The 57,671-nt window shown below is 64.9% G+C and carries 46 protein-coding genes and 1 riboswitch (2 of these 47 only partly in view); of the genes, 17 read left to right on the top strand and 29 right to left on the bottom strand.

The features are described 5' to 3' along the window. From AC1RWL_RS17235 to rplS, 3 genes are all read right to left on the bottom strand, one after another. On the bottom strand, positions 1 to 418 hold the 5' portion of the coding sequence (locus AC1RWL_RS17235; RefSeq protein WP_493095491.1) for an amino acid ABC transporter permease. The gene continues 389 nt to the left of window position 1, outside the view; only the first 418 of its 807 coding nucleotides appear in the window; the start codon lies at positions 416 to 418; its stop codon lies beyond the left edge, outside the window. A 7-nt stretch (positions 419 to 425) separates the two neighbouring features. Continuing rightward, positions 426 to 1,223 (bottom strand): transporter substrate-binding domain-containing protein, encoded by a 798-nt coding sequence (locus tag AC1RWL_RS17230; protein ID WP_493095492.1) that lies wholly within the window; start codon positions 1,221 to 1,223, stop codon positions 426 to 428. A gap of 150 nt (positions 1,224 to 1,373) precedes the next feature. Beyond that, positions 1,374 to 1,919 (bottom strand): 50S ribosomal protein L19, encoded by a 546-nt coding sequence (rplS, locus tag AC1RWL_RS17225; RefSeq protein ID WP_319324045.1) that lies wholly within the window; start codon positions 1,917 to 1,919, stop codon positions 1,374 to 1,376. A gap of 297 nt (positions 1,920 to 2,216) precedes the next feature. Here rplS and AC1RWL_RS17220 point away from each other — a divergent pair, with 297 nt between their 5' ends. After that, positions 2,217 to 2,963, top strand: a complete 747-nt coding sequence (locus AC1RWL_RS17220) for a sulfite exporter TauE/SafE family protein (RefSeq protein ID WP_493095493.1) — start codon at positions 2,217 to 2,219, stop codon at positions 2,961 to 2,963. A 57-nt stretch (positions 2,964 to 3,020) separates the two neighbouring features. Here AC1RWL_RS17220 and trmD read toward each other — a convergent pair whose 3' ends face one another. The 6 genes from trmD to AC1RWL_RS17190 form a co-directional block, all read right to left on the bottom strand. Next, on the bottom strand, positions 3,021 to 3,695 hold the full coding sequence (gene trmD / locus AC1RWL_RS17215) for a tRNA (guanosine(37)-N1)-methyltransferase TrmD (protein ID WP_493095494.1): 675 nt from the start codon (positions 3,693 to 3,695) through the stop codon (positions 3,021 to 3,023). A 1-nt stretch (position 3,696) separates the two neighbouring features. Further along, positions 3,697 to 4,275 (bottom strand): ribosome maturation factor RimM, encoded by a 579-nt coding sequence (rimM, locus tag AC1RWL_RS17210; RefSeq protein WP_256119529.1) that lies wholly within the window; start codon positions 4,273 to 4,275, stop codon positions 3,697 to 3,699. A 127-nt stretch (positions 4,276 to 4,402) separates the two neighbouring features. Further along, complete coding sequence (rpsP, locus tag AC1RWL_RS17205) at positions 4,403 to 4,765, bottom strand: 30S ribosomal protein S16 (RefSeq protein WP_256119530.1); 363 nt, start codon at positions 4,763 to 4,765, stop codon at positions 4,403 to 4,405. A gap of 34 nt (positions 4,766 to 4,799) precedes the next feature. Then, on the bottom strand, positions 4,800 to 5,123 hold the full coding sequence (locus AC1RWL_RS17200; protein WP_133034523.1) for a chorismate mutase: 324 nt from the start codon (positions 5,121 to 5,123) through the stop codon (positions 4,800 to 4,802). 11 nt (positions 5,124 to 5,134) lie between these two features. Further along, complete coding sequence (gene ffh / locus AC1RWL_RS17195; protein ID WP_493095495.1) at positions 5,135 to 6,679, bottom strand: signal recognition particle protein; 1,545 nt, start codon at positions 6,677 to 6,679, stop codon at positions 5,135 to 5,137. Positions 6,680 to 6,949: 270 nt separating this feature from the next. Then, the gene (locus AC1RWL_RS17190) at positions 6,950 to 7,858 is read right to left on the bottom strand and encodes a cobaltochelatase CobT-related protein (RefSeq protein WP_493095496.1); all 909 of its coding nucleotides are present in this window, start codon (positions 7,856 to 7,858) and stop codon (positions 6,950 to 6,952) included. 77 nt (positions 7,859 to 7,935) lie between these two features. Between AC1RWL_RS17190 and AC1RWL_RS17185 the strand changes: the two genes are divergently transcribed. From AC1RWL_RS17185 to AC1RWL_RS17165, 5 genes are all read left to right on the top strand, one after another. Then, positions 7,936 to 9,018, top strand: a complete 1,083-nt coding sequence (locus AC1RWL_RS17185) for an MBL fold metallo-hydrolase (RefSeq protein ID WP_493095497.1) — start codon at positions 7,936 to 7,938, stop codon at positions 9,016 to 9,018. Between the two features lie 79 nt (positions 9,019 to 9,097). Beyond that, entirely contained in the window at positions 9,098 to 9,997 is a 900-nt protein-coding gene (dapF, locus tag AC1RWL_RS17180) for a diaminopimelate epimerase (RefSeq protein ID WP_493095498.1), read from the top strand. Continuing rightward, positions 9,994 to 11,283, top strand: a complete 1,290-nt coding sequence (mtaB, locus tag AC1RWL_RS17175) for a tRNA (N(6)-L-threonylcarbamoyladenosine(37)-C(2))-methylthiotransferase MtaB (RefSeq protein WP_493095499.1) — start codon at positions 9,994 to 9,996, stop codon at positions 11,281 to 11,283. The genes dapF and mtaB overlap by 4 nt, the downstream gene beginning before the upstream one ends. A gap of 12 nt (positions 11,284 to 11,295) precedes the next feature. Beyond that, positions 11,296 to 12,834 carry a signal recognition particle-docking protein FtsY gene (ftsY, locus tag AC1RWL_RS17170; protein ID WP_493095500.1) on the top strand — a complete coding sequence of 513 codons (1,539 nt, stop codon included), beginning with the start codon at positions 11,296 to 11,298 and terminating at the stop codon, positions 12,832 to 12,834. After that, on the top strand, positions 12,831 to 13,481 hold the full coding sequence (locus tag AC1RWL_RS17165) for a septation protein A (protein WP_435268349.1): 651 nt from the start codon (positions 12,831 to 12,833) through the stop codon (positions 13,479 to 13,481). Before ftsY ends, AC1RWL_RS17165 begins: the two co-directional genes overlap by 4 nt. A gap of 3 nt (positions 13,482 to 13,484) precedes the next feature. Here AC1RWL_RS17165 and AC1RWL_RS17160 read toward each other — a convergent pair whose 3' ends face one another. From AC1RWL_RS17160 to ccmA, 5 genes are all read right to left on the bottom strand, one after another. Continuing rightward, the gene (locus AC1RWL_RS17160; protein WP_493095501.1) at positions 13,485 to 14,093 is read right to left on the bottom strand and encodes a DsbE family thiol:disulfide interchange protein; all 609 of its coding nucleotides are present in this window, start codon (positions 14,091 to 14,093) and stop codon (positions 13,485 to 13,487) included. Then, positions 14,090 to 14,257 carry a heme exporter protein CcmD gene (gene ccmD / locus AC1RWL_RS17155; protein WP_493095502.1) on the bottom strand — a complete coding sequence of 56 codons (168 nt, stop codon included), beginning with the start codon at positions 14,255 to 14,257 and terminating at the stop codon, positions 14,090 to 14,092. Before ccmD ends, AC1RWL_RS17160 begins: the two co-directional genes overlap by 4 nt. Further along, positions 14,254 to 15,024: a heme ABC transporter permease gene (locus AC1RWL_RS17150; protein WP_439618090.1), complete on the bottom strand. Its 771-nt coding sequence runs from the start codon at positions 15,022 to 15,024 to the stop codon at positions 14,254 to 14,256. The genes ccmD and AC1RWL_RS17150 overlap by 4 nt, the downstream gene beginning before the upstream one ends. Positions 15,025 to 15,084: 60 nt before the next feature. Next, positions 15,085 to 15,744, bottom strand: coding sequence for a heme exporter protein CcmB (ccmB, locus tag AC1RWL_RS17145; RefSeq protein ID WP_256119540.1), 660 nt, complete (start codon positions 15,742 to 15,744; stop codon positions 15,085 to 15,087). Between the two features lie 199 nt (positions 15,745 to 15,943). Further along, positions 15,944 to 16,585 carry a heme ABC exporter ATP-binding protein CcmA gene (ccmA, locus tag AC1RWL_RS17140; RefSeq protein WP_493095503.1) on the bottom strand — a complete coding sequence of 214 codons (642 nt, stop codon included), beginning with the start codon at positions 16,583 to 16,585 and terminating at the stop codon, positions 15,944 to 15,946. 267 nt (positions 16,586 to 16,852) lie between these two features. Between ccmA and acnA the strand changes: the two genes are divergently transcribed. The 3 genes from acnA to AC1RWL_RS17125 all read left to right on the top strand — a co-directional run bounded on the left by acnA (position 16,853) and on the right by AC1RWL_RS17125 (position 21,208). Next, positions 16,853 to 19,546, top strand: a complete 2,694-nt coding sequence (gene acnA / locus AC1RWL_RS17135; protein WP_493095504.1) for an aconitate hydratase AcnA — start codon at positions 16,853 to 16,855, stop codon at positions 19,544 to 19,546. A 175-nt stretch (positions 19,547 to 19,721) separates the two neighbouring features. Further along, a complete protein-coding gene (locus tag AC1RWL_RS17130; RefSeq protein WP_493095505.1) occupies positions 19,722 to 20,498 on the top strand; it encodes a DUF1223 domain-containing protein in 777 nt (258 codons plus the stop codon). A gap of 335 nt (positions 20,499 to 20,833) precedes the next feature. Next, a complete protein-coding gene (locus tag AC1RWL_RS17125; RefSeq protein WP_319324935.1) occupies positions 20,834 to 21,208 on the top strand; it encodes a DUF2794 domain-containing protein in 375 nt (124 codons plus the stop codon). Between the two features lies 1 nt (position 21,209). On the opposite strand, the gene AC1RWL_RS17120 is transcribed toward AC1RWL_RS17125, so the two are convergent. The 3 genes from AC1RWL_RS17120 to AC1RWL_RS17110 all read right to left on the bottom strand — a co-directional run bounded on the left by AC1RWL_RS17120 (position 21,210) and on the right by AC1RWL_RS17110 (position 26,219). Further along, a complete protein-coding gene (locus AC1RWL_RS17120) occupies positions 21,210 to 21,761 on the bottom strand; it encodes a GNAT family N-acetyltransferase (protein WP_493095506.1) in 552 nt (183 codons plus the stop codon). A gap of 137 nt (positions 21,762 to 21,898) precedes the next feature. Next, a complete protein-coding gene (pyc, locus tag AC1RWL_RS17115; protein WP_493095507.1) occupies positions 21,899 to 25,357 on the bottom strand; it encodes a pyruvate carboxylase in 3,459 nt (1,152 codons plus the stop codon). 121 nt (positions 25,358 to 25,478) lie between these two features. Next, complete coding sequence (locus AC1RWL_RS17110; RefSeq protein ID WP_493095508.1) at positions 25,479 to 26,219, bottom strand: helix-turn-helix transcriptional regulator; 741 nt, start codon at positions 26,217 to 26,219, stop codon at positions 25,479 to 25,481. A gap of 301 nt (positions 26,220 to 26,520) precedes the next feature. Here AC1RWL_RS17110 and AC1RWL_RS17105 point away from each other — a divergent pair, with 301 nt between their 5' ends. Next, positions 26,521 to 28,278 (top strand): glucan ABC transporter ATP-binding protein/ permease, encoded by a 1,758-nt coding sequence (locus tag AC1RWL_RS17105; protein WP_256119548.1) that lies wholly within the window; start codon positions 26,521 to 26,523, stop codon positions 28,276 to 28,278. 9 nt (positions 28,279 to 28,287) lie between these two features. Here AC1RWL_RS17105 and AC1RWL_RS17100 read toward each other — a convergent pair whose 3' ends face one another. Together AC1RWL_RS17100 and AC1RWL_RS17095 are read right to left on the bottom strand one after the other, a co-directional pair. After that, entirely contained in the window at positions 28,288 to 29,457 is a 1,170-nt protein-coding gene (locus AC1RWL_RS17100) for an OpgC family protein (RefSeq protein WP_493095509.1), read from the bottom strand. A gap of 28 nt (positions 29,458 to 29,485) precedes the next feature. Next, on the bottom strand, positions 29,486 to 37,978 hold the full coding sequence (locus AC1RWL_RS17095; protein ID WP_493095510.1) for a glycoside hydrolase family 94 protein: 8,493 nt from the start codon (positions 37,976 to 37,978) through the stop codon (positions 29,486 to 29,488). Between the two features lie 407 nt (positions 37,979 to 38,385). Next, a riboswitch (cobalamin riboswitch) is annotated at positions 38,386 to 38,601 on the top strand. 81 nt (positions 38,602 to 38,682) lie between these two features. Between AC1RWL_RS17095 and AC1RWL_RS17090 the strand changes: the two genes are divergently transcribed. Both AC1RWL_RS17090 and metH read left to right on the top strand, forming a co-directional pair. After that, positions 38,683 to 38,898, top strand: coding sequence for a hypothetical protein (locus AC1RWL_RS17090; protein ID WP_435268361.1), 216 nt, complete (start codon positions 38,683 to 38,685; stop codon positions 38,896 to 38,898). A gap of 84 nt (positions 38,899 to 38,982) precedes the next feature. Next, positions 38,983 to 42,774 (top strand): methionine synthase, encoded by a 3,792-nt coding sequence (gene metH / locus AC1RWL_RS17085; RefSeq protein WP_493095511.1) that lies wholly within the window; start codon positions 38,983 to 38,985, stop codon positions 42,772 to 42,774. Here metH and cobM read toward each other — a convergent pair whose 3' ends face one another. Continuing rightward, a complete protein-coding gene (gene cobM / locus AC1RWL_RS17080; protein ID WP_493095512.1) occupies positions 42,775 to 43,536 on the bottom strand; it encodes a precorrin-4 C(11)-methyltransferase in 762 nt (253 codons plus the stop codon). Continuing rightward, the gene (cbiE, locus tag AC1RWL_RS17075) at positions 43,533 to 44,792 is read right to left on the bottom strand and encodes a precorrin-6y C5,15-methyltransferase (decarboxylating) subunit CbiE (protein WP_493095513.1); all 1,260 of its coding nucleotides are present in this window, start codon (positions 44,790 to 44,792) and stop codon (positions 43,533 to 43,535) included. The genes cobM and cbiE overlap by 4 nt, the downstream gene beginning before the upstream one ends. On the opposite strand from cbiE, the gene AC1RWL_RS17070 reads away from it, so the two are divergent. After that, complete coding sequence (locus AC1RWL_RS17070) at positions 44,785 to 45,555, top strand: cobalt-precorrin-6A reductase (RefSeq protein WP_493095514.1); 771 nt, start codon at positions 44,785 to 44,787, stop codon at positions 45,553 to 45,555. The genes cbiE and AC1RWL_RS17070 overlap by 8 nt on opposite strands. Here AC1RWL_RS17070 and AC1RWL_RS17065 read toward each other — a convergent pair. The 6 genes from AC1RWL_RS17065 to AC1RWL_RS17040 form a co-directional block, all read right to left on the bottom strand. Continuing rightward, a complete protein-coding gene (locus AC1RWL_RS17065) occupies positions 45,519 to 46,283 on the bottom strand; it encodes a precorrin-3B C(17)-methyltransferase (protein WP_493095515.1) in 765 nt (254 codons plus the stop codon). The genes AC1RWL_RS17070 and AC1RWL_RS17065 overlap by 37 nt on opposite strands. Continuing rightward, positions 46,280 to 47,017, bottom strand: a complete 738-nt coding sequence (locus tag AC1RWL_RS17060; protein WP_435268389.1) for a precorrin-2 C(20)-methyltransferase — start codon at positions 47,015 to 47,017, stop codon at positions 46,280 to 46,282. The genes AC1RWL_RS17065 and AC1RWL_RS17060 overlap by 4 nt, the downstream gene beginning before the upstream one ends. A 2-nt stretch (positions 47,018 to 47,019) precedes the next feature. Then, the gene (locus tag AC1RWL_RS17055; RefSeq protein WP_493095516.1) at positions 47,020 to 47,652 is read right to left on the bottom strand and encodes a precorrin-8X methylmutase; all 633 of its coding nucleotides are present in this window, start codon (positions 47,650 to 47,652) and stop codon (positions 47,020 to 47,022) included. Further along, the gene (gene cobG, locus AC1RWL_RS17050) at positions 47,649 to 48,980 is read right to left on the bottom strand and encodes a precorrin-3B synthase (RefSeq protein ID WP_493095517.1); all 1,332 of its coding nucleotides are present in this window, start codon (positions 48,978 to 48,980) and stop codon (positions 47,649 to 47,651) included. Before cobG ends, AC1RWL_RS17055 begins: the two co-directional genes overlap by 4 nt. Further along, entirely contained in the window at positions 48,977 to 49,756 is a 780-nt protein-coding gene (cobF, locus tag AC1RWL_RS17045; RefSeq protein ID WP_493095518.1) for a precorrin-6A synthase (deacetylating), read from the bottom strand. Before cobF ends, cobG begins: the two co-directional genes overlap by 4 nt. A 126-nt stretch (positions 49,757 to 49,882) precedes the next feature. After that, positions 49,883 to 50,704, bottom strand: coding sequence for an AraC family transcriptional regulator (locus AC1RWL_RS17040; RefSeq protein WP_439626380.1), 822 nt, complete (start codon positions 50,702 to 50,704; stop codon positions 49,883 to 49,885). Positions 50,705 to 50,814: 110 nt separating this feature from the next. Here AC1RWL_RS17040 and AC1RWL_RS17035 point away from each other — a divergent pair, with 110 nt between their 5' ends. Then, positions 50,815 to 52,014 (top strand): MFS transporter, encoded by a 1,200-nt coding sequence (locus AC1RWL_RS17035; protein WP_256119562.1) that lies wholly within the window; start codon positions 50,815 to 50,817, stop codon positions 52,012 to 52,014. A gap of 209 nt (positions 52,015 to 52,223) precedes the next feature. Here AC1RWL_RS17035 and AC1RWL_RS17030 read toward each other — a convergent pair whose 3' ends face one another. Both AC1RWL_RS17030 and AC1RWL_RS17025 read right to left on the bottom strand, forming a co-directional pair. Beyond that, a complete protein-coding gene (locus tag AC1RWL_RS17030) occupies positions 52,224 to 53,507 on the bottom strand; it encodes an NAD(P)/FAD-dependent oxidoreductase (RefSeq protein ID WP_493095519.1) in 1,284 nt (427 codons plus the stop codon). Between the two features lie 114 nt (positions 53,508 to 53,621). Beyond that, on the bottom strand, positions 53,622 to 54,515 hold the full coding sequence (locus tag AC1RWL_RS17025) for a LysR family transcriptional regulator (protein WP_493095520.1): 894 nt from the start codon (positions 54,513 to 54,515) through the stop codon (positions 53,622 to 53,624). Between the two features lie 168 nt (positions 54,516 to 54,683). Here AC1RWL_RS17025 and hglS point away from each other — a divergent pair, with 168 nt between their 5' ends. The 3 genes in view from hglS to amaB are tightly spaced (at most 22 nt apart) and all read left to right on the top strand, a layout consistent with a single transcriptional unit that may run on beyond the window. Next, positions 54,684 to 56,081, top strand: a complete 1,398-nt coding sequence (gene hglS, locus AC1RWL_RS17020) for a 2-oxoadipate dioxygenase/decarboxylase HglS (RefSeq protein ID WP_493095521.1) — start codon at positions 54,684 to 54,686, stop codon at positions 56,079 to 56,081. A 10-nt stretch (positions 56,082 to 56,091) separates the two neighbouring features. Further along, positions 56,092 to 57,510, top strand: coding sequence for an FAD-binding oxidoreductase (locus AC1RWL_RS17015; protein WP_493095522.1), 1,419 nt, complete (start codon positions 56,092 to 56,094; stop codon positions 57,508 to 57,510). A 22-nt stretch (positions 57,511 to 57,532) separates the two neighbouring features. Continuing rightward, a protein-coding gene (amaB, locus tag AC1RWL_RS17010; protein WP_493095523.1) for an L-piperidine-6-carboxylate dehydrogenase crosses the window boundary here: on the top strand, positions 57,533 to 57,671 show its 5' end (the start). The gene runs 1,385 nt beyond the window's last position; only the first 139 of its 1,524 coding nucleotides appear in the window; the start codon lies at positions 57,533 to 57,535; the stop codon falls past the right edge of the window.

Here is a 57,671-nt window from a genome sequence, read left to right as displayed (position 1 = left end):
ACATCAGCGAGACGTCGCGCACCTGCATCGGCTCGACAAGGCCGGCCCCGACAAGCGGCGAGATCACCAGATTGACCAGCGCCACCAGCGCCGGAGCGCCGACGAAGGCGATGTAGAACAGCAGCACGAGGATCGGCACGCCACGGATGACCTCCGTGTAGAAGCGCGCGACCTGGCGCAGAACCTTGCTGTCCGACAGCGCCATCAGCGCAAGGCCGAGGCCGGAGAGCGTGGCGAGCAGGAAGGCGACGAGGGTGACGAAGATCGTGACCCACAGCCCCTTCAGCACGATGCCGAAGACCTGGGCATAGAGGTCGTTGGCGACGATCACGCCGGCAAGCGCCAGCGCGATAACGGCAAGGACGACCAGCCACCAGGGATAGTCGCCCTTTGCCGCATCAGAGGAAACGGGAGCCATGCGCCCGCTACTGACCCATCTTGTAGTCCAGGAACCACTTCTTGTTGAGCGCCTCCAGCGTGCCGTCGGCCGTCATGGCGGCAATCGCGGCATTGACCGGTGCGACGAGATCGGAGCCCTTCGGGAAGATGAAGCCGAAATCCTCCGTGCCGAGCGGCTCGCCGACGACCTTGAGCTTGCCGCCCGAGGCATCGACATAGCCCTTGGCTGCAACGCCGTCGGTCAAAACCAGATCGACGTCGCCGGCCTGGAGCGCCTGCACGGTCGCGCCAAAAGTCTCGAACAGCTTGATGCGCGGGTTCTGCTCGTTGCCGTCGAGGATTTCGTAGACGGCGGTGTAGAAGGGCGAGGTGCCGGGCTGGGCGGCGACCAGGCCATCCGTCAGCGCCGCGAAGGATTTGGCATCCTTGAAGCGGGCCTCGTCGCCGCGCACCAGCATGAACTGCTGCGAGCGCATGTAGGGCGCGGAGAAGTCCACCTTTTCCTTGCGGTCGTCCTTGATGGTGATGCCGGTCATGCCGATATTGTACTGGTTGTCGGAGACCGCCTGGATCATCGCATCCCAGCTGGTGTTCTGGTACTCGACCTTGAAGTTCAGCCGCTTGGCGATCTCGTTCATCGCGTCATATTCCCAGCCGATCTGCTCGCCGGTCTTCGGATCGACGAATTGCAGCGGCGGATAGGCGTTCTCCGTCACGACGACGACGGACTTGCCGCCGAGATCGGGCAGGTCCGCGGCCAAGGCGACGGCGGGCATGAGGGCAGCGGCGGCAAGGCCTGCAAGGACGGCGCGGCGGGAAAACATCGGCTTCAAGCTCCTGGATTGTGGCGGCGGAACACTGTCACAGGAGCGGGCAGCGAGGCAAGCATGGCGCTTGTGCGCAACCGCCTTTCCCGAAAACAAAAAGCCGCCGGCCAGGGCCGACGGCTTCGATCAATGCGTGCGGCTGCCGGATTATTCGGCGGCGGCTTCTGCGGCCTTTGCGGCTTCGGCAGCTTCTGCTGCAGCGGCCTTCTCGGCGGCTTCAGCTGCGGCCTTTTCAGCGGCGAGCGCCTGGGCGGCTGCGACCTTCTCGGCTTCGAGACGAGCCTTTTCCTCGGCAACGGCGGCGCGCTCGGCGTCGTTCAGGCTGCGGGCGCGCGTGCCGGTGTTCTCGACGATACGAGCCGACTTGCCGCGACGATCGCGCAGGTAGTAAAGCTTGGCGCGACGGACCTTACCGCGGCGGACGACTTCGACGCCTTCGACGAGCGGCGAGTAAACCGGGAATACGCGCTCGACGCCTTCGCCGTAGGAGATCTTGCGAACGGTGAAGCTCTCGTTGATGCCGCCACCCGAACGGGCGATGCACACGCCTTCATAGGCCTGTACGCGGGTACGCGAACCTTCCGTCACGCGGACGTTGACGCGAACGGTGTCGCCCGGGGAAAATTCCGGAAGCTGGCGCTTGGCTTCGATCTTCGCTGCCTGTTCGGCTTCGAGCTGCTGGATGATGTTCATCGGTCTAACCTTCTGGTTTTTCTGAAACAGCCAGAGCGCTCGACGGTCACCTTACAAGGTCATGCCTCTAAGGTTAGCCCGTTACCGGGCGGAGCGGATTCGCCATTCTTTGCTTGCAGGTCGGCTGGGTAATCCCAAATCCGTGCGGGCCAATACACCAATCGAACCCGCTTGTCATCCCCAAGGCCGAAAGAATCCGCCCGAAAGAGCCGGTTTTTCGGCCCTTGCCCGCCTTTCACCGCCACGCTATCACGCGGGACAGGGAGAAGCGGCATGACCATTGCCGCGGGGAGTATCATGTCCATAGCCGATGCCATACTGCTTTTCGTCGCCGGTTTCCTGTCCGGCGTGGTCAATGCCATCGCCGGCGGCGGCACCTTCCTCACCTTCGGCGCGATGACGCTGACCGGCCTGCCGCCGATCGTCGCCAACGCCACCTCCTCGATCACCCAGTTTCCGGGCTACGTCACCTCCTCGCTCGCCTATGCCAAGGAGATCCGGGCGGACTGGCGCGAGGCGGCGCTGCTTGGCGGCATCTCGCTGGTCGGCGGCCTTGCCGGCGCGCTGCTGCTGCTCTCGCTCGACAACCCGTCCTTCCGCGCGCTCGTGCCGTGGCTGCTGCTCGCCGCCACCATCATCTTCGCCGCCGGCCCCTATCTCAAGCCGAAGACGCTGCACGCCGAAACGCCGGTCTCGCCGCTCGGCTTCGTCGGGCAGTTCCTCACCTCGATCTATGGCGGCTTTTTCGGCGCCGGCATGGGCATCATGATGCTCGCCGTGCTGGGCCTCACCAAGGGCGGCGACTACCACCGCCTGAACGCGCTGAAGAATTTCCTGGCCGTGGTGATCGCCGCGGTTGCCATCATCGTCTTCGCCAGCGGCGACGTGGTCGGCTGGCCGCAGGCAGCCGTCATGGTGCCGGCCGGCGCGCTCGGCGGCTGGTCCGGCGTCTGGGCCGCGCGGCGCGTGCCGCAGCCGGTCATCCGCGGCCTGGTGGTCGCGGTCGGCTTCGCGCTGACGGTCTATTATTTCGTGACGGGCTGAGCGGCTGGTTTCGCGCAATTCCGGACGCAAAACCGCTTCACACTTTTGCTGGAATTGCTACAGCAGATCCGGCCGGCGCTCGCGCGTCAGCTTTTCCGCCTCCTCGCGCCGCCACCGGTCGATGGCCGCGTGATTGCCGGAGGTCAGCACGCCGGGGATTTCCTGCGCTTCCCAGACCTGCGGCCGCGTATAATGCGGATGCTCCAGCAACCCGCCCTCGAAGCTCTCGTGTTCGCCGGACAGCGCATTGCCCATGACGCCCGGCAGGATGCGCACGATCGCGTCGAGCAGGATCATCGCCGCGGGTTCGCCACCGGAGAGAATATAGTCGCCGATCGAGACTTCTTCGAGCTGCCGCCCGTCGATGACCCGCTGGTCGACACCCTCGAACCGGCCGCAGACCACGATGGCGCCCTCGCCGGCCGCAAGCTCGCGCACGCGGGCCTGCGTCAGCGGCCGGCCCCGCGGGCTCATCAGCAGCCGGGGGCGACTATCCCCCTCGGAAGCGTGGTCGATGGCGCGCGCCAAAACATCGGGTTTAAGAACCATGCCCGCGCCACCGCCCGCGGGCGTATCGTCGACGGTGCGATGGCGGTCGGTGGTGAAATCGCGGATCTGCACGCAATCCAGCGCCCAGTCCCCGCGCGCCAAAGCCTTGCCGGAGAGCGACTGGCCGAGCAGGCCCGGAAACATTTCCGGATAGAGCGTCAATATGGTGGCGCGAAAAGCCACGTCATTCCCCGCCGTCTTCTTCAGGCGGACGGCGGCGCCGGCTGCCCGGCCCGTCCTTTTCCTCTTCCTCGAGGCCGGCTGCGATCGGATCGATCACCAGGCGCCCGCCATCAACGTCGATTTCCAAGACGGCGGCCTCGGAGAAGGGAATGAGCACCGGCCGCTTGCCGGGACCCTTGAGTTCGAGCAGGTCGCCCGCGCCAAAATCGAAGATGCCGGTCACCGTGCCATGGCTGCGGCCCTCGGCGTCGACGGCCTCCAGCCCTTCGAGGTCGGCATAGAAGAATTCGTCCTCGTCGAGTTCCTCGTCCGGCAGGTTGTCGCGCTCGATATAGAGGTCGGTGCCGTTCAGCGCCTCGGCGGCGTTGCGATCGTTGATGCCGCGGAACCGCACGACGACGACGTTCTTCGCCTCGCGCACTTCCAGCACCTCGAAGGCGCGGCCGTCATCCGTGTGGAGATGGCCGTAATCGCCGATCGCCGTGGGGTCGATGGTGTAGGATTTCACACGGACTTCGCCGCGCAGGCCCTGGGCCGCGCCGACAGTGCCCATGAGGACGGGATTTTCCAGTTTCACCATGGTTGCTTCCGTGCGTTCCTTGAAACTTCAGCTGCGCGAAATCGCTTTACGATGTTCCGCGTCCCGCTCCAAACGAAAACGGGCGGCATGAAACACGCCGCCCGCTTCAAAAGAATGTCGCCGTCGATTATTCGGCGGCAGCAGCAGCGGCGTCTTCTTCCTTCTGCTTCTTCTCGGCAGCGCGCTCGAGCGCCTTCTTGCCGGGCTTTGCCTTTTCCGGGTTGCTGCGGGCTTCGCGCTTCACGACGCCGGCTTCGTCCAGGAAGCGGGCGACGCGGTCGGTCGCCTGGGCGCCCTTGGAGAGCCATTCCTTGATGCGGTCGGCGTCGAGCTGCACGCGGTTGGCGTCGTCCTTGCCGAGCATCGGGTTCCACGAACCGACCTTCTCGAGGAAGCGGCCGTCACGCGGCGAACGGGCGTCGGCAACGACGATCTGGTAGTACGGACGCTTCTTGGAGCCACCGCGGGCGAGACGAATTTTCAGTGCCATGTCATTTCTCCTTGGATAGATGGGACCGCCTGTTTCAGGCGGTATTCTGGTTTGCGCCGCTGTGTTCAGCGGCAATGGCTTCGTGGTGCCGGATCACCTCGTGGATGATGAAGTTCAGAAACTTCTCCGCGAAATCCGGATCCAGATTGGCATCCTTCGCCAGGCGGCGAAGGCGCTCGATCTGGTATTCCTCGCGCGCCGGGTCGGCCGGCGGCAGTTCATGCGTCGCCTTCAGCACGCCCACCGCCTGGGTGCAGCGGAAGCGCTCTGCGAGCATATGCACAAGGGCAGCGTCGATATTGTCGATCGACTGCCGGTATTCTCCCAATTGCTGCTTGACCTTCGGATCGATCGTCATGCCTCAACCCCTCACTTCTTCTTCGGCAGGCCGGGAAGGCCCGGCAGGCCACCAAGACCCGGAAGACGCCCGCCGCCGAGGCCCGGCATGCTGCCGGGCTTGATGCCGGCCGCTTCCGCCTGCTTGGCGAGCGCTTCGAGCTGCTTCGGATCCATCTTCGACAGATCGGGCATGCCGCCCATGCCGCCGCCAAGGCCACCGAGGCCCATTTTGCCGGCAAGGCCGCCCATCATCTGCTTCATCATGCCGCCGCCCTTCTTGCCGCCCATCATCTTCATCATGTCCGCCATCTGGCGGTGCATCTTCAGAAGCTTGTTGATGTCGGCCGCATCCGTGCCGGAGCCGGCAGCGATGCGCTTCTTGCGGGAATGCTTGAGCAGGTCCGGATTGGCGCGCTCGGCCTTGGTCATCGAATTGATGATGGCGATCTGGCGGCCGAACAGCTTGTCGTCGAGGCCGGCGGCGGACATCTTGTCCTTCATGCCGGCCATGCCGGGCATCAGGCCCATGATGCCGCCCATGCCGCCCATCTTCTGCATCTGGCGCAGCTGGTCGGCGAGGTCGTTCAGGTCGAACTTGCCCTTGGCCATCTTGGCAGCCATGGCGGCCGCCTTCTCGGCGTCGATATTTTCCGCCGCCTTCTCGACGAGCGACACGATGTCGCCCATGCCGAGGATGCGGTCGGCGACGCGGCGGGGATGGAATTCTTCCAGCTCGCCCATCTTCTCGCCGACGCCGATCAGCTTGATCGGCTTGCCGGTGACGGCGCGCATGGAAAGGGCCGCCCCGCCGCGGCCGTCGCCGTCCATGCGGGTGAGCACAAGGCCGGTAATGCCGACGCGGTCGTCGAAATTGCGGGCGAGGTTGACAGCGTCCTGGCCGGTCAGCGCATCGGCGACGAGCAGGATTTCATGCGGATTGGACTTCCGCTTGATCTCCGCCATCTCTATCATCAGCGGCTCGTCGATATGGGTACGGCCGGCAGTATCGAGGATGACGACGTCATGGCCGCCGAGTTTTGCGGCCTGCACGGCGCGCGAGGCGATATCGGTCGGCGACTGGCCGGCAATGATCGGCAACGTATCGATGCCGGCCTGGACGCCGAGCTGGCGCAACTGCTCCTGCGCTGCCGGACGACGCGTATCGAGCGAGGCCATCAGGACCTTCTTCTTGTCGCGCGTCTTCAGCCGGTTGGCGATCTTGCCCGAGGTGGTGGTCTTGCCCGAGCCCTGGAGACCCACCATCATGATGACGACAGGCGCCGCCGCATTGAGGTCGATCGACACACCCTCGGAGCCGAGCATCGAGATCAGCTCGTCATGCACGAGCTTCACGACCATCTGGCCGGGCTTGATCGACTTCAGGATTTCCGCGCCGACGGCCTTTTCGCGCACCGCATCGGTGAAGGAGCGCACCACTTCCAGCGCCACGTCCGCTTCGAGCAGCGCACGGCGGACCTCGCGCAGCGCCGCCGAGACATCGGCCTCGGAAAGCGCGCCACGGCCTGTCAGTCCATTCAGAATGGAGCCAAGGCGGTCCTGGAGTGTTTCAAACATCACGTCATCCTTCTTGTTTCCGCAGCTAGCGGAAACGTCGGTGCCATCGGTGACAAAAACAAGACGCAAAGCCAAAAAGCACCCGAGGGCGCATCGCGCTGTCGGGTGTTGACCTCCGGGATCTGTTTATACCGCTATGGGTCCCGGTCGGTGGCTTCAAGTCGTCTCACTTGTCGCAGATGGCGCGGCTTAAACCCCATCGGCGCCGGAAAGTCAAGGATGAGACATCGGCTTTAGGACGTGGTCCGAATCTTGCGAACCAGCCGGAGTTCACCGCTCATGGCTTTTGCGTAGCAAATCGGACACCATGTCAATCATCCCAATCGCTAGATTGTCTGTTCCTTCAACCACAATCCCGTTTCTGTAGAGGGCTTGCACATCAAAATGAAGACCTACAGAACCAACACAGATAGAACTGTCCTTGTCTAGCCGTGCCAAAACGCTTTTGAGATGCCCTAGCAAATAGGATTCCCCGTTTGCTTGGGCAGTCGAATCATCCATTGGCACGCCATCTGACAGTACAAGGAGCACTCTGTGCGCTTCCTTTCTGCCCGATAGACGATGAGCAGCCCATTCAATGGCTTCCCCATCGACATTCTCCTTCAAAAGATCACGCCGAAGCATATTCTTCAGGCTCAATCCGATGACAGGCGAGATAAACTGGTCAGCGGATCGATAGATGATATGCAGCACATCGCAAAGCCTGCCCGGTTGCGGCTGCGCGCCCAACCTTAGCCACTTCTTTCTTGATAGACCGCCCTTCCAGGTGGTCGTCGTAAATCCCAAAACCTCAACGCTGCAACCGAGGCGCATGAGAAACTCATAGGCGATTTCGGTAGCGGCGGCGGCGAGAAGAATTGACTGGCCCTTCATCGAGCCCGAGTGATCAATGAGGAGCGAAACCGTCGTGTCTTGACGTTGGGCGGGAGACAAGGCGGCAAGTATACCAGCGGCTTTCTCCAGCGCGTGCAAATTGGCAGAGATACGCCATGAGGAAAGCGCGTGTTCAAAAACACGCCACGCTTCTTCCAACTCGATCTTTTCATCAAGTGAAAGCGGACCGATTATCCGATCCAAGTCAGTTTGGTCCACTGTTTGGTCAAATTCCCGCGTGTAAACGAGATAGCCATTTTCAGGCTTGCTGCGTCGTTCGGACAGCTTCGAAAACAATTTAAACATCAGCCGTATTCCATAACTTTTCCGCGAGGTCCCGCCGATGCATTGCGACAAGGCCGGGCCGACCGTATATCTTCTCCATGAACCGTCGCAAGTTTCTCAAATGGTCCGGTATAGGCGCTCTCACGATGCTCGCGGGCGGCGCGTTTGCGAGCCGCAGTCTCGCGGCGAACCGGTATTATGACGGCCCGGTCAGCGACCATTTCAACGGCACGCATTTCTTCAATCCGAACGGCGAGGAGCCGAACAATTTCTTCGAGCTGATGCGCTGGCAATTCGGCGGCGGGCGTGCGGCCTGGCCGGCCGATTGGCCGAGCCCCTTTCCGTCGGCCGTGCCGGAAGGGCGTATCGCGGGTGATCGCCTGGTCGTCACCATGGTGGGCCATGCCGCCCTGCTGATCCAGACGGCCGGTCTCAATATCCTGACCGATCCCGTCTGGAGCGACCGGGCGAGCCCCTTTTCCTTTGCCGGGCCGAAGCGCGTCAATCCGCCCGGCATCAAACTTGCCGACCTGCCGAAGATCGACGTGGTGCTCGTCACGCACAATCATTACGACCATCTCGACCTCGCGACGCTGAAGGCGCTGGCCGAGCGGGACAATTGCCTGGTCTTCACGCCGCTCGGCAATGACAGGATCATGGGACCGGTCGTCGGCGAAGGGCGCATCACGACCATGGACTGGGGCGGCAGCACGCCCCTGACGACTGACGTCACCCTCCATTGCGAGCCCTGCCACCACTGGTCGGCCCGCGGCCTCGGCGATCGCCGTATGGCGCTGTGGTCGGCCTTCCTTATCGAGACGCCGGGCGGCAAGATCTACCATATCGGCGATACCGGCTTTCACCAGGGCATCAATTACCGGGCGATCCGCGAAAAACACGGGCAAATCCGCCTCGCCAACCTGCCCTTCGGCGCCTACGAGCCGCGCTGGTTCATGCGCCCGCAGCACCAGAACCCACACGAGGCGGTGCAGGGCATGGCGGTATCGGGCGCCGCCTATGTGGCAGGCCACCATTGGGGCACCTTCCGGCTGACCAACGAGGGCGTCGACGAACCGCTGGCAGCCCTCGAAACCGCCCTCGACGCGGCCGGCATCGCGCGCGAGCGCTTCCGCGCGCTGCGGCCCGGCGAGGTCTTCGAGGTTCCCGCCGCCACGGCCTGATGCAAGACACTGGAAATCCGCGGGCTTTTCCGCCATATAGCCCCCAAAGGGGCCTTTCGGCCCAAGACGGGCAGACGTGATGACAAAGACGGTCGACTTCGCGAAGATGAACGGGCTGGGAAACAAGATCCTGGTCGTGGACATGCGTGGCCGCGCCGATATCGTGACGCCGACCGCGGCCATCGCGCTCAACGCCGATCCCGCCACCCGTTTCGACCAGATCATGGCCGTCCACGACCCCAAGGTCGACGGCACCGATGCCTGGATCGACATCCTGAATTCCGACGGCTCGAAGGCGCAGGCCTGCGGCAACGGCACGCGCTGCGTCGTGCAGGCGCTCGCCGCCGAGACCGGCAAGAAGGTCTTCACCTTCCAGACCGTTGCCGGCATCCTCAACGCCGTCGAGCACGAGGACGGCACGATCTCGGTCGACATGGGCAAGCCCATCTTCGAGTGGAACCGGATTCCGCTCGCCGAGGAATTCTACGATACCAGCCGCATCGAATTGCAGATCGGCCCGATCGACGCGCCGATCCTGCATTCGCCCTCCGTCGCCTCGATGGGCAACCCGCATGCGATCTTCTGGGTCGACCGCGACGTGATGTCCTACGATCTCGAACGCTTCGGCCCGCTCCTCGAAAATCACCCGATGTTTCCGGAACGCGCCAACATCACGCTGGCGCAGGTCACCTCGCCCACGTCGATGACGACCCGCACCTGGGAGCGCGGCGCCGGGCTGACGCTCGCCTGCGGTTCCGCCGCCTGCGCTTCCGGTGTCAGTGGCGCGCGCACCGGCCGCACCGGCCGCAAGGTCGCGATCACCGTTGCCAGCAGCCCGAACCGCGGCACGCTGCAGATCGAATGGCGCGACGACGACCATGTCATCATGACCGGCCCTGCCGAATGGGAATGGTCCGGCACGCTCGACCCCGCGACCGGCGCCTTCCGCCGGGACGATGCCGAGGCGGCCGCCCTTTGAGCGGCGTCGAGGTCATAACCTTCGGCTGTCGGCTCAACACCTACGAATCGGAAGTGATGCGCGCCGAGGCCGAGAAGGCGGGGCTCAACAATGCCGTGCTGGTGAACACCTGCGCCGTCACCGGCGAGGCCGTGCGCCAAGCCCGCCAGGCGATCCGCCGCGCCCGCCGCAACAATCCCCATGCCCGCATCATCGTCACCGGCTGCGCCGCACAGACGGAGAAGCATACCTTTGCCGAAATGCCGGAAGTGGACGCCGTGCTCGGCAACGAGGAGAAGCTGAAGAGCGCCGCCTACCGGGCGCTGCCGGATTTCGGCGTCTCGGCGGAAGAGAAGCTGCGCGTCAACGACATCATGAGCGTGCGCGAGACCGCGCCGCAGATGGTGAAGCTCATCGACGGCCATGTGCGCGCCTTCGTGCAGGTGCAGAACGGCTGCGACCACCGCTGCACCTTCTGCATCATCCCCTATGGCCGCGGCAATTCCCGCTCCGTGCCGATGGGCGCCGTCGTCGAGCAGGCCCGAAAGCTGGTCGAGGGCGGTTACTGCGAAATCGTGCTGACCGGCGTGGACGCCACGAGCTATGGCGGCGACCTGCCGGGCAAGCCGAGCCTCGGCCAGCTCGCCAAGACGCTGCTGAAACAGGTGCGGGAAATTAATCGCCTCCGCCTCTCCTCGATCGACAGCATCGAGGCGGACGATCACCTCTGGGACCTGATCGCCGACGAGCCGCGTTTCATGCCGCACCTGCACCTCTCGCTCCAGCACGGCGACGACATGATCCTGAAGCGCATGAAGCGCCGCCATTCCAGCGCCGACGCCGTCGCCTTCTGCGAGCGCGTGAAAACCCTGCGTCCGGAAACGAGCTTCGGCGCCGACATGATCGCCGGCTTCCCGACCGAGACGGAAGAGATGTTCGCCAATGCCGCGCGCCATGCGCAGGACTGCGGCATCGCCCACCTGCACGTCTTCCCCTACAGCCCGCGCGCCGGCACGCCCGCCGCCCGCATGCCGCAGCTCGACCGCGCCCTCGTGAAGGAGCGCGCCGGCCGCCTGCGCGATGTTGGAAAACGCCTGCACGAGGTCCATCTCGACGGGATGGTCGGCAGTACGCAGGAAATCCTCGTCGAGAACAACGGCCTCGCCCATACCAAAAACTTCACGCTCGTCGATGCCGCGGGCCTAAAACCCCGCGCGCTTGTGCCGGTGACCATCACCGGCCACAATGGAAAACACCTGACGATGCGGCCAGCGATCCTTGCCGGCACCGCCTCCCTTCGCAACTAGCGGACACATTTCATGGCCTTCGGCTTCATCAAGAAGATTTTTACATTCGGAAAAGACACCGCCGCCGAGCCGGAGACGGAGGCGCCGCTTGCCGAGCCGCAGGTCGTCGAGACGGTGCCGGAACCGGTTATCGAGACGCCGAAGACAGCCGTTGTCGAAGAGCGCGATGCCCTGCTCGAAGAAGCGGAAGCCGCCAATCCCGAGGCGCCCCATCATGTGCCGGCCGAAGCCGAGCCGGATATCTACCCGCTGCCGCACGCCCCCGCACTGCCAATCGCCGAAGACCCGGTCTCGCCGGCTGAGATCGAGACGGCAGGTGGACCAGCCGATGACGACGTCGCCCCGCAAGCCGAAGCGATCGAGGAACAGGCGCCGGTAGAGGAGATCATCGAGGACGAGCCTGCGGCCCCGGAAGACGCGGTCGCGGAGCCGGTCGCAGAAATCGTCGAGGAAGAGCCCGCGCCAGCGCAAGACGACATCGCGCCGGTGGAGGAGACGCCCGCCGAAGCCGAAGACCCCGTGCTCGAAGAAGCGGCCCGCATCGAGCCGAAGGCCGAAACGCCTGTCCTGCCGAAGGGTTTTGCCACCGCCGAGCGCGCGCCGGTGGAAGCGGTCGTCGCACAGCAGCCGAAGCGCACCTGGTTCCAGCGCCTGCGCGAGGGCCTGTCGCGCACCTCCTCGCAGCTGACGGGCCAGATCACCAGCCTCTTCACCAAGCGCAAGCTTGACGATGCAACCCTTCAGGACCTCGAAGACCTGCTGATCCAGGCCGATCTCGGCGTGGAAACCGCACTACGCATCACCGACACGCTTGCCTCCGAGCGCTACGGCAAGGACGTGACCGGCACCGACGTCTCGCGCATCATGGCAAGCGAGATCACCAAGGTGCTTTCGCCGGTTGCCAAGCCGCTGGAACTCGACCTCAACCACAAGCCGCATGTCATCCTCGTCGTCGGCGTCAACGGCACCGGCAAGACGACGACGATCGGCAAGCTCGCCGCCAAACTTTCCGGCGCCGGCCTGAAGGTGATGCTCGCCGCCGGCGACACGTTTCGCGCGGCCGCCATCGAGCAGCTGAAAATCTGGGCGGAGCGCACCGGCTCCGACATCGTCTCGTCCAAACTCGGCGCCGATGCGGCGGGTCTCGCCTACGAGGCCTATGAACAGGCGAAGCTGAAGCAGAGCGACGTGCTGATCGTCGATACGGCCGGCCGCCTGCAGAACAAGACGGAGCTGATGGCGGAGCTGGAAAAGATCGTGCGCGTGCTCGGCAAGCTCGATCCGGACGCGCCGCACACCGTTCTCCAGACGCTCGACGCCACGACCGGGCAGAACGCGATGAACCAGGTCGAGATTTTCCGCAACGTCGCGGGCGTCACGGGCCTGATCATGACAAAATTGGACGGTACGGCCCGCGGCGGCATCCTTGTGGCGATTGCCGCCAAACACAAGCTGCCGGTCTATTTCATCGGTGTCGGCGAAGGGATCGACGATCTCGAACCCTTCGAGGCCAAGGATTTCGCGCAGGCGATCGCAGGAGTTGAAGCATGAGCAAGGCAACGCTGGAAGTGCCGGCCAAGGCCGAGGAGAAGGTCAGCCCCCTCCTCAAGATGGTGCTGGAGCTGGGGCCGCTCGTCGTCTTCTTCTTCGCCAATTCCCGCGGCGAATGGCTGGCCGCGCAGTTTCCCGTGCTCGCCGAAATGGGCGGGCCGATCTTCATCGCCACCGGCCTCTTCATGGCCGCCACCGCGCTGGCGCTGATCGTCTCGTGGATCCTGACCCGCACTCTGCCCATGATGCCGCTCATCTCCGGCATCGTCGTCTTCGTCTTCGGCGCGCTGACGCTCTGGCTGCAGAACGACACCTTCATCAAGATGAAGCCGACCATCGTCAACACGCTGTTCGGCGCCATCCTGCTCGGCGGGCTGTTCTTCGGCAAATCCCTGCTCGGCTACGTCTTCCACGCCGCCTTCAAGCTGACGGACGAGGGCTGGCGCAAGCTGACGCTGCGCTGGGGCCTGTTCTTCCTCTTCCTCGCGGTGATGAACGAAGTGGTCTGGCGCTCCTTCTCGACGGATTTCTGGGTCGCCTTCAAGGTCTGGGGCACCATGCCCATCACCATTCTCTTCACGCTCTCGCAGATGCCGCTGATCATGCGCCACTCGATCGAGCCGCCGGAAGAGGGCAAGGCGCCCTGAGCCTCAGCTCGAAGGCGCGCCGAGCGCCTTTTCGATCGCCGGAAAGAGCCCGTTCTTGAGGCTGTTCTCGTCAAACGGGCCGACCTTCTTGTAGAGGATCGTGCCGTCCGGGCCGACGAGATAGGATTCCGGAATGCCGTAGACGCCCCAGTCGATCGCCATCTTGCCGACGGGATCGAGGCCGATGGCGGAGAACGGATTGCCGAGCTCGCCGAGGAAGCGCAACGCGTTCTCGCTGCCGTCCTTGTAGTTGACGCCCACCACATTGAGGCGCGGGTCCTTCGAGAGCGACAGGATGATCGGGTGCTCCTGCCGGCAGGGCACGCACCAGGACGCCCAGAAATTGACCAGCGTCAGCTTGCCCTTGGCGCCCTCCGCCGTCAGCGCCGGCATCGGAAGACCATCCTTCACGGCGCCGGCGAGCGGCTCTAGATCACGCCAGGGTGCCTTCGTGCCTATCAGCGCGGAGGGGATTTCGGAAATGTCGCGGCCGGAATTGAGCTGCGTCCAGAAGATCAGCGCGAGGCCGAGGAAGATCGCCAGCGGCAACGCGGCGAGAATGACGCGCGTGCGGGTGCCCGTGCCTTCGGCATTGCTTTCCGTCTCGCTCATCGGGCGTCCTCGGTGCGCGCCGAGCGGCGCCGCACGCCGGCCGCTTCCAGCCGCTCCAGCTCGCGATGGCGGCCGCGGTGGTCGAGCCAGACCCGGAGGATCAGCCCGATGCTGACGGAGAAGGCGGCGATATAGGAGGCCGTGACGTAGAAGGCGTGGCTCATGCGGCATCTCCCTCGCGACCGGCGGCGCGCGCGGCATGACGGCGCAGAACGGCGATGCGGCGGCGCAGGATTTCGTTGCGCATGGCGAGGATGTGCAGCGTGAAGAACAGCAGCGTGAAGGCAATGGCCATGACGAGCAGCGGGCGCAGGAACTCGGCCGAGATCGTCGGGCCATCCAGGCGGATGACGCTCGCCGGCTGGTGCAGCGTGTTCCACCATTCCACGGAAAACTTGATGATCGGGATGTTGACGAAGCCGACGAGGATCAACACGGCGCTGACCTTGGCGGCCCGCGTCGGGTCGTCCATGGCGCGGTTGAGCGCGATCAGGCCGAGATACATCAGGAACAGCACGAAGACGGAGGTGAGCCGCGCATCCCACACCCACCACGTCCCCCACATCGGCTTGCCCCAGAGCGAGCCGGTGATGAGCGCGACGAGCGTGAAGCAGGCGCCGATGGGGGCGGCGGCCTTGGCGGAGACGTCGGCCAACGGATGGCGCCAGACCAGCGTGCCGAGCGCGGACAGCGCCATCACCGTGTAGCACATCATGGCAAGCCAGGCGGCCGGCACATGCACATACATGATGCGCACCGTCTCGCCCTGCTGGTAATCGCCCACCGTGGTGAAGGCGAGATAGAGCCCGACCGCGAACAGACAGAGCGTCAGCCCGGCAAGATAGGGCCAGACAATGGCGACCAGCGCCAGAAACCGCGTCGGGTTGGCGAGATCGCTGAATTTGCGGATGGCAAGGCTCGGTTCGCTCATGATGGTTCTTTAACGTGTCAGCCCGGCATCTTCAATTGATCTGCCGCAATCACATTCGTGTCAGTCACTCGAAAGCCGGAGTGCCGCGGCGGCCGCGACCGGCCCGATGACGGCGAAGAGCAGGTTGAGGGCGACGAGAATGAGAAACGGCGGCAGGAAGGGCGCCGGCTCCTGGATCGCCGCATAGACCGCGCTGACGCCGAAAATCAGCACGGGAATGGCGAGCGGCAGCACGAGGATGGAAACGAGCAGCCCACCGCGCGGCAGCGCCACGGCGATCGCGGCCCCCGCTGCCCCAATGAAGGTGATGGCCGGCGTGCCCGCGAGCAGCGTCAGCGTGGTGGCCGCGATCGCCGTCTCGTCCATGTTCATGAACAGGCCGAGCAGCGGCGCGGCGATGACGAGCGGCAGGCCGGTTGCGAGCCAGTGGGCGATGCATTTGACGAACACCGTGAGCACCAGCGGCGTTTCCTGCATCAGGAGCAGGTCGAGCGAACCGTCCTCGCGTTCGGCCTGGAACAGCCGGTCGAGGCCGAGCAGCGAGGCGAGCAGGGCGCCGATCCAGAGGATAGCCGGGCCGATGCGGGCGAGGAGATTGAGGTCCGGCCCGACGCCGAAGGGGATGACGGCGACGACCGTCATGAAGAAGAGTACGCCGATGAGCGCGCCGCCGCCGGCGCGGACGGAGAGCTTGAGGTCGCGGGCGAGGAGGGCGATCATGCCTGCATCCTCGGGCGGGGTGGGCGTGGCTCACCCCCCTCTGCCCTGCCGGGCATCTCCCCCTCAAGGGGGGAGATTGGCTGGGCGCAACGGCATTGCCTCTTCCGCGACGTACGCGATGGGTGAGACGTTTCCGCGAATCGATCTCCCCACTTGAGGGGGAGATGCCCGGCAGGGCAGAGGGGGGTCGCGAAGCGCATCACCATACAGTCTCCGCCACGCCCGCAAACCCCGTCATCCGCAACTCCTTCACCCCCTCCAGCCCCAGCGGCTGATGCGTCGCCGCAATCGCAATGCCGCCGCGGCCGAGATGCGCCATCACCAACCCCGCAAACATCTTCTCGGCCGCCACATCCAGCGCCGCCGTCGGCTCATCGAGGATCCACACCGGCCGCCAGGCGACCAGCAGTTTGGCCATGGCCATGCGGCGCTGCTGGCCGGCGGAGAGATAGCCGAATGGAAGGTGCGCGATGCCGCCGAGGCCGACTGATTCGACCGCCGCGTCGACATCCACACCCGCGCCCCCGGGAAAATCGCCGAAGAAGTCCTTCCAGAAGGCCAGATTCTCATCGACCGTAAGCTCCCGCTTCATCGCATTGCGGTGGCCGAGATAATGGCAGGCCTCGCCGAGGCGCTCCACCGGGTGCGGTGCAGCAAGCAGCTTCGCCGTGCCGGATTCCGCCGGAAGCAGACCCGCCAGAACCCGCAACAGCGTCGACTTGCCGGACCCGTTCGGCCCCTTGACGACAAGCGCTTCGCCGCCGGCGATTTCGAAGGAAATATCTTGGAAAATCAGGTCCTCGCCGCGCGTGGCGCTCAATCCCTCGGCGACGAGCCGCATGACTGTTCACTTTCGTTTTACAACCTTGGTCGCAATGCAAAAAATTGTCCCGATTCACCATCGGGCGCTCTGGAACGTTTCTAGGAAATTATCTATATAGCCTTCAACACGCCAGCGGTCGGCGTGAATTTCATCCAAGCGCCGAACACGGGAATATTCCCGCGTACGGACAGCGGAAATGGCCGCACCCGCATCCCATAAGGCGCCTTAACAGCGCACGGGTGTTCGTACGTCAGTTTTCTGGCGCCAGACGAGACGGGGTATAAAGTGTCCAAATCCCTAGACAGTTTCCATTGTCGTTCGACCCTTACGGTCAACGGCACCGACTATGTATATTACAGCCTGCCCAAGGCCGAGGCGAACGGCCTCGCGGGCGTCTCGAAGCTCCCCTACTCGATGAAGGTGCTTTTGGAGAACCTGCTGCGCTTCGAGGACGGCCGGTCGGTTACGAAGGAGCACATCCTTTCCGTCGCCGAATGGCTGACGAACAAGGGCACGGTCGAAAACGAGATCGCCTACCGCCCGGCCCGCGTGCTGATGCAGGACTTCACCGGCGTTCCCGCCGTGGTCGACCTTGCCGCCATGCGTGACGCGATGGTGTCGCTCGGCGGCGATCCGGAAAAGATCAACCCGCTCGTTCCCGTCGACCTCGTCATCGACCACTCCGTCATCGTCGACGAATTCGGCACGCCGACCGCCTTCGCCCGCAACGTCGAGCTCGAATACGAGCGCAACGGCGAGCGCTACCGCTTCCTGAAGTGGGGCCAGCAGGCGTTCAAGAATTTCCGCGTCGTTCCTCCGGGCACCGGCATCTGTCATCAGGTCAATCTGGAGTATCTGGGCCAGACGGTCTGGACCAAGGAAGAAGACGGCGAGATCATCGCCTACCCGGATACCTGCGTCGGCACCGACAGCCACACGACCATGATCAACGGCCTGGGCGTTCTCGGCTGGGGCGTGGGCGGCATCGAGGCGGAAGCCGCCATGCTCGGCCAGCCGGTCTCCATGCTTCTTCCGGAAGTCATCGGCTTCAAGCTGACCGGCAAGCTCAAGGAAGGCGTCACCGCGACCGACCTCGTGCTGATGGTCGTTCAGATGCTGCGCAAGAAGGGCGTGGTCTCGAAGTTCGTCGAATTCTTCGGCCCCGGCCTCGACAACATGACACTCGCAGACCGCGCGACGATCGGCAATATGGGCCCGGAATATGGCGCGACCTGCGGCTTCTTCCCGGTCGATGGCGAAACCGTCAACTACCTCACCATGTCCGGCCGCGAAGAGCAGCGCATCGCGCTGGTCGAAGCCTATTCGAAGGCTCAAGGGATGTGGCGTGACGGCGACGGCGCTGACCTCGTCTTCACCGACACGCTCGAACTTGACCTCGGCGACGTCGTGCCCGCCATGGCCGGCCCGAAGCGTCCCGAAGGCCGCATCCCGCTCGAAAACATCGCCTCCGGCTTCGCCGGCTCGATGGACACCGACTACAAGAAGCCCGGCCAGCTTTCGAACCGCTACGCGGTCGAAGGCACCGACTACGATATCGGCCACGGCGACGTCGCCATTGCCGCCATCACCTCCTGCACCAACACGTCCAACCCGTCGGTCCTCATCGCTGCCGGCCTTCTCGCCCGCAACGCGGTCGCCAAGGGCCTGAAGACGAAGCCGTGGGTGAAGACGTCGCTCGCACCGGGATCGCAGGTCGTCGGCGAATATCTCGCCAAGTCCGGCCTCCAGGAAGATCTCGACAAGCTCGGCTTCAACCTCGTCGGCTTCGGCTGCACGACCTGCATCGGCAATTCCGGCCCGCTGCCGGCGCCGATCTCCAAGACGATCAACGACAAGGGCCTGATTGCCGCCGGCGTTCTCTCCGGCAACCGCAACTTCGAAGGCCGCATCTCGCCGGACGTGCAGGCGAACTACCTCGCCTCGCCGCCGCTGGTTGTCGCCTACGCGCTGGCCGGTTCCGTCCAGAAGGACCTGACCAAGGAGCCGATCGGCGACGATCAGGACGGCAACCCCGTCTACCTCAAGGATATCTGGCCGACCTCGCAGGAAATCCAGGAATTCATCCTGAAATACGTCACCCGCGCGCTCTATGCCGCCAAATATGCCGACGTGTTCAAGGGCGACGAGAACTGGCAGGCCGTGCAGGTGCCGGCGGGCCAGACCTATGCCTGGGACGACCAGTCGACCTATGTGCAGAACCCGCCCTACTTCGTCGGCATGGGCAAGACCGGCTCCGGCCTCAAGAACATCGAGGGTGCGCGCGTCCTCGGTCTCTTCGGCGACAAGATCACCACCGACCACATTTCCCCGGCCGGTTCGATCAAGGCGGCATCGCCGGCTGGTGCGTACCTTACGGGCAACGGCGTCGCCGTCGCCGACTTCAACCAGTACGGCACGCGCCGCGGCAACCATGAAGTGATGATGCGCGGCACCTTCGCCAATATCCGCATCCGCAACCACATGCTCGGCCCGAACGGCAAGGAAGGTGGCTACACGATCCACTATCCGACCAAGGAAGAGATGTCGATCTACGACGCGGCCATGAAGTACAAGGCCGAGGGCGTACCGCTCGTCATCTTCGCCGGTGTCGAATATGGCAACGGCTCGTCGCGCGACTGGGCGGCCAAGGGCACCAACCTCCTCGGCGTGAAGGCCGTGGTAGCGCAGTCCTTCGAGCGTATCCACCGTTCCAACCTCGTCGGCATGGGCATCGTGCCCTTCGTTTTCGAGGACGGCACGACCTGGGCGACGCTCGACCTGAAGGGCGACGAAGTCGTCACAATCGACGGTCTCGAAGGCGACATCAAGCCGCGCGAAAAGAAGATCGCCAGGATCACCTATGCCGACGGCACGGTGAAGGAGGTTCCGCTCCTCTGCCGCATCGATACGCTCGACGAGGTGACCTACATGAACAATGGCGGCATTCTCCAGACCGTTCTGCGCGATCTCGCCGCCTGATCGTTTTCAGCATCAAAATGCGAAATGCCGGGGCCAAAACCCCGGCATTTTTCGTTTTCCGGAGCGTTTTTCTCAGCTATGAGTCTCACTCCATCGTGACTTCCTGTTGAACCGGCAAGCGCGTATGACGGGCTCAAATGGCTGGCCACCCGCCGCCACTCCATTGGAAATGATCATGCCGAGACCGCACATACTGGAATGTCTGGCGATCCTGCTTGCGCTCGGAGCCGGCGCAGGGGCTGCACATGCCCAGGAATCCGTCACCAAGCAATCCATCAAGCCCAAGGGTGTCGTCGAGCTCTTCACCAGCCAGGGCTGCTCTTCCTGCCCGCCCGCCGACAAGGCGCTCGCCGCGCTGGCGCAGGAAGGCGAGGTCGTCGCCCTCTCCTACCATGTCGATTACTGGAACTATCTCGGCTGGGCCGACACGCTCGCCTCCAAGGACAATACCGACCGGCAATATGCCTATGCCCGCATGTTCGGCCGCAGCGGCGTCTACACGCCGCAGGCCGTGCTGAACGGCCGTGAGCACATCAACGGCGCCGATATTTCCGGCATCCGCTCGCGCATCGGCGCCATGCCGAACGAGGGCAAGGGGCTGGACGTGCCCGTCGATGTCGAGGTGAAGAACGACGAGCTGCGCATCCGCGTCGGCCCCGGCGAGGGCAAGGCCAATATCGTCATCGCCTATTTCGAGCGCGAACGCACGATCGACATCGACAAGGGCGAGAACCGCGGCAAGCGCGTCAATTACTGGCACGCCGTCACCGACATGGAAACGATCGGCATGTGGGAAGGCAAGGAGACCAACCTGGTCCTGCCGGCCGACATGCTGAAGAAGAAAAAGAAATCCGGCGGCTGTGCCGTGCTTTTGCAGCGCATGCGCACGGCCGATACGCCGGGCGCCATTTTGGGCGCGACCGTTTTGACCGGAGATAAGGCTTCTCGTTGAAATTCCCCGTAAGGGGAGGTCCGGTCCGGCTTCTTCGAGGGGCTGGGGCTTGAGGGTTCGAAGAAAGACGGACCGGACCGAGACGAAGCTACCGGCAACGGAATACTGGGCAACTTCGACAGACGCACCCCGACAATACCTGCTTCCCGCACAAGGCAGCAGGCAGGTAGAGGCTGCGACTGGCGGACTTTCTCCCGTAAATTGGGCGTCTGTTTGTCTGAATTGCGGCGAGAAGGATTTTTGCGAAAACGCAAGTCTTCGCCCATCCGCCTTGCATTTCCGTTTTGGTCAGGCACACTGTCACCCAGCCGTCACAGACGAGGTGCGGAGATTCGATGACTGATCAGCCGGATTTGCAGGCTTCCAATGTCGTGGTCGACCTTAGGGAATATAAGAGCAGCCGGGATCCGCTGCCTGTAACCTTCCATCGACGGGAGCTCGATGCAATCCTCTGGGTCTACGGCCGGATGGTCGGCGAAGGGGAATGGCGCGACTACGCAATCGACCATATGCGCGACAAGGCGGTGTTTTCCGTCTTCAAGCGCTCGGGCGAAATGCCGCTCTACCGCATCGAGAAAAATCCCAAACTCGCCGCCAAACAGGGCGCCTACAGCGTCGTCAACCAGCACGGCACCATTTTGAAACGCGGCCATGAGCTCAACCAGGTGCTCAAGGTGTTCGACAAGGTGCTGCGGCTGATCGAGACGTGATTCAGGCCATCGTCCCCGGATAGGTCGCCGAAGACGGCTCGGTTTCCGCGCCGTCGCCGAGTGCGCGCTGCATGAAGACGGTGTCGAGCCAGCGGCCGTGCTTGAAGCCGGTCGCGGTCATGCGACCCGAATGTTCGAAGCCCGCCGCCGCGTGCACGGCGATGGAGGCCGGGTGGGCGCCGCCGATGACGGCGACCATCTGGCGGAAGCCGAGCTCCGTCGAGCGGCGAATGAGCTCCGCCAGCAGCGCCTTGCCGACGCCCTTGCCGCGCGCTTCCGGCGCCAGATAGACCGAATCCTCGACGAGCCAGCGATAGGCCGGCCGCGTGCGGAAGGCGGAGGCATAGGCGTAGCCGAGGATGAGGCCGGTCTGCTCGATGGCGACGATATAGGGATAACCCTTTTCGGTGATCGCGTGGAAGCGCGCCGCCATCTCGTCGAGCGAGGGCGGGTCGATCTCGTAGCTCGCCACCCCGTTCAGCACGGACTCGCGATAGATTTCGGTGAAAGCGGCAATGTCGCCGAGATCGGCGGTGCGAATGACGAAGCTCATGGAAAGCCTGTATTAAAAGCAATTTCAGCAAAAGTGTGCAGCGGTTTTGCGTCCGAAATTGCGTCAAGACAAAACAAGGATATGGGATGGGCGTCCATCCCATATCCGGGTTTGGCTTTCAAGCGACGTTTGACGTATCAGGCACCGTAAACGATGAGCAGGTCCTTGGCGTCGATCTGGTCGCCGGCCTTGACCAGTACCTCCGAGACCGTGCCGTCCTTCTCCGCATGCAGCGCCGTTTCCATCTTCATCGCCTCGATGGAGAGCAGCACGTCGCCGGCCTTGACCGCCTGGCCGGCCGAGACCGAGACCGTCGAGATGACGCCCGGCATCGGCGCGCCGAGATGGGCGGCATTGCCGATATCCGCCTTGCGCCGCGCCGTGGACGTCGCCGCGCGGTTGCGGTCCGGCACCTTGATGAGGCGCGGCTGGCCGTTCAGCTCGAAGAACACCTTCACCATGCCCTGCGCATCCGGCTCGCTCTGCGCCTGGTGCAGGATGACGAGCGAGACGCCCTTTTCCAGTTCCGGCGACAGTTCTTCACCGGGCGAGAGGCCGTAGAAATAGGCCGGCGTCGGCAGCACGCTCACCGGACCATAGGTATCGGCGGCCAGCGCATAGTCTGTGAAGACCTTCGGATACATCAGGTAGGAGGCGAATTCGAAATCGTCGACCTTGCGCTCCAGCTTCTCCTCGACCGCCTTGCGCTCGGCATCGAGATCGGCCGGCGGCAGCAGCGAGCCCGGCACGGCGGTATAGGGCTCCTCGCCCTTCAGTGCCTTCTTCTGGAGAGCGGCCGGCCAGCCGCCCGGAGGCTGGCCGAGATCGCCCTTGAGCATCGAGACGACCGATTCCGGGAAGGAGACGTCCTTGGCAGGGTTTTCCACGTCGGCGACGGTGAGGTCCTGCGAAACCATCATCAGCGCCATGTCGCCCACCACCTTGGAGGACGGCGTCACCTTGACGATATCGCCGAACATCTGGTTGGCGTCGGCATAGGCCTGGGCCACCTTGTGCCACTTGGTCTCAAGCCCGAGCGAGCGGGCCTGTTCCTTGAGGTTGGTGAACTGGCCGCCGGGCATTTCATGCAGGTAGACCTCGGAGGCCGGCCCCTTGAGGTCGCTCTCGAAGGCGGCATACTGGAAGCGCACGGCTTCCCAGTAGAACGAGATGCGGCGAATCCATTCCGGATCGAGGCCCGGATCGCGGTCGGTGCCCTTCAGTGCCTCGACGATCGAGCCGAGGCAGGGCTGCGAGGTGTTGCCGGAGAGCGCATCCATCGCCGCATCCACCACGTCGACGCCGGATTCGACGGCGGCAAGCACGGTCGCAGCCGCAATGCCCGACGTATCATGCGTGTGGAAATGGATCGGCAGGTCGGTGGATTCGCGCAGCGCCTTGAACAGCACGCGCGCCGCCGCCGGCTTCAACAGACCCGCCATGTCCTTCAGCGCGATCATATGCGCGCCGGCCTTTTCGAGGTCGGCGGCGAGCGCGGTGTAATATTTGAGGTCGTATTTCGGGCGGGCTGAATTCAGCAGGTCGCCGGTATAGCAGATCGCCGCCTCGCAGATCCGGTTCTCTTCCGCCACCGCCTCCATCGAGACGCGCATGTTGTCGACCCAGTTCAGGCAGTCGAACACGCGGAACACGTCGATGCCGCCCTTGGCCGCCTGGCGCACGAAGTATTTCACGACATTGTCGGGATAGTTCTTGTAGCCGACGCCGTTGGCGCCGCGCAGCAGCATCTGAAGCAGCAGGTTCGGCGCGCCTTCGCGCACACGGGCGAGACGGTCCCACGGGTCTTCCGTCAGGAAGCGCATGGAGACGTCGAAGGTCGCCCCGCCCCAGCATTCCAGCGAGAAGAGCTGCGGCAGCGCGCGGGCATAGGTGCCGGCGACACGGGCGATGTCATGCGTGCGCATGCGGGTGGCGAGCAGCGACTGGTGGCCGTCACGCATCGTCGTGTCCGTCATCAAGACGCGCGTTTCACCGCGCACCCATTCGGCGAATTTCTTCGGGCCGAGTTCGTCGAGCTTCTGCTTGGTGCCGGCCTGGATCGTGCCTTCGATGAAGGGCACGACGGGCTTGGCGACATCCGCCGGCGGCTTCGGCCGGCCCTTCGCCTCCGGATGGCCGTTGACCGTGACGTCGGCGAGGTAGGTGAGCAGCTTCGTCGCGCGGTCCTGGCGCTTCACCTGCTGGAACAGCTCCGGCGTCGTGTCGATGAAGCGGGTCGTGTAGGTGTTGTTGCGGAATTGCTCGTGGCTGATGATCGCTTCAAGGAAGGTCAGGTTCGTCGCGACGCCGCGGATGCGGAATTCGCGCAGCGCGCGGTCCATACGGGTGATCGCTTCCACCGGGTTCGGCGCCCAGGCCGTGACCTTCACGAGCAGCGGATCGTAGAAGCGGGTGATGACCGCGCCCGGATAGGCCGTGCCGCCATCGAGGCGAATGCCGAAGCCCGAGGCCGAGCGATAGCCCGTGATGCGGCCATAGTCGGGAATGAAGTTCTGTTCCGGGTCTTCCGTGGTGATGCGGCACTGGAGGGCGTGGCCGTTGAGGCGGATGTCTTCCTGCGCCGGCACGCCCGATTCCGGCGTGCCGATCGCCTCGCCGTCGAGGATGTGGATCTGCGCTTTCACGATGTCGATGCCGGTCACGACTTCCGTGACGGTGTGCTCGACCTGGATGCGCGGATTGACCTCGATGAAGTAGAATTTGCCGGTATCGGCATCCATCAGGTACTCGACCGTACCGGCGCCGATGTAGTTCGTCGCGCGCGCGATCTTCAGCGAATAATCGGCAAGCTCCTTGCGCTGCGCCTCGTTGAGGTAGGGTGCCGGTGCGCGCTCGACGACCTTCTGGTTACGCCGCTGGATGGAGCAGTCGCGCTCGAAGAGATGCACGACATTGCCGTGCGTGTCACCCAGCACCTGGCTTTCGACGTGGCGGGCGCGCTCGACGAGCTTTTCGAGATAGACCTCGTCCTTGCCGAAGGCGGCCTTCGCCTCGCGCTTGGCTTCCGTCACCTCGCGCAGCAGGTCTTTCGGGTCGCGGATGGCACGCATGCCGCGCCCGCCGCCGCCCCACGAGGCCTTCAGCATGACGGGATAGCCGATGCTTTCGGCAAGGCGATGGATTTCGTCGGCATCGTCCGGCAGCGGATCGGTCGCCGGCACGACGGGCACGCCGACGGAAATCGCAAGGTTGCGCGCGGCTACCTTGTTGCCGAGCTGGCGCATCGTATCGGGCCGCGGTCCGATGAAGATGATGCCGGCGGCGTCACAGGCATCGACGAATTCCGGGCTTTCCGACAACAGGCCGTAGCCCGGATGGATGGCGTCGGCGCCGGAAAGCTTGGCGACGCGGATCACCTCTTCGATCGACAGGTAACTCTCGATCGGCCCGAGGTCACGGGAAAGATGCGAGCCGCGGCCGATCTGGTAGCTTTCGTCCGCCTTGAAGCGGTGCAGTGCCAATTTGTCCTCTTCCGCCCAGATCGCCACCGTTTTTATGCCGAGCTCGTTGGCTGCGCGGAACACGCGAATGGCGATTTCGGACCGGTTGGCGACAAGGATCTTGGAAATGGGCAAGTCGGACTCCTCATGACTTGAAAACGGGAATTGCTGCACCCGCGAAGAGAATTATTAGCGGGTTATTTTCAAAGTTCAATTTTGGAGTCGTCATCCGGCAAAAGAATTGCGCCGTGAAGGCTCAGGAAACGAGCCCGAGCCGGAAGGCGATGGCGACCGCGTGGTGCCGGTTGCGCGCACCGAGCTTCTCCTGGATGCCGTTCATGTACCAGTCGACCGTGTGGCTGGAAATGCCGAGCACGCGGCCGATGTCATGCGAGGTCATGCCCTCGGCAAGCAGGCTCAGCGCTTCCATTTCGCGCCGCGTCAGTTCCACGTCGACGACGGCGGAAAGCCGCGCCGCCGCTTCCGGATCGGCCGCCAGCAGCAGTTTCCAGTAGAGTTGCCGGGCGATGCTGTCGAAAAGCCCGATCTCGACGCTTTCCAGTTCGACCGGCCTGCCGCCGAGGCTGAGGCTGCCGAGCAGGCCGCGCCGGCCGTGCACCGGGAACATGTAGCCGTCCTCCAGCCCGTTCTGGCGTGCATCCACCATCATGCGCTCCATGCGCTTGCGATGCGGGCTGAGGCGGAAGGCGCCGAGCGTATCCCTCCAGCGAAACCCCGCCTGCGCATGGCCGAGGTAACGCACGGTCGGATCGACCTGCATGTAGCGCTTGCGCAGATAGGTTTCCGGCCAGCCCTTGGGCCAGCGGCCGGCGAGCAGCAGGCTCGACGGGCTTTCCACCGGCTTCGGCGCCTGGATGAGACCGTAATAGTCGAAGCCGTAATGCGACAGCAGACGTTCGAACTCGGCCGTCGTCTCCTCCCGGCCCCGCAATTCGTCGATCAGCGCAAGAAACTGTACCAGCAGGTTGATTTTCATATGCCCTGCACTTTATGCGCCCATTCCATATCCAGAAGAAATGAAGCTGGCCCTCTTTTGACCAGTCATGTCCCATTCATGTTGCCCCGCATACAATTGGCAGGATCGCATGATGAAAATCAATCGGCTAAGGGACGTCGTGACGCGCAAAACTGAAAATCACGCAACATTTCATGTGAGTCATGAAATTTGCACGCCGTTCACGAACTTTTGCCCCTTCCGCTGATTAACAGCGCACTGCAAAGAAAACGGGTGCTTTCGCTGCACCGCACAACAGGTATCGCCGGAAAGGCCTTATTCCGTGTCTTTGTTTCAGGTCTATGCAAGAGCTCTCAGTTATCTGGGGGTCTACAAGATTCGTGTGGGTTCGGTGGTTGTCGCCAATATCGTGCTCGCGGTCATAACCATTGCCGAGCCGATCCTCTTCGGTCGCATCATCGACGCCATTTCCTCCAAGGGCGACGTAACGCCGATGCTCCTGATGTGGGCGGGCTTCGGCCTGTTCAACACCTTCGCCTATGTGCTCGTCGCCCGCGAGGCGGACCGCCTGGCCCATGGCCGGCGCGCGAGCCTCCTGACGGAAGCCTTCGGCCGCATCATCTCCATGCCGCTCTCCTGGCACAGCCAGCGCGGTACCTCCAACGCCCTGCACACGCTGCTGCGCGCCTGCGAAACGCTGTTCGGCCTCTGGCTCGAATTCATGCGCACGCACCTCGCCACCGCCATCGCGCTCGTGCTGCTCATCCCCACCGCCTTCGTGATGGATTATCGCCTGTCGCTGGTGCTGGTCGTGCTCGGCGTGCTCTATGTCATCATCGGCAAGGTTGTGATGAACCGCACCCGCGAGGGCCAGGCCTCGGTGGAGAACCACTACCACACCGTCTTCTCCCATGTGTCGGACTCCATCAGCAACGTTTCGGTCGTGCACAGCTACAACCGCATCGAGGCCGAGACGCGAGAGCTGAAGCGCTTTGCCGAACGGCTGATCAATGCGCAGTTCCCGGTGCTCGACTGGTGGGCGATCGCCAGCGCGCTCAACCGCATCGCCTCGACCATCTCCATGATGACCATCCTCGTCATCGGCACGGTGCTGGTGCAGCGCGGCGAAATCCGCGTCGGCGACGTCATCGCCTTCATCGGTTTTGCCGGCCTGCTCATCGGCCGCCTGGACCAGATGAAAGCCTTTGCCACGCAAATCTTCGAGGCACGCGCCAAGCTTGAGGACTTCTTCACGCTGGAAGATGCCGTCAAGGACCGCGAAGAGCCGTCGACGGCCGGCGAACTTGGCGACGTCAAGGGCCGGGTCGAATACCGCAATGTCTGCTTCGACTTCGCCAATGCCACCCAGGGCGTGCGCGATGTCTCCTTCACCGTCGAGGCCGGCCAGACCGTCGCCATCGTCGGTCCGACGGGTGCCGGCAAGACCACGCTGGTCAACCTGCTGCAGCGCGTCTACGAGCCGCGTTCCGGCCAGATCCTCATCGACGGCGTCGATATCGGCACGGTGACGCGCAAGTCGCTGCGCCGGTCGATCGCCACCGTGTTCCAGGATGCGGGCCTGCTCAACCGCTCGATCTCCGACAATATCCGTCTCGGCCGCGAGGGCGCGACGCAGGAGGAAATCGAGGCGGCTGCGGAAGCGGCAGCGGCGAACGACTTCATCACCTCGCGCCAGAGCGGCTACGAGACCCATGTCGGCGAGCGCGGCAACCGCTTGTCCGGCGGCGAGCGCCAGCGCATCGCGATTGCCCGCGCGATCCTCAAGAACGCGCCGATCCTCGTGCTCGACGAGGCGACCAGCGCGCTCGACGTGGAGACGGAGGCCCGTGTGAAGTCGGCGATCGACCAGCTTCGCCGCAACCGCACGACGTTCATCATCGCCCACCGCCTGTCGACGGTGCGCGAGGCCGACCTCGTCGTCTTCATGGATCACGGCCAGATCGCCGAGATGGGCACGTTCAACGATCTCAGCCAGAGCAACGGCCGCTTCGCAGCCCTGCTCCGGGCAAGCGGCATCCTGACGGACGACGACGTGCGCAAGAGCCACACCGCCGCCTGATCGACGTCATCACTTCGGGGCATCGCCCCCTTCAACCGGCAGGGCACGCATGCCCTGCCGTTTTGCGTTGGGGCCGGTGATGGAAGCCTGCCAGTCGAGGTAGCGCGCATAGGCGAAGTGCAGCGCGATGCCGGCAAGCGTATAGAGCGTGCCGAGGATCGGGTTCTTTCCGGTCACGAACATCAGCACCTGCCCCGCCATGGCGAGGATGGTGCCGAAGATGAAGACCGCCAGCGAATGCCGTCCGACCGCCACCAGCGGATGGCTGATCGGCAGTGCCGCCCAGTTCGACAGAACCGGGATCGTCGCCACCAGATAGGCGCCGGCCAGCACATGCAGCAGCCGCGTCGTCGACAGGAACGTCTTGTCGAAGCCGGTCAGCACCGCCGGCAGGCCGTAGGAAAAATCGATGTTCCACCAGGCGAGCACGACCCACAGCATCGAGACCACGAGATAGGTGGCCGAGAGCGCCAGCAGCACGGGATTGCGCGAAAACCCCTTGCCCCTGGCGCGCAGCACGCCGACGAAGCCGATGACAAAGAGGAACTGCCAGGACAGCGGGTTGAGGAACCAGTAGCCGTCGTCGAGAAAATTCGACGGCGCGATCCGCCAGATCCCGGCGCAAAGCCAGATCGTGCCCGAGACGGCGATCAGCAGGCGTACGCTGCGCTGGTAGAGCCACAGGAAGCCCGGCAGCATCAGGAACAGCATGGCATACATGGAGAGGATGTTGTTGTAGCCGAACTGGTGGCCGAGCAGCACCATGCTGACGACGCCCTGTTCCGTGCGGTCGACGACGGCGCGCAGGTTGATTTCCGACAAGAGGTCCGGCCGCGAGAACCACAGCGCGCCGCCGGCGAAGATCGCGAAGGTGATGACACTCGTCATGATATGCGCGACATAGAGCGTCAGCGCGCGGCGCAGGATGCGAAGGGTCACCGCCAGCCGCTCGCCGACGGCAAAACGCCCGCCATAGGCAAGCCCGACCGACATGCCGGAAATCAGCACGAAGGCTTCCGCCGAATCGGAAAAGCCGAAATTCTTGTGCGTCAGGTGTTCCAGGTACTGGCCGGGAACGTGGTTGACGAAGATCGTCAGGAGGGCAAGCGCCCGGAAGACGTCGAGGCGCGTGTCGCGTGTCTGCGGCACTGCGCCCCCCGGTCCATGTCTGTCAGTCATGTCTGCTCTGGTCCACGATGGGGGTGGATCAGACCAAATAACCCTCGTTTGAAGATTTGATGACAGTTCCGTTCACACTTGCTTGCCATCCACCGTCGCCGCCACGCTCGACGCGGATTTCCAGCGTGCGGCCATCGAGAACAAGCGTCGCCTCGTAGCCGTTCCAGGCTGCGGGCAGCACCGGCTCGATGAAGAGACGGCCACCTTCCCGGCGGATGCCGAGAATGCCCTCGACGGCGGCCCGGTAGAGCCAGCCGGCCGAGCCCGTATACCAGGTCCAGCCGCCACGCCCCGTCCGCTCGCCTTCGCCATAGACGTCGGCTGCGACGACATAGGGCTCGACGCGGTAGAGCTCGGCCGCGTCCGGGTTCTTCGCGTGGTTGACGGGGTTCAGGAGGTTGAAGCAGGTCCAGGCGTCCTCGGACCGGCCCTGGCGGGCCAGCGCCAGCACGACCCAGGTCGCGGCATGGGTATATTGCCCGCCGTTTTCCCGCACGCCCGGCGGATAGGCCTTGATATAGCCGGGGTCCTGCGGGGTCTCGATGAAGGGCGGGGTGAACAGGCGGATGATGCCGTTTTCCCGGTCGACGAGTTCGGCCATGACCGCATCCATCGCCTGGCGCGCGCGCTCCGCATCGCCCTCGCCGGAAAGCACGCTCCAGCTCTGCGCGATGGAATCGATGCGGCATTCGGCATTTCCGGCCGAGCCGAGCGGCGTGCCGTCGTCGAAATAGCCGCGGCGATAATAGGCGCCATCCCAGCCGACCGTTTCCAGCGCCTGCCGCAGGCGGCCGAGATGGCCTTCCCAAAGATCGGCACGGCCGTGATCGCCACGCGTGCGTGCGATCGGGATGAAGCCGCGCAGCGTGCCGGCCAGGAACCAGCCGAGCCAGACGCTTGTGCCGCGACCGGCTTCGCCGACCCGGTTCATGCCGTCGTTCCAGTCGCCGCCGAGCATCAGCGGCAGGCCGTTCTCACCGGTACGCTGAAGCGCGAGATCAAGCGCGCGGGCGCAATGGTCGTAGAGCGGTGCCTCTTCCGCCGAGCGGCCCGGCTTGAAGAAGGCATCGTGCTGCCCTTCGGCGAGCGGCTGGCCTTCGATGAAGGCAAGCCTTTCGTCGAGCACCGTATTATCCCCGGTCACCCGGCAATAATATTCCACCGCATGGGCCAGCCACACAACGTCGTCGGAGATGGCGGTGCGCACGCCGGCGCCGCTGTCCGGCAGCCACCAATGCTGCACGTCGCCTTCGACGAACTGGCGGGCGGCGGCGTTGAGGATCTGCCCACGGGCAAGTTCCGGACGGTGCAGGATGAAGGCCAGCGTGTCCTGCAACTGGTCGCGGAAACCATAGGCGCCGCTTGCCTGGTAGAAGGCGGTGCGCGCCAGGATACGGCAACCGAGCGCCTGGTAGGGCAGCCAGTCGTTGACCATCCGGTCGAGGGCGGCATCCGGCGTCTTGACCTGCAGCGTGCCGGTAAAATCGTCCCAATAGCCGCGAACCGCCTTCATGACCGTGTTGAAATCGGCCGTCCGGCTCTTTTCCGCAAGCGTTCGCGCACTGTCCGCGTCCTCGGTGTCGCCGAGCACGAAGATCAGTTCGCGCTTCTCGCCCGGCTTCAGCGTGATGTCGACGGCGAGCGCCGCGCAGGGATCGCCGATGCCGTCGGCGGAGCCGGAGAGCGCCTGTCCGCTCACCACCGCCCCCGGCAGCACGATATCGCCGCCACGGCCGATGAACTCGCGGCGCTTGGCGGTAAAGCCTGCAAGCGGCGCATCGACGGCGAAGAAGCTGGTCCGGCCGGCGAAATCGAAGCTGTACGGGTTGGTCGCAAAGAGCGCGCCGCCCTCCTCGTCATGGCTGGTCAGCACGAAGGGCGCGGTCTTTGCCGTATTGTTGCCCATCACCCATTCGACATAGCCGTAGACCGTCAGGCTGCGCTCGGTCTCGCCGGTGTTTTTCACGACGAGACGCGAATATTTGACCGGCTCCTCGGCGTCGACCGTCTGCACGAGATCGAGCTCGATGCCGTCCTCCCAGCTGCGGAAGGCGCTGTAGCCGAGGCCATGCCAGGTCTCGAACTTCACCGTCGGCTTGCGCGACAGCGCAGCGAACGGCGTCATCACCGTGCCGCGATCGCGATCGCGCACGTAGAAGGCCTCGCCCGGGCGGTTGATCACCGGGTCGTTGGTCCAGGCCGTCAGCTGGAAATCGCGCGAATTGCGGCTCCAGGTGAAGCCGGCGCCCTCGCCCGAGACGTGGAAGCCGAAATGCTGGTTGGAGATGACGTTGATCCACGGCTGCGGCGTCGCTTCGCCGCCGCGCAGCCGCATGGCATATTCCCGGCGCTCGCCGTTGAAACCGCCAAAACCGTTCCAGAAGGTCAGGCCCTCGCCGTCGATCGTCACCGGCTCGCCGGCCGATGGTGCGGCAGGCTTAGGCAAGGTCGGATCGGCCTTGGTCTCCTCGTCGCCGCGCGGCGTGGAGAACAGCGCGACCGTGCGGGCAATCTGGTCCGAGAGGGAGCCGTTGCGGGCATGGAAGACGGCGCGCGCCGTGGCAAGCAGCGCCTGCCAGGTGGAGACCTCCATCAGGTCGCGGCGCACGGCGAAGATATGCTGGCGCACGCCATCGGACTGCCCGCGCATGCGCAGGTTCTCGCACATCTGGTCGAGCGCGTGCTGCATGTCCTGCGCATAGGAGGAGGCGCGTTCGTTGAGGATCACCAGGTCGGCGGTCACACCGCGGTGGCGCAGATATTCCTGCGCGCGCAACGCCTCGCGGGCGACATCGAGGTCGATATCGTCGTTGATGCGCAAAACGAAGATCGGGAAGTCGCCCGAGATCGCCAGCGGCCAGAGCGCCGACTGGGCGGTAAGCCCTGTCTGGATCGTGCCGGTATCGGCACGCAGATGCATGTCCGGATAGATCAGGTAGCGGCCGAGCATCTGGAAGCTTGCGGCCTCCTGCGAGGTCACGCCGACATGACGCATGTGGACCTGCGAGCGCGTCCACGCATGGATCATTTCGTGGTTGAACACGTCCGGATGGCGGTAACGGTCGATCGCGGTGTCCGCTTCGGCGCGGCTGGGCGCCGCGATGGTCCAGAAGATGACCTTGACCTTCTTGCCTGCCGGCACGCGCACGACGCGGCGTAGCGCCATGACCGGATCGAGCGTGAAGCCGTCCGTGCCGGAAAGCTGCGCGCCGGCGTCAAAAGCGGCGGCCGTCGTCAGCGAGCGGCCGCGGCCGATGAAGCGGCGGCGGTCGGTCTCGATCTCGGTGCGGCGCGACGGGCCGGCATTGTCCACGATGAGATGGGCGATCACCATGTCCGGTTCGTTCGGGTTGCGCTTCTGGCGCTCGGCGCGGATCACGTCGCCGCGCTTGCCGATTTCCGTCTTGATGAACATTTTCGAGAACATCGGATGGGCGCTGTCGGCGTCATCCGTCGAGATGACGGGCTCCATATAGGAGGTCACCTCGATGAAGCGGTCCTCGGTGCCGGTGTTGAGCAGCGTCAGGCGGCGGCCTTCGGCATCGTGCTCGGTGGCGACGATGCATTCGACCTCGCTCGTCAGCGTGCCGACGGTCTTGATGAACTCCGCCTTGTCGTCGCCGAACTGGGTCTTCGTCACCTCGCCATCGATGCGCTTCGGCTCGGCGGTCGCGGACCACCACTCGTTCGTCGCGGTATCGCGCAGGAACAGGAAGGAGCCCCAGCGATCTTCCGTCGGATCGGGCTTCCAGCGCGTGACGGATTGGCCGTTCCAGCGCGAATAGCCGGCACCGGTCGCCGTCAGCATCACCGCATAGTGGCCGTTCGACAGGAAGACGGTCTCGCGTTCCTTGTTGAACGGCTCCTTGATGATGCGGATTTCCGGGCGCAGCAGGTCGGCCTGTGTGCTGCCGACGGTTTCCGGCTCGCGCTTGGCGTTGATGACCGGAATGTCGCGCGGCGCCTTTTCCTGGAGCAGCAGTTCCGCCGCCTCGATGACGGGGTCGGCGTGGAAGCGTTCGCGCAGCGCGCCGTTGAAGACGACATTGGCGACCGCGGCGATCGACATGCCATGATGGTGCGCCATGTAGTTGCGCACGACGGCGCAGGTCTTGCCCTCCGGCACGCGGGTTGGCGTGAAGTCGACCGCATCGTGGAATCCGTAGACGCCGAGGGCACCGAGCTTGCGCAGACGTTCGAGGTTGTCGAGCGCCTCCTTCGGCGCATATTGCGCCGCGAGCAGCGAGGCATAGGGCGCGATCACCGCATTCTGGCCAAGGCCGCGCTTCAGGCCGAGCGTCGGCACGCCGAAATTGGTGTACTGGTAGGTCAGCTCATGGTCGCGGGCATTGAAGGCCGCTTCCGAAATGCCCCAGGGCGTGCCGAGCCGGCGGCCATGGTTCATCTGCTCCACCACGACGAGATTGTTCGTCTGGTTCAGGATACCGCCCTGGCGCTCCTGCATGACGAGCGGCGGCATCAGATATTCGAACATCGAGCCGGACCAGGAGACCAGCGCACCGCGCGAGCCGACCGGTACGACCGGGCGGCCGAGCTTGTACCAGTGCTCGGTGGGCAGATCCCCCTTGGCGATGGCGAAGAGGCTGGTCAGGCGCGCTTCCGAGGCGAGCAGGTCGTAGCAGGCCTCGTCGAGCTCGTTGGTCTCGACGCGGTAGCCGATCGACAAAAGACGGCGCTCCGGCCGGAACAGGAAGCCGAAATCCATCGAGAAGGCGATGTCGCGCGAACGGTCGCGCAGCACGACCAGGCGGTCGCGCAGCGGCTCGATGCTGCCGAGGTCGAAGACGCTATCGGCAATATGCGCCTCGCAGGTCGCAACCAGCGCGCCTGTCCATTTGACGAGCTCGCCGCTCTCGGCCGACTTGATCTCGTGGTCGAGGTTGACGATCAGCTTGTTGACGTCGCGCGCCAGCACCGAGAGGTTGATGACGCGGATGGAGGCGAATTCGTGCTCGCGCTTGACGGCGGCGAGCGCATTCTGGAAGCCGGCGATCCGCTCCTCGATGAGACGGCGCAGCGGCCGCACGGTCTTGCGGTCGTCCGGCAGTTGCGCCAGCGTTTCGGAAAGGATCGAGGCGACGTCGCCGATGCCGTCCAGGCTGCCCTGCAGATGCGCCGACGGCGCTTCCGCCCATTCGCGGCACATGGAGGAGATGGCGATGAGGTGGCCGGCAAGGTTGCCGCTGTCGACCGCCGAGACGTAACGCGGCCCCAGCGTTTCCAGCGTGTTGGTGCGATACCAGTTGTAGAGGTGGCCGCGATATTTCGGCATGCCGTCGATGGTGGCGATCGTCTGTTCGAGACGGCGCACCGTCTCCTCGAACGAGATCCAGCCGAAATCGCGCGCTGAGATGACCGAGAGCAGGTAGACGCCGACATTGGTCGGCGAGGTGCGCTCGGCGAGCACCGGCTGCGGCGTTTCCTGGAAATTGTCCGGCGGCAGGTAGTGCTGCTCGGCGGTGACGAATTCCTCGAAATAGCGCCAGGTGCGCCGCGCGATCTTGCGCAGTTCGCTCGCCACATAGTCGGAGACGACGAGCTGGTCCTCGGTCTCCGCCGTCTGGCTGACATACCAGGCGATCATCGGCGAGAGCGCCCAGACGAGCGCGAAGGGAATGCCGATATAGGGAAGCCCGGTATCCGAGATCATGGCGAGCGCCACGGACAGCACCGCCAGCGCCGGCGCCTGCCACATCGACTTGTAATGGGCGAGGATGCCGCCGCGCGCAGCACTGTCGGCCTGCGCGGCCGTGCGCCATTCCAGCATCAGCTTGCGGCTGACCATGGTGCGATAGAGCGAGCGCACGATCGCATCCGCCATCAGCGCCGCCGAATGGGCGATGAAGGCGATGCGCAGCGCCACCTGCGCATTGGCGGCGCGGATATCGGAGAAGACGCGGTGCACATGGGCGCGCGCGACGATGTCGTTGCGGCGCGGCATGACGCCGGAGATCAGCGACAGCGTCGGGGCGACGAAGAGCAGGAAGATCAGCACGAGCTGCCAGATCAGCGCCTGGCGCGGCTCCATATAGTACCAGCCCATGACGGAGGCGACGAGCCAGCCGATCGGGATGAGGCTGCGGCGCAGGTTATCGTACATCTTCCAGCGGCCGAGCATGGAAATGCCGCTCGACGGGCCGAAAATATAGGGCAGAAGCTGCCAGTCGCCGCGCGCCCAGCGATGCTGGCGCGAGGTTTCGACGCCGTAGCGGGTCGGGAAGTCCTCCACCAGCTCGACATCCGTCACCAGCGCGCATCGCGCCAGCGAGCCTTCGAGAAGGTCGTGGCTGAGCACCGAGTTCTCCTCGATGCGGCCCTTCACCGAGGCCTCGAAAGCGTCGACGTGATAGAGGCCCTTGCCCGTGAAGGTGCCTTCGCCGACGAAGTCCTGGTAGACGTCGGACACGGTGAAGACATAGGGGTCGATGCCGCGGTCGGCGGAGAAGATACGCTGGAAGGTCGAGGCTTCCTTGCCCGTCGTCAGCGAGGGCGTCACGCGCGGCTGCAAGATGCTGTAGCCGGCGGTGACCTCGCCCTTGTCCGCGTCGATGACCGGACGGTTGATCGGGTGGTGCAGCTTGCCGACGAGCTTCGTCACCGCATCGCGCATCAGGCGCGTGTCGGAATCGAGCGTCATGACGTATTTCACATCCGCCGGCACGATGTTGGCGCCCGGCAGGAAGGTCGTGTCGCCATCACCGCGCAGAAGCAGGTTCAGCTCGTGCAGCTTGCCGCGCTTGCGCTCCCAGCCCATCCAGCAGCCTTCGGACGGGTTGAACAGCCGGCGGCGGTGCAGCAGGTAGAAGCGCGTGCGGCCGTCATAGGCGTAACGCGCCGAAAGGGTGGCGATCTCGCGCTTGGCATAGTCGAGCACGTCGAGATCGGCGGGAGTCTCCTCCGACGAACTGTCGGCCCAGTCGCTGAGCAGCGAGAAATAGATCTCGCCGCGCGGATTGGCGAGATAGTGGACTTCGAGATTGCGCACCAGCTCATCGACATGGTCGCGCTTGGAAATCAGACAGGGCACCACGACGAGCGTGCGCGCATCCTCCGGAATCCCGTCCTTGAATTCATAGCCGACGAGGCGCGACGGCGTGACGAAGAAGGTGACGAGCGTGTTGAACAGGCCCGTCGCCCCTTCGGAGGCCGGCAGCGCGAAGAGGATCAGCATGATCAGCCAGGCGCCGTCCGGAATGTCGAGCTGATCGAGGAAATAATAGACCGCGATCATCGCGAGCAGCGTCAGGATGATGTTCGGCCCGGCAATGGCGAACCAGTCGAGCCGGCGCCCGAAGCGCACGACGCGCTGGACGATCGAGGGGCTGTAGTCGATGCGCTTTTCGAGCAGCTTGCGCTTCTTGCCGACGAGGAAGGAGGCGACATTGGCCTGGTATTCGAGATCGTCCGCATTGGCCGCGGCGTCTTCCGCCGTCATGGCCAGCGCGATCTCGGTCACTTCCAGCTCAGTCTTGCCGGAGCGGCGGGCAAAACGCTCGATCGTGTTGCGGTATTTGTTGCGCGAGCCGAAATCGAGGTCGCTATAGTCCGAACCCTGCCGCAGCGCCTCGTCGAGACGGCTGACGCTTTCGAACCAGACCGGCCATTCCGTGTCGTCGACCGACCGCAGGCTCTTGATCAGCGAGCTCATCGTCACGTTGCCGGAGGAAAGCCGGTTGTTCTCCGCGACGATCAGCTCTTCGAGATCCGTGCCGCGGCTTTCGATCTTGCGCTCCAGCCACTGGATCACCGCGCCGGAGGCCTGGAGGCCGTCGCGCAGGCGATAAAGAAGCTGGATGACGAAGGTGTTGTCCTCGACGAAGCTCTCCATCGACTGGAGATGCGCGATGCACTTTTCCGGATCGTTGAGGCGGATCAGCTCATCGGCCACTTCGTTCGCCTTGAAGCGCATTTTTCGCGAGCGCTCGACGCGGCTCGATATGCGCCGCAGGTTTTCGAGCAGCACGAAGCGGATGAAGGAGGGCAGGGCCCAGAGTTCGCCGATCTTCAGCGCATCGAGCTTCTGGAAGCCCTGCACGAAGGACGTCAGCCCCTCATGCGAGACGCCGCTATGGGTATGCGCGACATAGAGCCAGGCGAGCGCCAGCGTGCGCGGCACCACCTGCCCCTCGATCTGAATGGTCGGGAGCTGGCGGTAGAACCGACGGGGGAAGTCGCGCCGGACCTCCTGGATCGCCTCTTCGACGACATAATAGTTGTCGAGCAGCCATTCTGCGGCGGGCGTGATCTGGGCGCCGGCTTCTACATCCTTGGCCGTCGCCTGGTAGACGCGAAAGATCTCCTTCTCGTTTTCCTTGTGCCGGGCACGGAATTCGAAGGGCTGGAAGCCGGGCAGCGCCGCGGTCTTGTCGCGCGCCAGTGCTTCACCGCAATCGGCGAGCTCCTCCAGCGACAGATAGGTGGCGCGGATCGAATCGTTATAATCGATCTGCTTGGCGTCGGCGTCGCGCGAAGGGGCTTGCGGCGTATTGTGAAGGGGCATGTTTCTGATTCTGGATCCGGCCATATGGAACCATCCGGCAACGGCCTTTGCGCCGAACGGTTTGTTGCGGGCAGGCTTCATCTCGGTGCCGCGATCAGCCATGAGACCATACGGCGCCCGGATGGCGCGAATGGAATGGACATGGCTCAGGCGACACGCTGCTTGGCATCCTGGCCGCGTGGTGCATGAAAACGGCATTTTTTAGCCGCAAGGACAGAGACTTGCAACATGTCAACATGACCGGATGGCGCAGCATCGACCCTCATTTGTGGTTTTGGTGAATCGCACGACCCGGATGGGGCCGCACGAGCGCATAGGACAGGCGGATGCCAAATGCATGACATGGGGAAAAGTTCCGGACCTCGTGCGAAGCCCGATCCCGCCATTGACTTGGCAGCCCCGCCACGCCAGCTTGGCGCCGTCAGGGTCTTCCGAGTCGAAACGGCTCGGAGGCTAAGAGGGAAGCCGGTGCGATGCTCAAGAAAAGCATCAAGACCGGCGCTGCCCCCGCAACTGTGAACGGCGAGTTTCTGTCGAAGGATGCCACTGGTTTTTGAACCGGGAAGGCGAGACAGGGGCGACGACCCGCAAGCCAGGAGACCTGCCCTGACAGCTGTAACGTCCATGGGCGGGGTGTCCCAAGGGTGCGCCTGCTTCCGCATGCGTGCGTCCGGTCATCCCCCAATTCACCGATTGGGGAAACAATGCTTGCCAATACCGACCACGGCCTCTCCGGCACCGGAAAGCCGGAATCCATCTTCATCTCCTGGCTGCTCTGGCAACCGCGCGGCGCCGATCTTGCCGTCGAAGCGCTGAAGGAAGTGCGCAAGCTCGCGCGCTACGAGGGCATCGATCCCGATATCGTGCGCCTGAGGGCGCTGTTCGCCTCGCTTGCCGGCGCGCGCGGGGCGGTGCACTGACGGCTTAACGCATAAAGACATATTGACATAAAGATATCTTTATGTGATCTCCGGTGTAGTATGATGACACCGGAGGGCTTTGCCATGGCCAATTCGCACCTGGACACCCTGTTCGGCCCCGAACTGCCACGCCGCGACGGCAGCGAGGTTCTCGCCGCCCTGCAGGCCGCCGCCCGCGAGCGCATCCTGGTGCTCGACGGCGCCATGGGCACGGAAATCCAGACGCTGAAGCTGGTGGAAGACGATTTCCGCGGCGACCGTTTCGGCGATTGCGCCTGCCACCAGCAGGGCAACAACGACCTCCTGACGCTGACCCAGCCCGGCGCGATCGAGGACATCCACTATCGCTACGCGCTCGCCGGCGCCGATATCCTCGAAACCAACACCTTCTCCTCCACCACCATCGCCCAGGCCGATTACGGCATGGAGGACATGGTCTATGAACTGAACCGCGACGGCGCGCGCCTTGCGCGCCGCGCCGGCCTGCGCGCCGAGCAAAAGGACGGCCGCCGCCGCTTCGTCGCCGGCGCGCTCGGCCCGACGAACCGCACCGCCTCCATTTCGCCCGACGTCAACAATCCCGGCTACCGCGCCGTCACCTTCGACGACCTGCGCACGGCCTATGCCGAGCAGGTCCGCGGCCTGATCGACGGCGGCGCCGATATCATCCTGATCGAGACGATCTTCGACACGCTGAATGCCAAGGCCGCGATCTTCGCCACCCGCGAAGTCTTCGAGGAAAAAGACATTCACCTGCCGGTGATGATCTCCGGCACGATCACCGACCTTTCCGGCCGCACGCTCTCCGGCCAGACGCCGGAGGCCTTCTGGAACTCGGTGCGCCACGCCGATCCCTTCTCCATCGGCCTCAACTGCGCGCTCGGCGCCAACGCCATGCGCGCCCACCTCGCCGAAATCTCCTCCGTCGCGCAAACCTTCGTCTGCGCCTATCCCAATGCCGGCCTGCCGAACGCCTTTGGCCAGTATGACGAGACGCCGGACGAGATGGCCGCCCAGATCGAAGGGTTTATGCGCGATGGCTTGGTCAACATCGTCGGCGGCTGCTGCGGCTCGACGCCGGACCACATCCGCGCCATCGCCGCGGCCGCCGCGCGCCATGCGCCCCGCGAAATCCCGGACATCCCGCGCCACATGCGCCTCTCCGGCCTCGAACCCTTCACGCTGACCGACGCCATTCCCTTCGTGAATGTCGGCGAGCGCACCAACGTCACGGGCTCGGCGAAATTCCGCAAGCTGATCACCGCCGGCGACTACGCCGCCGCCCTCGACGTCGCCCGCGACCAGGTGGCGAACGGCGCGCAGATCATCGACATCAACATGGACGAGGGCCTGATCGATTCCGCCCGGGCCATGACGGAATATGTCAACCTGATCGCCGCCGAGCCGGATATCGCCCGCGTTCCCCTGATGATCGACTCATCGAAATGGGAGGTGATCGAGGCCGGCCTGAAATGCGTGCAGGGCAAGCCGCTGGTCAACTCGATCTCGCTGAAGGAAGGCGAAGAGGCCTTCCTGCACCACGCCAAGCTCGTGCGCGCCTACGGCGCCGCCGTCGTCGTCATGGCCTTCGACGAGACCGGCCAGGCCGACACGAAGGCGCGCAAGGTGGACATCTGCACCCGCGCCTACAAGCTCCTCACCGAAGTCGCCGGCCTCGCACCGGAAGACATCGTCTTCGACCCGAACATCTTTGCGGTCGCGACCGGCATCGAGGAACACGACAATTACGGCGTCGACTTCATCGAGGCGACCGGTGAAATCACCTCCACCCTGCCGCATGTCCACATTTCCGGCGGCGTCTCCAACCTCTCCTTCTCCTTCCGCGGCAACGAGCCGGTGCGCGAAGCCATGCACGCCGTCTTCCTCTACCACGCCATCCAGGCGGGCATGGACATGGGCATCGTCAATGCCGGCCAGCTCGCCGTCTACGATACGATCGAACCGGACCTGCGCGAGGCCTGCGAGGACGTGGTGCTGAACCGCGCGCCCAAGGGCGGCGGCACCGCCACCGAACGCCTGCTGGAAATCGCCGAGCGCTTCAAGGGAGCGGCCGGCAAGGAGGCCAAGGAGCGTGACCTCGCCTGGCGCGACTGGGCCGTCGAAAAGCGGCTCGAACACGCGCTGGTCAACGGCATCACCGAATTCGTCGAGGCCGACACGGAAGAAGCCCGCCAGAACGCCGAGCGCCCGCTGCACGTCATCGAAGGCCCGCTGATGGCCGGCATGAACGTCGTCGGCGACCTTTTTGGCGCGGGAAAAATGTTCCTGCCGCAGGTGGTGAAATCCGCCCGCGTGATGAAACAGGCCGTCGCCGTGCTGCTGCCCTACATGGAGGCCGAAAAGCTCGCGAACGGCGGCAGTGGCGAACGCCAGAGTGCGGGCAAGATCCTGATGGCGACCGTCAAGGGCGACGTGCACGATATCGGCAAGAACATCGTCGGCGTCGTGCTCGCCTGCAACAATTACGAGATCATCGACCTCGGCGTCATGGTGCCGGCAACGAAGATCCTCGAAACGGCAAAGGCCGAAAAGGTCGACATCATCGGCCTTTCCGGCCTCATCACCCCCTCGCTCGACGAAATGGTGCATGTCGCGACCGAAATGGAACGCGAGGGCTTCGACATCCCCCTCCTGATCGGCGGCGCCACGACCAGCCGCGTGCACACCGCCGTCAAGATCCACCCGCGCTACGACCGCGGCCAGACCGTCTATGTCACCGATGCAAGCCGCGCCGTCGGCGTGGTCGGCAGCCTGCTGTCGGCCGAGATGAAGCCCGGCTACGTCGAGACGCTGAAGGCGGAATACCGCAAGGTGGCCGACGCCCACGCGCGCAGCGAAGCGGAAAAACAGCGCCTGCCGATCGCCAAGGCCCGCGACAACGCCTTCAAGGCCGACTGGTCCGCCTACCAGCCGAAGACGCCCTCCTTCCTCGGCACCCGCGTCTGGCAGGATTGGGACCTCGCCGACCTCGCCCGCTATATCGACTGGACCCCCTTCTTCCAGACCTGGGAGCTGAAGGGCGTCTATCCGAAAATCCTCGACGACGAAAAGCAGGGGCCGGCGGCCCGCCAGCTCTTCGCCGATGCGCAGGCCATGCTGGAAAAGATCATCGCCGAAAAATGGTTCACGCCGAAAGCCGTCATCGGCTTCTGGCCGGCCGGCACCGTCGGCGACGACATCCGCCTCTTCACCGACGAGGCGCGCAACAGGGAGCTCGCCACTTTCTTCACGCTGCGCCAGCAGCTTTCCAAGCGCGACGGCCGCCCGAATGTCGCCCTTTCAGACTTCGTCGCCCCGGTGGACAGCGGCAAACAGGATTATCTCGGCGGCTTCGTCGTCACCGCCGGCATCGGCGAGATCGCCATCGCCGAACGCTTCGAGCGCGCGAACGACGACTACAACTCGATCCTCGTCAAAGCGCTCGCCGACCGTTTCGCCGAAGCCTTCGCCGAGCGCATGCACGAAGTCGTGCGCAAGGAACTCTGGGGTTACGCGCCGGACGAAACCTTTGCGCCGACAGACCTGATCGGCGAGCCCTATGCCGGCATCCGCCCCGCACCCGGATACCCCGCCCAGCCCGACCACACGGAAAAGACGGCGCTCTTCCACCTGCTCGATGCGGAGAAGGAGATCGGCGTGACGCTCACCGAAAGTTTTGCCATGTGGCCCGGCTCCTCCGTCTCCGGCCTCTATATCGCGTCACCGGAAAGCTACTATTTCGGCGTCGCCAAGGTGGAGCGCGACCAGGTGGAGGATTATGCGCGGCGCAAGGGCATGTCCGTGATGGAGGTCGAACGCTGGCTCGGCCCGGTGCTCAACTACGTGCCCGCACCGTCGATGGCCGCCGCCGAATAATCACTCGCCGCGGCCGCGGAAACGGCGCTGGTAGGCGGGGTCGTAGAGCGAACTCTCGCGAAAATCCTCTGCCGCAAGCGTGCGGCCGACGAAGATCAGCGCCGTGCGCTCGATCGGCTCCTCGGCAACCTTTGCCGCGATGTCGGAGAGCGTGCCGCGCACCACGCGCTCGTCCGGCCAGGAGGCCTTGACGACGATCGCCACCGGGCAATCGGCGCCGTAAAGCGGCGCCAGGTCCTCGACCACCTTGTCCAGCGCATGGATCGCGAGATGAATGGCAAGCGTTGCCCCCGTCGCGCCGAAATTTTCCAGCGTCTCGCGGTTCGGCATGGGCGAGGCGCGGCCGGAAACGCGGGTAAGCACCAGGCTCTGCGCCACCGCGGGAATGGTGAGTTCCCGGCCAAGCGCCGCCGCCGCCGCCGCAAAGGACGGCACGCCCGGCGTCATCGTATAAGTCAGCCCATGCTTTTCCAGCCGGCGGATCTGCTCGGCAACGGCGCTCCAGACGGACAGATCGCCGGAATGCAGCCGCGCCACATCCTCCCCCGCTTCCGCCGCCCGCAAAAACTCCGCCTCGATCTCGTCGAGCGAGAGCGGCGCCGTATCGACGATGCGCGCACCGGGCGGGCAATATTGCAGGAGCTCCGGCGAGACGATCGAGCCGGCATAGAGGCAGACCGGGCATTTGCCGATGAGGTCACGCCCGCGCATGGTGATGAGATCGGCGGCACCCGGTCCGGCGCCGATGAAATGGACGGTCATTCTGTACCCTCGATATGTTTAGCCGGCTTTACCCAGCGCCATTGCGTCACCGGCATGGCCGGCCGCCAGCCCGTCATGGTTCCTACGGGCGATGCCCGCGCGATATCGATGCGGATCAACGACCCGCCGAGCCGCGCGTGATGCGCAAGAAGCACCGCCTCCATCTCCGTCGTCACCGCATTGGCGACAAGCCGCCCGCCCGGTTTCAGCCCAACCAGCGCCGCCTCCATCACTCCCGCCTCGCTGCCGCCACCACCGATGAAGATGGCATCCGGCGCCACAAGCCCGGCAAGCGCCTCCGGCGCCACGCCCTCGACGACCGAGAAGCCCGGCACGCCAAAATTCCGCGCATTCCGACGGATACGGGCGGCACGCTCGGCATGGCCCTCGATCGCGATGGCGCTGAGCGACGGATCGGCCAGCATCCATTCGATGCTGATCGAACCCGAACCAGCACCGATATCCCACAGCAGTTCGCCGCGCCTTGGCGCAAGGGCGGAGAGCGTCAACGCCCGCACCTCATGCTTGGTGATCTGGCCGTCATGCTCGAAAAGCCCGTCGTCGAGCCCCGGCGTAAAGGCCAGCACCCGCGCGTCAGCCCCGGCCGCGACCTCCACCGCACAGACGTTCAGCATGTCCGCATCCACGAGCGCAAACCGGTCCGCCCGATGGCTGCTCACCCGCTCCCGCACACCACCGAGCGCTTCGAGAACGGTGAGCGTCGAGCCGCCAAAGCCACTTTCCGCCAGCAGGGCCGCCAGCGCCGCCGGCCCGTCGCTGTCCGAGGTCAGCGCCAGAATCCGGCTACCGGGATGCAGATGCGGGCGAATGAGATCGATCGGCCGGCCATGCAGCGAGACGCAGACCGTGTCCTGCAAGGCCCAGCCCAGACGCGATGCCGCAAGGCTGAAGGCCGACGGCGCCGGGAAGACGCGCATCTCCGCCCGCGCAATGCGCCGGGACAACGTGACGCCGACGCCGTAGAAAAAGGGATCGCCGGAGGCGAGCACCACGACGGGCCGGCCGCGCGCGGCAAGCACCGCCTCGACGGAACGCTCGAACGGGCTGAGCCAGACCTGCCGCTCCCCGCGGATCGACGCATCGGCAAGCTCCAGATGCCGCGCACCGCCGAAGACGATCTCGGCTGCACCGATCGCAGTCTTGGCCTCGTCACCGAGACCCGCTAGACCATCCTCGCCGATCCCGACGATGGAAAGCCACGGGGCGGCCGAAAGGGATTGATCAGGCGTGGACAAGCGACGCATCCTCATCTTGGGCGGCACGACCGAGGCCCGCGATCTCGCAAGCCGGCTTGCCGAAAGGCCCGACCTTGTCGTCACGCTGTCGCTCGCCGGCCGCACGCTCGATCCCGCCCCGCAGCCCGTGCCCGTGCGCACCGGCGGTTTCGGCGGCGTGGAGGGGCTTGCAGCCTATCTCGATAACGAGGCCATCGACCTCCTGATCGACGCCACGCATCCCTTCGCCCGGCAGATTTCCGCCAATGCCCGCACGGCCACTGCCGAAACCGGCGTGCCGCTCCTGCGGCTGGAACGCCTCGGCTGGGACGAGGCCGACGGCGACCGCTGGACGCGCGTCGCCTCGGTCGACGCGGCCGTGGCGGCCTTGGGCGACGAACCCCGCCGCGTGCTGCTGGCGATCGGCCGGCAGGAGGCCAAAACCTTCGATACCGCGCCGCAGCACCACTACCTCGTGCGCAGCGTCGATCCGGTCGATCCGCCGCTGGACGCGCCGCGTGTCGAATACCTGCTCGCCCGCGGCCCCTTCGCCGTCGAGGCGGAGGTCGCGCTTCTGCGCGACCACCGCATCGACGTGATCGTCAGCAAGAATTCCGGCGGCGACGCTACCCATGGCAAGATCGTCGCCGCGCGCATTCTCGGCCTTCCCGTCGTGCTCGTCGATCGGGCCGCGGTCGGCGACGGCAACCGGGCCGAGACGGTCGAGGACGCGCTGCGGCTCGCCGATCATCTGCTGGCATCCTTCAGGAACCGCGGCGTATAGACGAGGTCCGGCAGGTCCGGGCGGGAAATGACCCGCGTTTCCGGCGAGCCGATGACCACGCAGGTCGCCATGTCGGCGCGCTCGGCCTCCGCCTCGCCGATCGGCATGACCAGCATACGCTCATCCGGCCGGCCGGCGGCGCGGCCGAAGATCACCGGCGTTTCCGCCGGCAGCACCTCGCGCAGGATGTCGAAGGCGCGGCCAAGCTGCCAGGGCCGCGCCTTGCTGATCGGATTGTAGAGCGCGATGACGAGACCGGCCTCGGACACCAGACGCAGCCGCTTCTCGATGATGTCCCAAGGTTTCAGATTGTCGGAGAGCGAGATCGCGCAGAAATCATGGCCAAGCGGCGCGCCGATGCGCGCGGCAACCGCCAGCATGGCGGTGACGCCCGGCACGACGACGAGATCGACGGTCTTCCAGTCCTCCGGCCCCGCATCGATCGCCTCGCAGACCGCCGCTGCCATGGCAAAAACGCCGGGATCGCCGCCCGAAACGACGCAGACATTCACCCCCGCCGCCGCCCGCTCAAGTGCTGCCTGCGCCCGGTTCAGCTCCTCGCGGTTGTCGGAAGCGACCTTGATCTGGTCCGGCCGGAGATTCAGCCGATCGATATAGGGGAAATAGCCGAAGAATTCCGTCGAGGCCTCGACGGCGTGCAGGGCTTCCGGCGTCATCTGGTCCGGATTGCCCGGGCCGGTGCCGATGACGAAAAGTTTTCCGGTCATTCGCGGCCGCTCCAGCCCGGCACGAGCACCAGCGAGAAATAGGGCGCCACGTCATCAAGCTTTTCCGAAAGCCGCATGGATTTGCCCACCGGCGTGGTGCCGCGCTCGACATAGACGGCCTCGCCGAGCCGGCCGGCATTGGACAGCGCCCGGCGGATTTTCGGCAGGTTGCGGCCGACCTTCATGATGACGGCGGCCTCGGTATCGACGAGCCGGCGCGAAAGCTCCTCCTCGCCCATCGTGCCCGGCAGCACGGAGAGCACGTCGTCGCCCTGCACGATCGGCAGGCCCGACAGCGACCAGCAGCCGGACATCGCCGTAATGCCTGGGATGACCTCGGTCGGGAACCGATCGGCCAGCCGCACATGCAGGTGCATGTAGGAGCCATAAAACATCGGGTCGCCTTCCGACAGGATCGCCACCGTTCGTCCGGCCGCGAGATGCTCGGCGACGGCCGCCGCGGAGGCATCGTAGAAGGCCGTGATCTGGCTCTTGTAGTCGTCGTGGTCCTTGTGGATTTCCGTCGTCACCGGATAGTAGAGCGGCAGCTCCACCATGCCGGGCTTCAACAGGCCTTCGACGATCGCCCGTCCATTGCCCGTGCGGCCAGCCTTGGCGAAATAGGCGAGCACGTCCGCCTCGCCGATTGCCCGCACCGCCTTCAATGTCAGCAGTTCCGGATCGCCCGGCCCCGTGCCCACGCCAAAAAGTCGTCCCGTCACCGTCGCCACCATGTTCATAGTCCCGGCCTCGCCAGCGAATTGAGGGCGGCCGCCGTCATGGCGCTGCCGCCGAGGCGGCCGCGCACGATGGCATAGGGCACGCCATAGGAATTTTCCGCCAGCGCATCCTTGGATTCCGCCGCCCCAACGAAACCGACCGGCATGCCGAGGATCGCCGCCGGTTTTGGCGCGCCGTCGCGCAGCAGTTCGAGCAGGTAGAACAGTGCCGTCGGCGCATTGCCGATCGCCACCACGGAACCCGCCATGCGATCGAGCCAGAGCCGGATGGCGGCCGCCGAGCGCGTGTTGCCGCTTTCTGCCGCAAGTTCTGGCGTGCGCGAATCGCGCAGCGTGCAGATGACGTCATTGTTCGCCGGCAAACGTGCCGCCGTCACGCCGCGCGCGACCATCTCGGCATCGCAGAAGATCGGCGCGCCGGCCTGAAGTGCGCCGCGTGCAGAGGCGACGAAATCCGGCGAGAAGACGAAATGCGGTGCCGCCTCGACCAAGCCGGCGGCATGGATCATGCGCACCGCCACATCGGCTTCCGCCTCGGAGAAGCGCGACAGATCGGCCTCCGCGCGGATGATGGCGAAGGATTTTTCATAGATGGCGTCGCCATCCTTGATGTAGTCGTACTCGGTCATGTGAGGCCTTGATATGCGGAAGCGAGGGTCGCGGGCGCGGTGCGGTCGAGCAGGCTCTTGGCCGTCTCGTTTTCCGCGCGGTGCGCGCGCAGGAGGGTGCCGATGCGCTGGATTGCGGGCTCTAGCGTTTCGGGGGAAACCGTTGCCGCGGGCGCGTCGCCAGCCCTTCCGTGCGCGACGAGGCCGATGCCGGCTACCGTTCCGCAGAGTGTGATTGCAGCGCCGGCCGGATGGGCGCAGCCCTTCGGGCAGCCGGAAATGTGCACGTCGACGGAGCCATCCAGCAGCGTGTCCGCATGCGCCACGATGGCGTCGGCGGCAGCATGGGTATCGAAGGTGCCGGAAGCGCAGCCGGCGGCCCCGGCGCAGATCGAGATCGCGCGGCCCGGCGCATCGGCCGAGCTCCAGAAACCTTCACGATCCGCATGCGCCCGAGCGGCGGCAAGCGTCGCCTCGCAGAGGCCGCGGACCAGAAGCGTGCGATGGGGGGCAAGACGAAATTCGACGGCACCGCAGGCGGAAAGCCCGTCCAGAAGGGCCGCCAGATGGTCGGCATGCATCTGGCCATAGGCGGGCGCAAAACCAAGCACGATTTCGCCTCCGATGTCGTGAAGGCCGAGCGGATGCCGCGACGATGCAGCGGGAAGAGCAAGCGGCACCGGATTGCCACCGAGCGCCTGCGGGTCTAGATCACGGCCCCGCGCGGCCGGGCCGATGGCAGCAAGGGCTTCGACAACCGTCATGGTGCCGTCGATGACAGCTTCAGGGGAGAGCAGGGCCACGGCCTTTGCGGTCGTCCGGTCTCCGCCCAGCGAGAGCCGCCAGACAAATCCCTCCGCCTGTGCAACAGCATCGAGCCGGATATCGGCAACCATGTCGGCAAGGTTAAGCTGATCGCCACCATCGACGACAATAGCGAGTTTCGGCGCAAGCCGGAGCCCCGCATCCACGATGGCGCGACGAAGCGCTTCGGCAACCAGAGTCGCATCGGCGATTTCAGATGGGTCGATGCCCGCAAGCGGCGGCACCTCTATCGCGACGCCCGTTTGCGGGACGATGCCGGCGGCAGCGAGGCCCGCAGCGAGGCGTGGCACCGTATCCGCGCTCAGGCCCCGAAGCTGAAAATTGCCGCGGGCGGTGATCTCGATCAGCCCGTTGCCATGTTCGCGCGCCAGGTCGGCAAGCGCATGCAGGTCCCGCGCGGAAAGCGCAGCCGCGACGGGTCGCAGGCGCACCAGCAAGCCGTCACCCGTCTGCATCGGCGTCGCAAGGGACGGACAGGCGCCGCGGCGGAGGGCGGTGCGCTCAAGGGCAAGGGTCGCCGTCATGCCGCGCCCTCCTCGCTCTCGGTCGCCGGGCGGCGGATCAGGTAGGTGTCCATGATCCAGCCGTGCTTTTCGCGCGCATCGCGACGGGTGTCGCTGATGGTTTGCGATATCTCGGCGAGCTTGCCGGACAGAAGAATTTCATGCGGCGTGCCGAGATAGGCGCCCCACCAGATGTCCGCCTCGGCATCCTCCACCGTGCGAAAGGCCTGCACGCCATCCAGCATGACGAGCGCATCGCGCGTGCCCTCCGGCCAGCCTTCGGAAAGCCTGCGGCCGGTGGTGATCTGCACCGGCAGGCCGATGCGGTTCAGCGCAATGCCGTGGCTGGCGCAGAGCGCCTGCACGCTGGTGATGCCGGGAATGACCTCCGCCTCGAAGGCGACACGCCCGGCGGTGCGGACATGCTCGACGATGCGCAGCGTGCTGTCGTAGAGCATCGGATCGCCCCAGACGAGCAGGCCGAGTGTCTCGTCCTCGCCGACCGCGTTCAGAAGCGTGCGCTCGTAGACGGCGGCGATGGCGCGGTGCCAGTCGTGCACGCCGTCCTCATAGGAACCGTCGGCGCGGCGCACCGGCACGGCATAGTCATGGATGCGGCAGGCGGGGTTGGTCAGAAAGCGGTCGCAGATCTCGCGGCGCGCGTCGGCGAGAAAGGCCTTCTCGTCGCCTTTGGTCGGTATAAGGAGCACATCCGCCCGGTTCAGCGCATTGATCGCCTGAACGGTCATGTGCTCGGGATTGCCCGCGCCGATCCCGATGACCAGTAGTTTTCTCAAATTCCGTCTCCCGTGCGGCGTCCGCTCCCGGTTTGCGGCCCGATTTGGGTCCCGCACCCCTTCCTAATCCCAAAAGCCGGCGGAAAACAGTCCCCGAAACGCGTCCTTTGCCGGTCTTTTTGAGACCTAAGCCGCTGCACGGCTCGTGAGATAGGCGCGGGGCGAAGCGCCCAGCATGCGCTTGAACATGGTGGTGAAGGCCGGCACGCTTTCATAACCCGTATCGAGTGCCACGCGCGTCACCGGCTCGCCGGCCGCAAGCCGCGGCAGGCAGGCGAACAGACAGGCCTGTTGCCGCCAGGTGACGAAGCTGACGCCCATCTCCTCGCGAAAGAACCGCGTGAAGGTGCGCCGGCTCATGTTGAGGTGTTTTGCCCAGTCGTCGATCTTCGCCGTCGGCGACGGCTGCTCGACGAAATCGCGGCAAAGCTCGGCCAGCCGCCCGCTTGCCGGAAAGGGCAGGCCGAGCCGGCGTTCCGGCAGGCGGCCGATCTCGTCGAGCAGCAGCGCCATCACCAGCTCCGCCCGCCCGCGCTCTTCGGGAACCGGCCCCTGCCGCACCGCCTCGGTGATCAGCTGGCGCGCAAGGTCCGTCACCTCCAGCACGGCCGGCTCCAGCGACGCCGCCAGCCCTTCCGGCGAATAGATATAGACCGAGCGCATGCTGACATCGCTGTACATCTCGACGGAATGTTCGAGCCCGCGCGGGATGAGCAGCGCATGGCCGGGCGGGATCATCCAGCGGCCGCGCTCCGTGCCGACCAGCACGACGCCGGCAAAGACGCAGAGAAACTGCGTGCGCCGGTGGCGGTGCGGCGGCACGACATACCCGCCCGGAATCTCCGAACTGCGGATGAGAACGTCCTCGTTGGACTGTTCCATCTGCGAATGCGTGCGGATGTGATCGTCGTCGAGCGCCCGCAGGCGCTCCTGGGTCAGTTTTTCCATCTTTGGCCCACTCGCGTAAGAAATGGACCTCAGCACAAAAGCAGGCCGCAGGCAATCCTTGTATGAGAGCGGCAAAAGTCGCCATACCGGGCGGATTATTCGAGGCCATTATGTCCACTGTCGTTCCCGCAGCGCCCCGGGCCGCTGCCAGCACCACCTATTCCATCATCGTCGCCGTCAGCGTCTGCCACATGCTGAACGACATCATGCAGTCGCTGCTGACGTCGCTCTATCCGCTCCTGAAAGAAAACTACGCGCTCGACTTCGTGCAGATCGGCCTGCTCACCATGGCCTTCCAGGTCACGGCTTCGCTGCTGCAGCCGGCCGTCGGCATCGTCACGGATCGCTGGCCGATGCCCTTCTCGCTGCCCGTCGGCATGGGCAGCACCTTCGTCGGCCTCATCCTGCTCGCCTATGCGCATTCCTTCCCCATGCTGGTCTTCGGCGCCTGCCTGATCGGCCTCGGCTCGGCGATCTTCCATCCGGAATCCTCGCGCGTCGCGCGCCTTGCCTCGGGCGGCCGCCACGGTCTGGCGCAGTCGATGTTCCAGGTCGGCGGCAATGCCGGCACGGCGATCGGCCCGCTGCTCGCCGCCTTCATCGTGCTGCCCTTCGGCCAGACGAGCGTCGCCTGGTTCTCGGCCGTGGCGCTGGTCGGCATGGTCCTGCTCACCTGGGTCGGCAACTGGTATGCCGGCGAACGCCGGCTTGCCGCCGGCCGCCCGGCCGTCAGCCGTGAGCTGCCGCTGGCGCGCGGCCGCGTCATGTGGGCCTTCGCCGTGCTGGTGCTGCTGACGACGACGAAGAACGTCTATCTCTCCAGCCTTTCGAGCTACTTTACCTTCTACACGATCGAGAATTTCGGCCTCGGCGTGCGCGATGCGCAGCTCATGCTGTTCCTCTTCCTCGGTGCGTCCGCCGTCGGCGTCTTCATGGGCGGCCCGATCGGCGACCGCTTCGGTACGCGCTTCGTCATCTGGTTCTCGATCCTCGGCGTCATCCCCTTTGCGCTGCTGCTGCCCTATGCGAACCTGTTCTGGACGGGCGTGCTGACGGTGCTGATCGGCCTGATCTTCTCCTCGGCCTTCTCCGCCATCGTCGTCTTCGCGCAGGAGCTGGTGCCGGGCCGCGTCGGCATGATCGCCGGCATCTTCTTCGGCTTCGCCTTCGGCGCGGGCGGCCTCGGTGCCGCCGTGCTCGGCGGCTTCGCCGATACGCACGGCATCAACTTCATCTACAAGATCTGCTCCTACATGCCGCTGCTCGGCATCCTGACGATCCTGCTGCCACGCCTGCCCGGCAAGCACTGAGACAAAAACGCTCGGCACGAGGCGGGCGTCGCACACCCTCTCCTCCGTCATCCTCGGGCTTGACCCGAGGATCCACGCCGCGGTGCCACATGGATCCTCGGGTCAAGCCCGAGGATGACGACGTGGGTGGGGCGCGCTCGATCGCCAACTATGGATGACAAACAAAAACGCCCGGCTTCGACCGGGCGTTTTTTCATGGCAGGCAAATCTTAGATCCGCGCCCCGGCAAAATGGGCGATCTGCGCGCCGAGCTCGTAATAGCCTTCGCGCACCGATCGGAAGGACTGCGCCTCCGGTTCGCTCACCGGCAGGGGCAGGTCCTTTTCCGCGATCTCGCCGGAAACCAGTTCCGCCAGCGTGCGGCCGAAGACGGTGCCAGGCGCGATGCCGCGGCCGTTATAGCCGGAAAAGCCGATGACGTTTTCGGCAAGGCGGTGGAAGCGCGGCAGGTTGTCGGCGGTCATGCCGATCTTGCCGTACCATTCCGCCTCGAAGGCAATGTCGCCGATCTCCGGAAACAGCTTTTTCAACGCGCGCCGCGCCCAGGCCTTGTGGATGCCCGTGCCGGTGCCGCGCAGCGCGCCCACACTGCCGAACACCAGCCGGCCGCGCTTGTCGAAGCGGAAGGAGGAGAGGATTTCCTTCGTATCCCACGCCCCCTGCTTTTCCGGCAAAATCTTCGCCTGCATCTCGGCCGAAAGCGGCACGGTGGCGAAGTTGAAATAGGGCAGGTGCAGCAGCTCGGCGCGCACCTCGTTCCACGGCGCCACCGTATAGGCATTGGTGGCGACGACCACCCAGTCCGCTGTCACCGAGCCGCGCGCGGTGTTCACCGTCCAGCGCTTGCCCGTCCGCTCCGCGCCCGTCACCGGGCTTGCCGTAAAGACCTGCGCCCCGGCCGCAATCGCCGCCCGCGCCAGGCCGCGCGCATAGGCGAGCGGCTGGATCGTGCCGGCGCGCAGGTCGAGCAGCGAGCCCGCATAGGCATCCGTGCCGACCTTCACCGCCGTCTCGGCCGCATCGAGCAGCCGCACCGGCGCACCGCGCCGCGCCCATTGTTCGGCGCGCTGCTTCAGTTCGTCGAGGCCGGACTGGCCGACCGCGCAATGCAGCGTGCCGACCGGGTTGATCTCGCAGTCGATCCCGTGTTTCTCGACGAGGTCGAACACCGCGCGCGGCGCATTGCCGAGAAGCTCCAGCAGCCGGCCGCCATGCAGCTCGCCCAGCACGCCCGGCAGTTCGTCCGGCATCACCCACATGCCGGCATTCACGAGGCCGACATTGCGCCCCGAGCCGCCATAACCGATCTCCGCTCCTTCGAGCAGCACGACCCGCGTGCCGCGCTCCGCCAGGTGCAGCGCCGTCGAAAAGCCGGTGTAACCGCCGCCGACGATCACCACATCCGCCTCCACCGTTCCGGAAAAGGCCACGGTTTCGGGTGCGGGCGGAGCGGTCATCTCCCAAAGGCCATGGGAGCGCGGGTCGTTGAGCATGGGCGTCTGTCTTTTCCGGAGGAGAATTTTCTGGCCGCACCATCGGCGATGCGGCACCGGGACTAAAGCAAAAATTGCGAACGGGGTCATGCCCCGTCCGCATGACACCCCTGCTCAGGGAACTTCCTTGGCAATCCACGCGCGAAAAGCCTGGCTCAGCGGGTTTTCCAGTTTTCCCTCCGGCAGCACGAGGTAATAGCTGTTCTGCGTCTCCATCGGCCGGTCGAAGACCACCGCGAGCCGGCCACTCGCCAGTTCCTGCTCGATGAGGTAGCGCGGCAGCAGCGCGAAGCCGAGGCCTGCGACGGCCGATTCGATGACCATGGCGAACTGGTCGAAACGGTGGCCGCGATAGGCCGTGTCCGATGCACCACCATTCAGCTCGAACCACTGCGCCCACAATTTCGGCCGTGTGGCGAGATGCAGCAGCGGCGCGGTCTCCAGGTCCTTCGGCTCGGAAAGGACCCAGGATTCCAGAAGCTTGGGGCTCGCCGCCGGCAGGATGACCTCGCTGCACAGATAGGAACAGGCCGCCCGCGCCCAGACCGGCTGGCCGTAATGGATCGCCAGATCGAAATTCTCCTCGTCGAAATCGAACGGCGCGGAGCGCGAGGCGATATTGACGATCGTGCCCGGATGCTGGGCGAGGAAGGCCGGAATGCGCGGCGTCAGCCAGCGGCTGCCGAAGGTCGGCAGCGTCGCGATGGAGAGGCTGTGCTCGGAGGAGGCGGATGCCATGGCGCGCAGCATGGTCTCTTCCGTCTGGTGCAGCAGCTTGCGCACCTCGGGCAGGAAGCGTCGCCCGTCCTCCGACAGCACGACGCGCTGGCGCACGCGCTCGAACAGCAGCACGCCGAGCTGTTCCTCCAGGTCCTTGATCTGCCGGCTGACGGCACTCTGGGTGAGGTTCAGCTCGTGCGCGGCCTGCGTGAAGCTGCCATGGCGCGCGGCGCATTCGAACGCCTGCAGCGTGGTGACGTCCGGGATCAGCCTTCGACTGAGCTTCATTCTTTCCTCGCATCAACATAGTCAGAACGGTCGCAATCGCTCAAGGAAACGATCCGGTATGATCCGTTTTGAGAATGAACAGGGCCTCCCCCCTTGTAAAGCAATTCCAGGAAAAGTGTGAAACGGTTTTCCGTCCGGAATTGCGTTAAACAGATGAGACCGCTTCCCATGAAAGCAAATTCGCACGTTTCCGCTGATAAGATCCGCTCGGATTTCTCCGCCGCCATGTCCGCCATGTACCGGGACGAGGTTCCGGCCTATGGCACGCTGATGTCCCTCGTCGCCAAGGTGAACGCGGAAACGCTCGCCGCCGATCCCCATCTGAAGGATCGCCTGGAAGCGACCGATTCTCTCGACCGCATCTCCGAAGAGCGCCACGGCGCCATCCGCCTCGGCACGCGCGAAGAGCTGTCGATGATGCGCCGCGTCTTCGCCGTCATGGGCATGTACCCGGTCGGCTATTATGATCTCTCGACCGCCGGCGTTCCCGTCCACTCCACCGCCTTCCGCCCGGTCGGCGCGGAAAGCCTGAGCCGCAACCCGTTCCGCGTCTTCACCTCGCTGCTCCGTCTCGATCTCATCGCCGACGAAGCCCTGCGCCATGAGGCCGCCGAGGTGCTTGCAGCGCGAAAAATCTTCACCGACGAAGCCGTAGCCCTCGTCGAAAAGGCGGAGCATGACGGTGGCCTCAATGCCGCCGATGCCGCCCGCCTTGTGAGCGAAGTGCTCGAAACCTTCCGCTGGCACGACCACGCCATCGTCAGCACCGACATGTACAAGCGCCTGCACGATGCGCACCGCCTCATCGCCGACGTCGTCTCCTTCAAAGGCCCGCATATCAACCACCTGACGCCGCGCACGCTCGATATCGACAAGGTGCAGGCCCGCATGCCGGAAGAGGGCATCGCGCCGAAGGCCATCGTCGAAGGCCCGCCCACCCGCACATGCCCGATCCTGCTGCGCCAGACCTCGTTCAAGGCGCTGGAAGAGGCCGTCTCCTTCATCGGCGCCGACGGCAGCTGGCAGAAGGGTTCGCACACGGCCCGCTTCGGCGAGATCGAGCAGCGCGGCGTGGCGCTGACGCCGAAGGGCCGCGCCCTCTACGACAAACTGCTCAACGACACCCGTGCCCGCGTGCGCCCGGCCGCCGATGGCTCCAACGCCGCCGAATACGAGGCCGCCCTTGCCGAAGTCTTCAAGGGCTTCCCGGACGATTGGGACGGCATCCGCAAGGCCGGTCTCGGCTATTTCAGCTACTCGCTGACCGAAAAGGGCAAAAGCGTCTCCGGCCGCAAGGCCGATCTCGAAACCGCCATCGAAGCCGGCCTCATCCGCTTTGACCCGATCGTCTACGAAGACTTCCTGCCGGTCAGCGCCGCAGGCATCTTCCAGTCGAACCTCGGCGACGACGCGGCGCAGGATTTCGTCGCAAGCCCCAACCAGGTGATGTTCGAACGGGACCTCGGCGCGACGGTGCTCGACGAATTCGCCCACTATGCCGGCATCCAGCGCGCCTCGCTTGAAATGTGCCTCGGCATCGTCAACATGGCGGCCGCTGCGGAATAGGGGACAAGCCATGGTCGAGGCACGCCATATAGAAACGCTGAAAAGCCTGCTCGGCGAAAAGGGTCTTCTCACCGCGCCCGGCGACATGGCTGCCTATGAGACCGGCGCGCGCTACGACAAGGGCCGCGCCGCCTTCGTCGCCCGCCCTGCCTCGACGGAGGAAGCCTCCGCCACGGTTTCCTATTGCGTGAAAAACGGCATCGCCCTCATCCCGCAATCCGGCAATACCGGCCTCGTCTCCGGCTCCACGCCGGATGCGAGCGGCGGCCAGGGCGTGCTGAGCCTCGACCGCCTCACCGCCCCCTTCGCGCTCGACCGGGTGAACCGCACGGTCAAGGCCGGCGCGGGCCTGCGCCTCTCCGACCTCAACGGCAAGCTGGAAGAAAGCGGCCTGTTCTTCCCCATCGATCTCGGCGCCGATCCCCGCCTCGGCGGCATGATCGCGACGAACACCGGAGGCTCGCGGTTCCTGCGCTACGGCGACGTGCGCCGCAACACGCTGGGCCTCACCGTGGTGCTCGCCGACGAGGCCGGCACTGTGCTCGACCTCTCTTCCGGCCTGCGCAAGAACAATACCGGCGTCGACTGGAAGCAGCTTTTCATCGGCACCTCCGGCGCCTTCGGCATCATCAGCGAATGCGTGCTGAACCTGGAGCCCGCGCCAAAACAGTCCGCGACCGCCCTCCTCGTTCCCGCCTCGGACGAACAGGTCGCGACCCTGCTCGTCGCCATGGAAGACGCGCTCGGCAGCTACCTCTCCGCCTTCGAGGGCATGTCCGGCAATGCGGTGCGCGCCGCGCTCGATCATGTACCCTCGCTGCGCAACCCCTTCCAGGGCGGCATCGTGCCGGATTTCGTGATCCTCGCCGAAATCTCCCGCTCCACGCCGCCGCGCGAAGGCGAGCAGCCGCTCGATGCCGTGCTGGAAGAGGTGCTCGCCGCCATCTGGGAGCGCGAGGACGCGCCGCTCGCCGATGCCTTCGTCGGCCCGCCGCACGAGATCTGGGCGCTCCGCCACGCGCTGTCGGAAGGCGTGAAACATAGCGGGCGATTGATCGCCTTCGATCTGTCCTTCCGCCGGGGTGACATAATGCCCTTCCTTGCCCATATGAAGGCGGACATGCCGGATCACTTCGAGGGCGTGACGATCTGCGATTTCGGCCATATCGGCGATGGCGGCGTGCACTTCAACCTGGTCGTGGTCAAGGACGATCCGCGGCTGGCCGATCCCGATTTCGAGATGGACCTGCGCGACTGGGTCTTCACCGTCGCGGTCGAACAATTCGGCGGCAGCTTCAGCGCGGAACACGCCATCGGCCGCAAGAACCAGGCCTTTTACGACAAATACACCCCGGACGACCTGCGCAAGCTGGCGGCCGGGCTGAAGACCATCACCTCGCCGGGCCTCCTCGGCGCCATGACCTTTTAATAAGACACCAGGGAGAATACCCATGACGAAAGTCGACGTGAAACAGGAAACCGCAGCCCTTCTCGACAAGCTCGGCGTGCCGCGCAGCGCCTGGGAAGGCGGCGACATGGCCTCCTACAGCCCGGTCACCGGCGAGGAGATCGCCAGGCTGAAGACCGTCT

The organism is Shinella sp. GW821-FHT10F02 (assembly GCF_058809275.1).
This window is presented reverse-complemented; position numbering and strand designations above follow the sequence as displayed.

Excerpts from the sequence above, each read along its gene's own strand:
- AC1RWL_RS17230 (WP_493095492.1), bottom strand. The coding sequence starts at position 1,223 with ATGTTTTCCCGCCGCGCCGTCCTTGCAGGCCTTGCCGCCGCTGCCCTC.
- rplS (WP_319324045.1), bottom strand. The coding sequence starts at position 1,919 with ATGAACATCATCCAGCAGCTCGAAGCCGAACAGGCAGCGAAGATCGAA.
- AC1RWL_RS17220 (WP_493095493.1), top strand. The coding sequence starts at position 2,217 with ATGTCCATAGCCGATGCCATACTGCTTTTCGTCGCCGGTTTCCTGTCC.
- rimM (WP_256119529.1), bottom strand. The coding sequence starts at position 4,275 with ATGGTGAAACTGGAAAATCCCGTCCTCATGGGCACTGTCGGCGCGGCC.
- rpsP (WP_256119530.1), bottom strand. The coding sequence starts at position 4,765 with ATGGCACTGAAAATTCGTCTCGCCCGCGGTGGCTCCAAGAAGCGTCCG.
- AC1RWL_RS17200 (WP_133034523.1), bottom strand. The coding sequence starts at position 5,123 with ATGACGATCGATCCGAAGGTCAAGCAGCAATTGGGAGAATACCGGCAG.
- ffh (WP_493095495.1), bottom strand. The coding sequence starts at position 6,679 with ATGTTTGAAACACTCCAGGACCGCCTTGGCTCCATTCTGAATGGACTG.
- AC1RWL_RS17190 (WP_493095496.1), bottom strand. The coding sequence starts at position 7,858 with ATGTTTAAATTGTTTTCGAAGCTGTCCGAACGACGCAGCAAGCCTGAA.
- AC1RWL_RS17185 (WP_493095497.1), top strand. The coding sequence starts at position 7,936 with ATGAACCGTCGCAAGTTTCTCAAATGGTCCGGTATAGGCGCTCTCACG.
- dapF (WP_493095498.1), top strand. The coding sequence starts at position 9,098 with ATGACAAAGACGGTCGACTTCGCGAAGATGAACGGGCTGGGAAACAAG.
- ftsY (WP_493095500.1), top strand. The coding sequence starts at position 11,296 with ATGGCCTTCGGCTTCATCAAGAAGATTTTTACATTCGGAAAAGACACC.
- AC1RWL_RS17165 (WP_435268349.1), top strand. The coding sequence starts at position 12,831 with ATGAGCAAGGCAACGCTGGAAGTGCCGGCCAAGGCCGAGGAGAAGGTC.
- AC1RWL_RS17160 (WP_493095501.1), bottom strand. The coding sequence starts at position 14,093 with ATGAGCGAGACGGAAAGCAATGCCGAAGGCACGGGCACCCGCACGCGC.
- ccmD (WP_493095502.1), bottom strand. The coding sequence starts at position 14,257 with ATGAGCCACGCCTTCTACGTCACGGCCTCCTATATCGCCGCCTTCTCC.
- AC1RWL_RS17150 (WP_439618090.1), bottom strand. The coding sequence starts at position 15,024 with ATGAGCGAACCGAGCCTTGCCATCCGCAAATTCAGCGATCTCGCCAAC.
- ccmB (WP_256119540.1), bottom strand. The coding sequence starts at position 15,744 with ATGATCGCCCTCCTCGCCCGCGACCTCAAGCTCTCCGTCCGCGCCGGC.
- ccmA (WP_493095503.1), bottom strand. The coding sequence starts at position 16,585 with ATGCGGCTCGTCGCCGAGGGATTGAGCGCCACGCGCGGCGAGGACCTG.
- AC1RWL_RS17130 (WP_493095505.1), top strand. The coding sequence starts at position 19,722 with ATGCCGAGACCGCACATACTGGAATGTCTGGCGATCCTGCTTGCGCTC.
- AC1RWL_RS17125 (WP_319324935.1), top strand. The coding sequence starts at position 20,834 with ATGACTGATCAGCCGGATTTGCAGGCTTCCAATGTCGTGGTCGACCTT.
- AC1RWL_RS17120 (WP_493095506.1), bottom strand. The coding sequence starts at position 21,761 with ATGAGCTTCGTCATTCGCACCGCCGATCTCGGCGACATTGCCGCTTTC.
- AC1RWL_RS17110 (WP_493095508.1), bottom strand. The coding sequence starts at position 26,219 with ATGAAAATCAACCTGCTGGTACAGTTTCTTGCGCTGATCGACGAATTG.
- AC1RWL_RS17100 (WP_493095509.1), bottom strand. The coding sequence starts at position 29,457 with ATGACTGACAGACATGGACCGGGGGGCGCAGTGCCGCAGACACGCGAC.
- AC1RWL_RS17095 (WP_493095510.1), bottom strand. The coding sequence starts at position 37,978 with ATGCCCCTTCACAATACGCCGCAAGCCCCTTCGCGCGACGCCGACGCC.
- AC1RWL_RS17090 (WP_435268361.1), top strand. The coding sequence starts at position 38,683 with ATGCTTGCCAATACCGACCACGGCCTCTCCGGCACCGGAAAGCCGGAA.
- metH (WP_493095511.1), top strand. The coding sequence starts at position 38,983 with ATGGCCAATTCGCACCTGGACACCCTGTTCGGCCCCGAACTGCCACGC.
- cobM (WP_493095512.1), bottom strand. The coding sequence starts at position 43,536 with ATGACCGTCCATTTCATCGGCGCCGGACCGGGTGCCGCCGATCTCATC.
- AC1RWL_RS17065 (WP_493095515.1), bottom strand. The coding sequence starts at position 46,283 with ATGACCGGAAAACTTTTCGTCATCGGCACCGGCCCGGGCAATCCGGAC.
- AC1RWL_RS17060 (WP_435268389.1), bottom strand. The coding sequence starts at position 47,017 with ATGGTGGCGACGGTGACGGGACGACTTTTTGGCGTGGGCACGGGGCCG.
- AC1RWL_RS17055 (WP_493095516.1), bottom strand. The coding sequence starts at position 47,652 with ATGACCGAGTACGACTACATCAAGGATGGCGACGCCATCTATGAAAAA.
- cobG (WP_493095517.1), bottom strand. The coding sequence starts at position 48,980 with ATGACGGCGACCCTTGCCCTTGAGCGCACCGCCCTCCGCCGCGGCGCC.
- AC1RWL_RS17040 (WP_439626380.1), bottom strand. The coding sequence starts at position 50,704 with ATGGAAAAACTGACCCAGGAGCGCCTGCGGGCGCTCGACGACGATCAC.
- AC1RWL_RS17035 (WP_256119562.1), top strand. The coding sequence starts at position 50,815 with ATGTCCACTGTCGTTCCCGCAGCGCCCCGGGCCGCTGCCAGCACCACC.
- AC1RWL_RS17030 (WP_493095519.1), bottom strand. The coding sequence starts at position 53,507 with ATGCTCAACGACCCGCGCTCCCATGGCCTTTGGGAGATGACCGCTCCG.
- AC1RWL_RS17025 (WP_493095520.1), bottom strand. The coding sequence starts at position 54,515 with ATGAAGCTCAGTCGAAGGCTGATCCCGGACGTCACCACGCTGCAGGCG.
- hglS (WP_493095521.1), top strand. The coding sequence starts at position 54,684 with ATGAAAGCAAATTCGCACGTTTCCGCTGATAAGATCCGCTCGGATTTC.
- AC1RWL_RS17015 (WP_493095522.1), top strand. The coding sequence starts at position 56,092 with ATGGTCGAGGCACGCCATATAGAAACGCTGAAAAGCCTGCTCGGCGAA.